The sequence below is a fragment of the Proteus sp. MB838 genome, assembly GCF_054767435.1.
Genome location: NZ_BAABMO010000028.1, coordinates 1 through 52014 on the forward strand (window position 1 = coordinate 1; position 52014 = coordinate 52014).

Annotated in this window: 30 protein-coding genes and 1 pseudogene; 7 read left to right on the plus strand and 24 right to left on the minus strand. The window is 37.2% G+C overall.

The window, feature by feature from the left end; translation table 11 throughout:
- Nucleotides 1-1371: 1371 nt before the first annotated feature.
- Together exbD and exbB are read right to left on the minus strand one after the other, a co-directional pair.
- A complete protein-coding gene (gene exbD / locus ACYUCW_RS12575) occupies nucleotides 1372-1800 on the minus strand; it encodes a TonB system transport protein ExbD (protein ID WP_004245188.1) in 429 nt (142 codons plus the stop codon).
- Between the two features lie 6 nt (nucleotides 1801-1806).
- The gene (gene exbB, locus ACYUCW_RS12580) at nucleotides 1807-2817 is read right to left on the minus strand and encodes a tonB-system energizer ExbB (RefSeq protein ID WP_004248988.1); all 1011 of its coding nucleotides are present in this window, start codon (nucleotides 2815-2817) and stop codon (nucleotides 1807-1809) included.
- Nucleotides 2818-3147: 330 nt separating this feature from the next.
- Between exbB and metC the strand changes: the two genes are divergently transcribed.
- Together metC and ACYUCW_RS12590 are read left to right on the plus strand one after the other, a co-directional pair.
- The gene (gene metC / locus ACYUCW_RS12585) at nucleotides 3148-4341 is read left to right on the plus strand and encodes a cystathionine beta-lyase (protein WP_049210075.1); all 1194 of its coding nucleotides are present in this window, start codon (nucleotides 3148-3150) and stop codon (nucleotides 4339-4341) included.
- Between the two features lie 124 nt (nucleotides 4342-4465).
- A complete protein-coding gene (locus tag ACYUCW_RS12590) occupies nucleotides 4466-5137 on the plus strand; it encodes a DedA family protein (RefSeq protein ID WP_004248983.1) in 672 nt (223 codons plus the stop codon).
- 177 nt (nucleotides 5138-5314) lie between these two features.
- Here the strand turns inward: ACYUCW_RS12590 and ACYUCW_RS12595 are convergent, their stop codons facing one another.
- On the minus strand, nucleotides 5315-6097 hold the full coding sequence (locus tag ACYUCW_RS12595; protein WP_004252617.1) for a class I SAM-dependent methyltransferase: 783 nt from the start codon (nucleotides 6095-6097) through the stop codon (nucleotides 5315-5317).
- Nucleotides 6098-6284: 187 nt separating this feature from the next.
- Between ACYUCW_RS12595 and ACYUCW_RS12600 the strand changes: the two genes are divergently transcribed.
- The 3 genes from ACYUCW_RS12600 to ACYUCW_RS12610 all read left to right on the plus strand — a co-directional run bounded on the left by ACYUCW_RS12600 (nucleotide 6285) and on the right by ACYUCW_RS12610 (nucleotide 15675).
- Complete coding sequence (locus ACYUCW_RS12600) at nucleotides 6285-7442, plus strand: iron-containing alcohol dehydrogenase (RefSeq protein ID WP_004248982.1); 1158 nt, start codon at nucleotides 6285-6287, stop codon at nucleotides 7440-7442.
- A 27-nt stretch (nucleotides 7443-7469) separates the two neighbouring features.
- Nucleotides 7470-8300: a 2,5-didehydrogluconate reductase DkgA gene (gene dkgA / locus ACYUCW_RS12605; protein ID WP_049210076.1), complete on the plus strand. Its 831-nt coding sequence runs from the start codon at nucleotides 7470-7472 to the stop codon at nucleotides 8298-8300.
- A 298-nt stretch (nucleotides 8301-8598) separates the two neighbouring features.
- Nucleotides 8599-15675 carry an Ig-like domain-containing protein gene (locus ACYUCW_RS12610; protein WP_460408725.1) on the plus strand — a complete coding sequence of 2359 codons (7077 nt, stop codon included), beginning with the start codon at nucleotides 8599-8601 and terminating at the stop codon, nucleotides 15673-15675.
- Nucleotides 15676-15746: 71 nt separating this feature from the next.
- Here the strand turns inward: ACYUCW_RS12610 and ACYUCW_RS12615 are convergent, their stop codons facing one another.
- From ACYUCW_RS12615 to ribF, 9 genes and pseudogenes are all read right to left on the minus strand, one after another.
- On the minus strand, nucleotides 15747-15890 hold the full coding sequence (locus ACYUCW_RS12615) for a Hok/Gef family protein (protein ID WP_012367444.1): 144 nt from the start codon (nucleotides 15888-15890) through the stop codon (nucleotides 15747-15749).
- A 481-nt stretch (nucleotides 15891-16371) separates the two neighbouring features.
- Entirely contained in the window at nucleotides 16372-19599 is a 3228-nt protein-coding gene (carB, locus tag ACYUCW_RS12620) for a carbamoyl-phosphate synthase large subunit (RefSeq protein WP_460408727.1), read from the minus strand.
- Nucleotides 19600-19615: 16 nt separating this feature from the next.
- A complete protein-coding gene (gene carA, locus ACYUCW_RS12625) occupies nucleotides 19616-20779 on the minus strand; it encodes a glutamine-hydrolyzing carbamoyl-phosphate synthase small subunit (protein WP_004252626.1) in 1164 nt (387 codons plus the stop codon).
- A 435-nt stretch (nucleotides 20780-21214) separates the two neighbouring features.
- The gene (gene dapB / locus ACYUCW_RS12630) at nucleotides 21215-22036 is read right to left on the minus strand and encodes a 4-hydroxy-tetrahydrodipicolinate reductase (protein WP_012367441.1); all 822 of its coding nucleotides are present in this window, start codon (nucleotides 22034-22036) and stop codon (nucleotides 21215-21217) included.
- A gap of 242 nt (nucleotides 22037-22278) precedes the next feature.
- A complete protein-coding gene (gene ispH / locus ACYUCW_RS12635; RefSeq protein WP_004245204.1) occupies nucleotides 22279-23232 on the minus strand; it encodes a 4-hydroxy-3-methylbut-2-enyl diphosphate reductase in 954 nt (317 codons plus the stop codon).
- Nucleotides 23213-23684: pseudogene (fkpB, locus tag ACYUCW_RS12640) on the minus strand (FKBP-type peptidyl-prolyl cis-trans isomerase). Before fkpB ends, ispH begins: the two are co-directional and overlap by 20 nt.
- 70 nt (nucleotides 23685-23754) lie before the next feature.
- The gene (gene lspA / locus ACYUCW_RS12645; RefSeq protein WP_026164640.1) at nucleotides 23755-24270 is read right to left on the minus strand and encodes a signal peptidase II; all 516 of its coding nucleotides are present in this window, start codon (nucleotides 24268-24270) and stop codon (nucleotides 23755-23757) included.
- A 3-nt stretch (nucleotides 24271-24273) separates the two neighbouring features.
- The gene (gene ileS / locus ACYUCW_RS12650; protein ID WP_004245207.1) at nucleotides 24274-27084 is read right to left on the minus strand and encodes an isoleucine--tRNA ligase; all 2811 of its coding nucleotides are present in this window, start codon (nucleotides 27082-27084) and stop codon (nucleotides 24274-24276) included.
- Nucleotides 27085-27113: 29 nt separating this feature from the next.
- Nucleotides 27114-28055: a bifunctional riboflavin kinase/FAD synthetase gene (ribF, locus tag ACYUCW_RS12655; protein ID WP_004245208.1), complete on the minus strand. Its 942-nt coding sequence runs from the start codon at nucleotides 28053-28055 to the stop codon at nucleotides 27114-27116.
- Nucleotides 28056-28485: 430 nt separating this feature from the next.
- On the opposite strand from ribF, the gene rpsT reads away from it, so the two are divergent.
- Entirely contained in the window at nucleotides 28486-28746 is a 261-nt protein-coding gene (rpsT, locus tag ACYUCW_RS12660; RefSeq protein ID WP_004248964.1) for a 30S ribosomal protein S20, read from the plus strand.
- Between the two features lie 73 nt (nucleotides 28747-28819).
- On the opposite strand, the gene nhaR is transcribed toward rpsT, so the two are convergent.
- The 7 genes from nhaR to tal all read right to left on the minus strand — a co-directional run bounded on the left by nhaR (nucleotide 28820) and on the right by tal (nucleotide 38207).
- Complete coding sequence (nhaR, locus tag ACYUCW_RS12665) at nucleotides 28820-29737, minus strand: transcriptional activator NhaR (protein WP_460408730.1); 918 nt, start codon at nucleotides 29735-29737, stop codon at nucleotides 28820-28822.
- Between the two features lie 188 nt (nucleotides 29738-29925).
- On the minus strand, nucleotides 29926-31104 hold the full coding sequence (gene nhaA, locus ACYUCW_RS12670; protein WP_004245211.1) for a Na+/H+ antiporter NhaA: 1179 nt from the start codon (nucleotides 31102-31104) through the stop codon (nucleotides 29926-29928).
- 539 nt (nucleotides 31105-31643) lie between these two features.
- Nucleotides 31644-32780: a molecular chaperone DnaJ gene (gene dnaJ, locus ACYUCW_RS12675; RefSeq protein WP_004245212.1), complete on the minus strand. Its 1137-nt coding sequence runs from the start codon at nucleotides 32778-32780 to the stop codon at nucleotides 31644-31646.
- A 106-nt stretch (nucleotides 32781-32886) separates the two neighbouring features.
- A complete protein-coding gene (dnaK, locus tag ACYUCW_RS12680) occupies nucleotides 32887-34812 on the minus strand; it encodes a molecular chaperone DnaK (protein WP_004248962.1) in 1926 nt (641 codons plus the stop codon).
- Between the two features lie 524 nt (nucleotides 34813-35336).
- Nucleotides 35337-35924: a molybdopterin adenylyltransferase gene (mog, locus tag ACYUCW_RS12685; protein ID WP_004245215.1), complete on the minus strand. Its 588-nt coding sequence runs from the start codon at nucleotides 35922-35924 to the stop codon at nucleotides 35337-35339.
- A 161-nt stretch (nucleotides 35925-36085) separates the two neighbouring features.
- On the minus strand, nucleotides 36086-37069 hold the full coding sequence (locus ACYUCW_RS12690; protein WP_460408733.1) for a tetratricopeptide repeat protein: 984 nt from the start codon (nucleotides 37067-37069) through the stop codon (nucleotides 36086-36088).
- Between the two features lie 184 nt (nucleotides 37070-37253).
- Nucleotides 37254-38207: a transaldolase gene (tal, locus tag ACYUCW_RS12695; protein ID WP_004245217.1), complete on the minus strand. Its 954-nt coding sequence runs from the start codon at nucleotides 38205-38207 to the stop codon at nucleotides 37254-37256.
- 302 nt (nucleotides 38208-38509) lie between these two features.
- Between tal and yaaA the strand changes: the two genes are divergently transcribed.
- A complete protein-coding gene (gene yaaA / locus ACYUCW_RS12700) occupies nucleotides 38510-39295 on the plus strand; it encodes a peroxide stress protein YaaA (RefSeq protein WP_004252634.1) in 786 nt (261 codons plus the stop codon).
- Between the two features lie 83 nt (nucleotides 39296-39378).
- Here the strand turns inward: yaaA and ACYUCW_RS12705 are convergent, their stop codons facing one another.
- From ACYUCW_RS12705 to thrA, 5 genes are all read right to left on the minus strand, one after another.
- On the minus strand, nucleotides 39379-41304 hold the full coding sequence (locus ACYUCW_RS12705; protein WP_460408734.1) for a calcium-binding protein: 1926 nt from the start codon (nucleotides 41302-41304) through the stop codon (nucleotides 39379-39381).
- Nucleotides 41285-47710 (minus strand): calcium-binding protein, encoded by a 6426-nt coding sequence (locus tag ACYUCW_RS12710; RefSeq protein WP_460408735.1) that lies wholly within the window; start codon nucleotides 47708-47710, stop codon nucleotides 41285-41287. The genes ACYUCW_RS12705 and ACYUCW_RS12710 overlap by 20 nt, the downstream gene beginning before the upstream one ends.
- Nucleotides 47711-47889: 179 nt before the next feature.
- On the minus strand, nucleotides 47890-49182 hold the full coding sequence (gene thrC / locus ACYUCW_RS12715; protein WP_460408736.1) for a threonine synthase: 1293 nt from the start codon (nucleotides 49180-49182) through the stop codon (nucleotides 47890-47892).
- A 3-nt stretch (nucleotides 49183-49185) separates the two neighbouring features.
- The gene (gene thrB / locus ACYUCW_RS12720) at nucleotides 49186-50115 is read right to left on the minus strand and encodes a homoserine kinase (protein ID WP_004248956.1); all 930 of its coding nucleotides are present in this window, start codon (nucleotides 50113-50115) and stop codon (nucleotides 49186-49188) included.
- 2 nt (nucleotides 50116-50117) lie between these two features.
- A partial coding sequence (gene thrA, locus ACYUCW_RS12725; RefSeq protein WP_460408738.1) for a bifunctional aspartate kinase/homoserine dehydrogenase I occupies nucleotides 50118-52014 on the minus strand: 1897 nt, incomplete at its 5' end.

Sequence of the window (52014 nt, forward strand, 5' to 3'; positions counted from 1 at the left end):
TTATATAAATTGTTAAAAACTGGATTTTATAAATAATAAATAATTACATTAATATCTCTAATTTCATTACTAGATTGATTAATCAACAAAGTTATCTTCATTACGATCTTTATTGATGACTTTATCGTAATCAATACTTAAACCGTCTATATTTTAACCAGTAATCAACCTGTTTTTCTCATAATTTTTCATATAGTTATAAGTATATTCGTTTTTGGAATAACAATTTAGTGTCGTAAAAACGACTTGTTAGATAAGTAATCCATTATAACAACCGGTGGTTATCTCCCAGAAATACTCCACAATAGCTAATTAATATTATTTTGAAATTATTACTAATGGTTATTTTATAACATTGCGATTTTGCTAGTTGGATAACGCTAACTCAATTTTGATGTTAAATATTGGTAGCAAATTGATGCTTGATACTGACAAAGACAAAGTAATAATGTGTTTTTGGCACAATAGCAGAAAAATGTACCACAAAATCTAAAAACGCCTCGCGAAGAATGTTAACAATTTGTTGGTGTAGCAGGACTTGCATAGATAGATAGATAGATAGATAGATAGAAAACAACCGATGGTATAAGCGGGCTCTCGACAAGATGAAACACACATTTGCTGCGTAATAAAACAAAAAGCCATAGTACCGCGAAGTACTATGGCTTTTAAATTTATTAAAATAATAAAAATGCTATGTGTAGTTCTCTGCCTTTCTCTTTATATTTTACTCACAACCGACAAAAATATCCGTTGCAGTATAGATAAGTAAATAAAATCAACTTATCAGTAATTGAATGACTGAAAACAACGATCTACCTGGTGTAATAAAAAAAGTAAGTAACCAAAACGGAAACTTAGATAATAAATAAATTAGGCGTTGTTACAGGTTACAACATGTTTCAATTTGTAACTGGAATGCATTATATCCAATAGAATTTTTTGCGCAAGTTTTTTTTACACTTAAACCAAATAGCAATAAAAACATTATTAATCATGTGGTTATAGTCATATTTACCATAAGAACAAAAATATTTATCAAATAAAAAGTGAAAAAATATGAATAGTTAACGAATATTGATACTATTGGAACTTTAATAATAGTATCTACTTATTATTAATTGATTCAGCACATAATCACTTAAGTAATTTAATTAATACTGCTATACAAAATTTAATCTAAAGACGATTAATAACATTTAACACTAAAGCTAAATTTTATTTTAGCGCAACTATTAATATACTAGAAAAATAAATAGTACAAAAAGATAACCATATTTATATCTTTGGTGAATAAAAAAAGCACTCTATTAATCATTGCAATATGACTGATAGAGTGCTGATATTTTTAAGTATAATATGAGTAAAAAATTAGTTACCCGATGATACGGTTTCCATCCCCACTAGCCCTACTTTGAGGTATCCCGCCTTCCTTAATGAGTCCATTGCCCCCATTAAAGTTTCATAATCGACCGTTTTATCGGCTTGGAAAAAGATAGTCGTTTCTTTATTCGACTGCGTCATAGAATCCAAGACACTGGCCATCGTCTCATGAGTTACCATCTCTTCACCGATAAAAATCTGTTTATCTGATTTAATCGTCAAATAAACAGGTTTTTCTGGCCGAGGTTGAGGCTTGGCACTCGAAGCAGGTAAATTGACTTTAATATCAACCGTCGCTAAGGGGGCTGCTACCATGAAGATAATCAGCAGTACTAACATCACATCAATAAAAGGTGTGACGTTAATATCATGCAATTCATTATCTTCACCTGAATCATTACCAAGATTCATTGCCATAATTCATTACCTTGATTTGCTGTTTTCAATATCTAAGTCACGACTGACTAAGGTCACTACACCTGTTGCAATATCGCCAATTTCACCACGATAACCGGAAATCATACGTGCAAAAATATTGTAAATAATGACCGCAGGGATAGCCGCAATCAAGCCGATGGCGGTTGCTAATAATGCTTCTGCGATACCGGGGGCAACCACCGCTAAGTTGGTAGTTTGAGAATGCGCAATACCAATAAAGCTATTCATGATCCCCCAAACCGTACCAAACAAACCGATAAAAGGAGAAATTGCCCCAATGGTCGCTAAATAACCATTACCACGTCCTAATTCACGAATAATAGCCGCGACACGACGCTCCATGCGCATCTCAACACGCTCTTTAATACCAGATGCAACGTGACTATCTTGAGAGTAAGTACGCTCTAATTCAGCATCATTAAAAAAGTCGGCTGTCGCACTTTTATTGCCAAATTTTTGGCTAATCGCTAATGCCTCTTTGAGGGATTTCGCTTCTACTAATTGCGCACTTTCATTTCTTAAACGACGACGTAATGCTAATAAGTAGCTACCTTTAGCAAAGAACAGCGCCCAAGTGACAATAGAGGCGAGTAGCAAACCGATCATGACACTTTTTACCACGAGATCTGCATTGCGATACATTCCCATAACAGAGAGATCTTCAGCAAATCCCCCTCCAGTGACGATTTCAGGTGTCGCACCTTGCGTGGCATTTTCTGGCTCTAGAGCTGTCTGTGCAGCATCTCCTGTACTCGTCGATGTATTCTCTTCTGCCACTGGTGTTTCAGAAGTTGCCGTTTTGGCTGCTTCCCCCGTTGGCGTTGCCGTATTTTCTGCTGTTGGTGCAATCGTTGTAGTCGCCGTTCCCTGTGTAGAAGCGGTTGAAGAAGTGGCCGTAGTCGCAGGTTGCTCAGTTTGCTTAGCCGGTGTCGTATCCGCAAAAGCAGAGCCTGTCAGACCGATTGCCAATATAATAGAAGCTGTCAAATTACGCATCAGTTGGCCTTTTACTCTCTTTCTTATCTAATTATCTATTCAGTAATGAAGTTTCTATTTCACTACTTACCCAAAATCGTTTATTTACAATCATCCTGTTGCCATCAGGAAAAAGAGAAACGCTCAGATGATATCAAACATGAAGCATTTTGATAGTAATTATCATTACTATTTAGCCATTTTTTTTTCATTTGTCGATTTTTAAGACAATTTTTCGTTATTTCATATAACGTGAAATTTTATCAACTGTCGCGATCCTCTTTTGTACTTCAGTAAAAAATGCATTAACTTGGGGTAAACACATCATTACATAACAAGTAGGTATAAAGGATGACGCAAAAAAAACCAGAAACCTCACTACTATTAAGTGGTCGATCAAAAAAATATTCACAAGGCGCAGTAAACCCTATTATACAACGAACTTCATCCGTTATTTTTGATACGGTTGCCCAAAAACGTGAAGCCACCCAAAAACGAGCTGAAGGCGCTCTATTTTATGGGAGAAGAGGTACTACCACGCATTTTGCACTACAAGAGGCACTAACCGAACTAGAACAAGGGACCGGTTGCGCATTATTTCCATCAGGTGCAGCGGCTATTACTCAATCTATTCTTGCGTTTATTGAACAAGGTTGTCATATCCTTGTGACTGGTTCCGCTTACGATCCCACGCAAAATTTTTGTGATCAGATATTAAGTAAATTTTCTGTCACCACAACCTATTTTGATCCCTTAATCGGCACTGAAATTAGTCAGTTATTACGCCCTGAAACAAAAATTGTTTTTCTGGAATCACCCGGCTCTATTACGATGGAAGTACAAGATTTACAAGATATTATCACTGCGGTAAGACACTATAACCCAAATATTATTATAATGATTGATAATACGTGGGCAGCAGGTTTATTACTTAAACCTCTTACTTTAGGTGCTGATATTTCTATCCAATCAGCGACCAAATATATTATTGGTCACTCAGATGGTATGTTAGGTTTTGCTGTTGCTAATCAACGTTGTTGGCCACAATTACGTGAAAACACGTATTTATTAGGCCAGTGCGCAGATCCGGATACAGCTTATATGGCAGCTCGTGGTTTAAGAACCTTAGCAGTTAGAATGAAACAACATGAGAAAAGTGGATTAGAAATTGCGCGTTGGTTAAAACAGCACCCGCTAGTGGATAATGTCTACCATCCAGCACTCTCTTCTTGTCCGGGGCACACCTATTTTCAACGTGATTTTACTGGAAGTAATGGGTTGTTCTCTTTTAGTCTAAAAAAGATCCTCACCACTGAGGAATTTTCACGTTTTCTTGATAACTTATCCCTGTTTAAAATGGCCTTTTCATGGGGTGGATTTGAATCTCTTATTTTAGGCTATCATCCCAATGATATTAAAGCGATGCGACAATATGACACTCAGCCCACTCTCGCAGGAACCTTATTTAGAGTACATATCGGCTTAGAAAATATTGATGATTTAATTGAAGATCTAGAGCAAGCATTTTTACGTATTTCTAACTAATTCATCTCTTTTTTTATTAAAAAAAAGCTATCCCTGTGGTTTCACAGGGATTAAATCAAACGATCATCTTCTTTTTACGTTAGAATAGCTCTCATATAGTTTTTTTGTGATGCGAGTTCGCCGAATGGGTACATTAAAAGAGATAATTCACGCGCTACTGCAACATGATTATATGGTGCTAGCTGATCCAAATATTTTGTGGATTATTTATATTGTTCTTTTTGTTATTATTATGCTGGAAAATGGGGTTCTACCTGCCGCATTTCTACCCGGCGATACATTATTAATTCTCTGTGGTGCATTAATTGCCAAAGATGTTTTACATTTCTTGCCAACCATTATTGTGTTAGGTACTGCCGCGAGTATTGGTAGCTGGCTTGGCTTTCTGCAAGGCCGCTGGCTAAGTGATACTAAAGTGGTCAAACGTTGGATGGCTCAATTACCCGAACAATATCACCATAAAGCCAATGATCTTTTCCATCGTCGAGGCCTGTACGCACTATTAATTGGCCGTTTTATCGGTTTTGTACGTACATTACTACCAACTTTGGCCGGTTTATCTGAATTACAACAACGTCGCTTCCAACTATTTAACTGGATTAGTGGCTTCTTATGGGTCGGTCTTATTGTCTCATTAGGTTATATACTGAACCTGATCCCTTTTATTCAAAAACATGAAACATTGGTGATGAATATTCTTATGACATTACCAGTATTACTATTAACTGCCGGTTTAATTGGCTCTATTGTGATGTATATTCGTCATCGTAAAAGTAGCAATAACAGCGCCAAATAAGCCATTTCGAGTAACACCAAAAACGCCATTATTTAAAGTGAAAATAATGGCGTTTTTTATGTATTATTCGATGCTGTGACACACGTTCAGTTGTTCATTTTCTTATCTCCTATCCTATTAAGATATTTATAAAACAGATTTATTATTGTAATGGTAATATTTCAACTAATTGATTTATTATATTTTAATGGCTTTCGAAGCAAGAAATGTTGGAATATAACTATCAATTAAAAAACGAGCCTGAGGAGCAAAATCTTCAACAAAATCTTGTAATAAAAAACCTGCTCTTAATTGCCCACCAATCAAATCTGTCAACGAATGACCAAATACAAGTCCGTCTCCCTTTGCAATTTTTTCTTGCAAAATATCTGAAGGTAATGAATTTTGATCACTATAAGGCAAACGATAAGTCGGTCTCATTAATCCTTGTGCACGCAATGCCTGATTTCTGTCATCAACAAAAACTACAGGGTTATAAAAACTCGCCATAAGAACCCCGTTTTTTCTCAATACACGATAACATTCTTGCCAAACAGGATTAACATCAGGTACATAAAGATTTGAAATTGGATGAAAAACAATATCAAAACTTTCATCAGAAAATACCGATAAATCAGCCATATCCCCTTGTTGAGTAGTTAAAGCTAACTGATGTTTTTGTGCCAATTGACTATCTTTACTCAGTTGCCCTTCAGATAAATCAAAAACGGTCACAATGCCACCAGCAGCAGCTAAAATAGGTGCTTGTTGCCCACCTGCTGAAGCTAAGCAGAGTATGTTTTTACCTTTAATATCTGCTAACCACTCCTTTTTAACGGGACTCGGCGTTAAATGTACTTTCCAGTTTCCTTTTTTTGCCTCGATAATTTCTTTATCGTCCACGGGTTTAGACCATTGATTTTGCATTGCGGCTTGTTTATCCCAATGAGCTTGGTTTAATGTTAAATAATGACTTTTCATACTACTCCTTATAAATTAACTACAATTAATAACTATAGTTATGAAAAAAAGGGTTTAACACTCGCATTCATAACCCCGCTGTTATAGTCATGTCATATTATCCCGTCTATATACAGTGAAATAATTTTTCCTAATGATTTGTCATGCTACAGCATATCAAGAACATAAAATTAAGGTGGAAACAACCATGCAAAATTTCACTTATTACTCCCCCACTCGAATTCATTTTGGTCAAGGACAAATTGCAAAATTACGTTCTGAAATTGGGAAAAATGAAAGAATTTTATTAACTTATGGCGGTGGAAGTATTAAGCGCAATGGGATACTTGATCAAGTGCATGCGGCCTTACCAGGGTATCAAATTCATGAGTTTGGCGGTATTGAACCCAATCCTTCGTATGAAACGCTAATGAAAGCTGTTGCTTACGCTCGTTATCACGGTATTACTCATTTACTGGCTGTAGGAGGAGGCTCTGTTGTTGATGGAACCAAATTTATTGCGGCTGCAATACCTTATCAAGGAGAGCCTTGGGAGATTGTCACTAGCCGAGGTCAGGCAATTGAAAAAGCACTGCCATTAAGCTGTGTACTAACCCTTCCAGCAACTGGCTCTGAAACCAATTGTTTTTCCGTGATCAGTAAAAAACAAACGATGGATAAACAAAGTTTTGCTAGCCCACATGTTTATCCTCATTGCGCTATTTTAGATCCAACTGCAACGTTTTCTTTACCACCAAGACAAACCGCTAATGGCGTTGTTGACGCATTTATTCATATTTTAGAGCAATATCTCACTTATCCGGTAAATGCGCTTGTACAAGATGAGTATGCAGAAGGCCTATTAAGGATCTTAATCGAAGAAGGACCGAAAGCCCTCACCTCACCACAAGACTACGATATCCGTGCTAATATAATGTGGACAGCATCCCAAGCACTTAATGGTATTCTTGGTGTCGGTGTACCGCAAGATTGGGCAACCCATGCATTAGGCCATGAAATTACTGCATTACACGGGCTTGATCACGCACAAACCCTCGCGATTGTCTTACCCGCGCTATTAAACGAAAAACGTCAGGAGAAATACGCTAAGTTGATCCAATATGCACAAAAAGTGTGGGGGATCCATCAAGGCTCTGATGCATTTAAAATCGATAGCGCCATCAATGAGACTCGTAAATTCTTTGAACGCATGGGACTTAAAACACGGCTGTCTGACTTTAATATCAGTGAAGCGGATATTCCTGCCTTAGTGCAAAAACTGCAACAACATGGACAAACCGCACTCGGTGAACATCAGGATATCACCTTGGAAGTCAGCCAGCGTATCTATATGGCAGCACTCTAAGTACTTAAAGGCAACTGGAGGTATATAATGAGTAATCCTAAATTGATCCAACTATCTGATGGCAACACTATTCCACAACTTGGACTTGGGGTTTGGCAAGCAGATAATGATCAAGTTATTAAAGCGGTACATCATGCTTTCGACACAGGTTATCGTCTGATTGATACCGCCGCTATTTATCATAACGAAGAAGGTGTTGGTAAGGCATTAAAGCAAAACACTATTCCTCGAGACGAATTATTTATTACCACCAAATTATGGAACAACGATCAATCCCATGCTCGTGGTGCATTACTTGAAAGCCTTGAGCGATTACAACTTGATTATGTTGATCTCTATTTAATGCATTGGCCAGTGCCATCTCGCGAGCTATACCTTGACGCTTGGAAGCAGATGATTGTGTTACAAAAAGAGGGACTGGTTAAAAGTATTGGGGTATGTAATTTTAAAGAAGAGCACCTTGAGCGCATTATTACAGAAACGGGCGTTTCCCCTGTCATTAATCAGATTGAAATTCACCCATTGATGCAACAAGCTTCATTAAGAGCTTGGAATACCACCCATAATATTGTGACAGAATCATGGAGTCCTTTAGCACAAGGTGGTGAAGGCGTGTTTGATCAACCAATTATTCAGAAACTGGCAGAAAAATACCAAAAAACACCGGCACAAATTGTGTTACGTTGGCATTTAGATAGTGGCTTGGTTGTTATTCCTAAATCAGTTACCCCTTCTCGTATTGAAGAAAACTTCCATATCTTTGATTTCAAATTAGAAAAAGAAGAAGTTGCTGAAATAAAACAACTAGATAAAGGAAAGCGGTTGGGGCCTGATCCTGATACTTTTGTTGATATCTAGTATTTCACGCTCTATAAGTAAGCCAATAGTACTCTTGCTATTGGCTTTTTATTAACTATACCAATGATATATATTTTATATCATTACACTTTAAAATAAGACAAAGTAAATTTATTGTTTTTTAATATATGATTAGCGCATGTCTAACTAAGTCAAATTAAATCTTTATTTACATTTAAAATTTTCATCTGCTATTTTTTATATATTGTTAAGTTAGTTACTTAAAGTTCAGTTTCTGATATCTAAAAAAACTATAAATACGAAAATCTCATCATTATTTGTTACGATGAGTTTAAAAATGACGACGTTAAATAATGTACCTTCCCCACGCCCCAGTTCTATTACGAGAAAAGTCGCTTGGCTTAATATTTTTATACAATTAGCATTTCCTATTGTGACAACCATGCCTACGCAGACTTTTGCCAATGAGAATAATTTTAAAAAACATAATATTAGCGATATAAATCAAAAAAATACTTATCAAGTCAAAGCGGGTGACACCCCAGAATCTATTGCAAAAAAATTTAATATAAAATTATTTAAATTGATTGAAGCTAATCCACAACATGTATCGTTAACGGGTGAGCTAAAAATAAATGATGGAACTATTCTTAATATTCCTAATGAATATTTATTAAAAAAAAAGTGGCTCAATAATCAAGATGAAGCAATCCCCTCTACAGAGGGCGAAGAGCTCGCTAAGGTTATTGTTGATAATTCATTTTTACTCAATAAAGATATCGATGTAACACAATATGCAATTAGCCAAATCTCCAGTAAATCCAATCAGAAAATAGAACAATGGCTTAATCAATTTGGGCATGCGCGAGTTTCACTTTCAGCAGATAAAAATCTCACCTTAAAAAATAGCTCAGCAGAATTGTTAATTCCATTATATGAACAAAAAGAGAAGCTGATCTTTGCTCAAACTAACTATCATCGCAAAGATCTTCGTAGCCAATTTAATTATGGTATTGGTTATCGCTATTTTACTGAAAAATTTATGGTCGGCATTAATGGCTTTTATGATCATGATTTAACGCATCATCATAATCGTTTGGGAATTGGCGCCGAAATTTGGCGAGACTATTTCAAATTAAGTTCTAACCATTATCACCGTCTATCAAGTTGGCGAGCCTCTAATAATATCTTAGATTATAGTGAACGTCCTGCGAATGGTTGGGACATTCGAACAGAAGGCTATTTTCCAGCTTATCCACAATTAGGCACTAAATTAATCTTTGAACAATACTACGGTAAAGAAGTTGGTCTATTTGGCAAAGATAAACGGGACAAAAATCCACATACCTACACATTAGGGATTAATTATACTCCGATACCATTAGTCACATTAAATGCCGAGCGTCGTATTGGCTTACATGATCGTGCTGATAATAACTTAAATATCAGCTTGTCCTACCGCATAGGAGAATCACTCGCTTCACAACTTAATCCTGATAATGTCAAAGCAATACGTACATTAGCAGGAAGTCGCTATGACTTTGTTAATCGTAATAACGATATGATTTTAGAATATAAAAAGGAAACTTTAGTTTTCCTTTCTATGGTTGATTCAATAAATGGTTATGCTAAAGAGGAGCGCGATTTACAAGTTCAAGTAAAAACAAAATATCCGTTAGCTAATATTGAATGGTCCGCAAGTAAGTTAAATGCCCAAGGCGGGCAAATAAAACATCATGGTGGAACTCACTACACCGTGATTTTGCCTCAATATCAAATTGGTGCAATTGAGAAAAATAGCTATATCATTAGTGCTGTTGCCATTGATACCCATGGCAATCGTTCAGCGCCTGTTCAAACAACAGTTATTGTAGATAAATCGTTAATCAATACGCGTAATAGCCTATTTTCACCTAAACAGAGCCAACTATTCGCTAACGGTGAAGCTACCCAAAGGTTAATATTATCCATCGTTGATAATGATAATTTACCCGTTGATATTGATAGTAAAGAAATTACTTTACAGCAACAGTCTGATACAGAAAAAGGCAATAGCCGTATTTCTACTTTCTCTCGTTTAGCTGCTGGGAAATATCAATTAACGGTTACAGCAGGAAGCATACCGGAAAAATTAACCCCAACCCCCGTATTCCGTGATAATACCTTCAACTCAGCAACCGTGACACTTATTGCCGATAATCAAACTGCCCATATTGCAAAAGGCAACCTAACGGTTACAAAAGATAACGCGCCAGCCGACGGTAAAAGTCAAAATAAAATCAAAGTACGAGTCACTGATAGCAACCACAATCCATTGGCTCATTATCCAGTCAACTTTACTGCCAGTAATGGTGCTAATGTCATTAGCTCAAGAAAAACGGATGAACAAGGTGAGATTATTGCTTCAGTGACTAATACTCAAGTAGGGAGTTCGCAGATTGGTGTACAAGTAAAAGGGATAACCTATTCGACTGAAGTCCATTTTAGTGTGGATAATGATAGCGCCTATATTCCACAACAAAACTTCACGATCACACCACCACTTTCTCTAGCCGATGGTAAAACAGAAAAAACCATTTCATTACAAGTTGTTGATAAGCAAAATAATCCGATACCCGCTACTCATGTGACATTATCGGCAGATAACCAAGCACAATTAAAACAAACCATATTAACCACAGACGAGCAAGGTAAGGCGACCACCACTATGATAAGTAAAGTCGCCGGTACGGTCACCGTGAGGGCCAAAATAAACGACAAGATGACTCACGCGACAACCCAATTTATCGCCAACCAAGCTAAGGGGGTTATTGTCTCCATAACCCCATCCTCTACAACTCATGTCGCAGATGGTCAAACCCCGGTCTTCCTTACTGCATTAGTACAAGATCAGTTTGGTAAGCCGCTCCCTCATGCACAAATTAGCTGGGAAACTGAGCACGATAAAAGTATTGTTAAAATTGAACATACCACAATGACTAATGAGCAAGGGATCACCACCAACAAGTTAACCAGTACACAAGCACTCAGTGTGCGGGTAACTGCGCGTATAAATAACAATGCCTTTACTGCTGAGCCAATTACTTTTATTGCTAATGGGCAACAAGCTTTGATTAGTGAATTATTGGTTAATAAAAATCAGATTGTTGCAGATAAGCAAGATCCCGCAGAACTTACTGCAATAGTAACAGATAAACTGGGTAATCAACTTCCTGATACTATTGTTAATTGGCAAGGGAGTGCTGGTACTCAATTTGCTCAGCAACAAACTAAGACCGATGCTCAAGGTATCGCCAAAAATACGCTAACAACATCACAATCAGGTATCACAACCATCACCGCGCGATTAAATAATGGTCAACATGCACAAACTAACTTAGTTGCCGTTGCAGATCTCAAAAGTGCCACTCTCACATTAACGACATTAAATAATAAGCAATCTGCCATAGCAGATAACCAAGATAGCATTACCGTAGTAGCAAACTTAACTGATGCTTATCATAACCCATTGAAAAATATCCCTGTCTATTGGCAATCAAGTATTAATCATATTGATGAAACTACTACTCAAACAGATGAAAAAGGCAGAACGCAAGTTGTCATTTCAGGAACCAAAGCACAGCCAACAACAATTACCGCCTATTTATCAAATAAAGAGAAAAAAAGCATTCAGGTAACCTTTGTTGCGGGAGCGCCAGTGCAACAAAATAGTTATTTGACGATTGAACCACAATCTATCATTGCCGATGGTAATGCCTTTGCTGTGGGTAAAATAGACCTGCGTGATAAATTTGATAATCCGGTAATAGGTCGTAGTAACGATATTGCGTTAATTGGGGATAACAGCACCATCCAATTCAGTAAAATCACAGAAACGGCTAACGGCAATTATCAAGCACATATTAGAGGTACAAAAGCGGGACTCAGTCAAATTACCGCCACTATTGATAGTATTACGGTAACGCAATCTTTAGGATTTTTAACAGATAATAAAACAGTCAAGATCCACTCCGTTAAGGTTATGGCACCTTATACCGTAACAGCGAATGGTAAAGACAAAGTCATTATTCAAGCACAAATCACCGATAAACATAACAATCCAGTATCAAAAGGCGTTACTGTCGGTTGGATAAGTGATCTCGGTAAGCTTGCAGCACCATTAAGCATGACCAATAAGCAAGGAATAGCTGAAATTACCCTCTCAAGTACTCAGGCAGGAAAAGCGAAAGTAACGGCAGTGCTCAATAACCAACAATCTGTCAATGCTGATCACATTGTCACCTTTACGGAAGGTGATATTTCGGCCTCTCTTTCTACTGTTGCCATATTCCCTGACACTATTGTCGCAGGGGCAAATAAAGCGACCGTAACAATAACCTTAAAGGATAAAGAAGGTAATTTATTGCCCAACTTAGCCAATAAAATCACCTTAACGCCGCAGACTAATTTACAAACAACGATTACGCCCTTTAAAGAGAAACAAAAAGGCATTTATCAAGCCCAAGTGAGCGCATTAAAAACCGGAAAAACCTCGTTATCGGCTCACGTTGCTCCATTAGCAATAAAACAATCCGTTTCTTTAACGGTGCTCCCTAATAACACAACAGCAAAGGTGAAAAACTTTACTATTAGCAATATGCAACCACATGCTGGGGAGTCCATTACTTATAAAGCCTATTTGGTTGATAACCATGATAATCCTGTCGGTATAGGTGTACCTGTCGCTTGGTCAACGAATGAAGGTAGTCAACTCGAAACACCATTAACTTTTACAGATGATAATGGTGTAGCAATAGTTGGATTATCTCGACGCTCTGTCGGTGTTGCCAAAGTCAGCGCAATATTAGCAACAGGTACTTATATAGCAGATGATGTTCACTTTTTAACGGGTCACATTGATGAAACGATGTCAGAACTGTCGTTGAACCCGAGTCAAATCATTGCTAATGGCAAAGATAAGGCATTATTGACATTTGTTATTAAAGATAAAAATGGAAATATCATCCCCAACCAACAAGTAAGCGGATTTTCTAAAAATCCAACCATCAAATTTAGTCAAGCACAACAAATATCACCGGGACACTATGAGATTGAAATAACAGGAACTCAATCGGGCACAGCACAGATTGGTGTTATGGTAAATGGCACCCATTTCAAAAAACAAAAAATATTACAACTTAATGCCGATGTGACGACATGGAAAATACGCGCTGTTGAGGTTGATAGAACAACCATAACCGCAGGAGATAAAGGTGTTAACTACCAAGCGACTGTCGTTGATGCCAATAATAATGTATTACCTAATGTTATTGTGTCATGGAAATTACTCGGATCAGCAGATGATTATCATTACAGCACTTATACTAATGATAAGGGGATAGCAACGAATCGAGTGACTAGTCATGTCGCGGGACGCTTGAAGATGAGCGCTTATCTTGATTCTAATAATTATAAATCAACACAAGATATTACTGTCATGCCGGCTGAAATAGATATTCATAAATCAACCTTTAATAGTCATCGTCGTTCTATAAATGCTGATAATAAAGATAGTACGTTATTAAGCGTAAAATTAATGGATAAATACGATAATACTATTGATGGCAAGAATGTTGAGATTAAAACTATCAGTGGTAAGCCTAATTTTAGTGACAATCCATTAAAGTCAGTGGGCAATGGTGAATATCAAACAAATGTTACAGCAAATACGATGTCCGATATTATCTTAACCGCTCAAGCTGAAACAATAACTATCGCAGAGCCATTGACGATTAAAGTGGCTATCCCTAAATCTGAAATTACCTTTGAGAAACCTATCCAACAGGAAATCTACAAATCAACTGTGATTGATGCGTTAAGTTATAAAGGTGTACCACAAAATATGCAGGTAATATGGTCAAGCTCTGATCCTACTGTTGCTTCCATTGATACAACAAGTGGGCAAATCTCCATGAAAGAGGCTGGTACTACAATTATTACCTTACAAACCTTAGGTAATGAGCAATATCCATCAGCTAAAAATAGCTATCCTTTAGTGATAGAAAAAGCGCCACCAAAACTGAAAGTAACCTCTCCTCACACCATACAATCGATCTGGAATGATGGCATTACCCATCAAATAACAGCGGAATTTGATAATCCAGAGGTTAAAAATACCCCCATTCATTTCTCTAGTAGCGATACCTTGGTAGCCACCATTGATAGTAAAGGTAACTTAACCGCCATTAAACCAGGAAAAACAAAAATAGTAATACAAAGTGATGCTACAGATAAATTCCTAGCGGATAGCCAAACTGTAGACTATCAGCAAGGAAAAGCCGCACTAAGTTATTATTTTAAAAAGAATTATATTGTATTAACACCTGATTCTGCTACAGATAAATTATTGATGGCTCAAAGCCCTACGCCAGATGTACCCGTTGAAGCGAATGCAACTTGGTATAGTAGTCAACCTAACATAGTTGAAATCACCCCAGATGGGATTATCAAAAACCTTAATATTGGGCAAACAACATTAACACTTGAGGTGAAAAATAATAATTATTTTCAAGATCATGAGCAAAGCTATAACGTCATTATACAAGCATCGCCTCGCATCAAAATTAACTCATTTGAGTTTCTATCTGCGGGAGAGAGCAAATCAAATACACATTTGGATGATTTAACTTGGCAACCTTTATACACTTCAGACGATCAGTTTATTGTTAAATGGTCTTCATCAGACACACCTAAAGCGATTAACTTCGAGTTATTTGATGAAAACGGCACTTCTATCGCCTTAGAAGAAAGACAAAACTATGCACCTAAATATAATATACATGACCCAGTAAAAATTCAGGTACCGAAACAATATCTAACCAGTCCAAAACAATTAACACTAGAAGTCACAACCTTTGATAGTAATAATCAGCCTTATGTCGATCCTAAAAAGTATAAAATTAATATTGACTATTTTCCTGCCAATAACGCATATAAAATAATCTCTCTTGATTATAATTCTAAATTTATCTATACAGATACAGGTGCCCTTGCTTCATCTTGTCAAAATGGTTGGTCAACCACTACAACACATCTTATTTTAACGCCAAGATTAGTATTTAAAGGTGAGCCGAAAAACTTACTTTATCCCATTTATATTACTACGGAATTATATGATGTAACATTAAATCCATCGGATAAACTCATCGGACATATTAATGAGAAATTAACTTATCCAGATAAGATTATATTTAGCGAGCATTCTAAAAAAATAGCTGAAATATCGCCGACATCAGCACACTACGCATTAGACGAAGAATGTAGAATTAATGATTCTGGTCATGGTACGTTAAAAGCAAATATAACCATAGGTAACAGATCCAGTTATCTTAAAAAAGAATTTCATTGGGATGGCCAAATAGGGGGATATTTTTAAAGACCGGGTGCTTGTACCACATATCTCACAACTTGAACAAAAATTGGGGGGAGGAAACCTCCCCCATCAAGCTATTGATGACACATCAAAATAGCTTGAACGACCATGTTTCCGTTACTAATGTTAAGCGAACATAATCGTTCACCGACAATTAAAGCAAACATAAGTACCGTCACACAGACAACTGTAATGCCAAATAAGGTTATTTTCGTCAATTTGATTGACTCCTTTTAATAAAGGAGGCAGAATCAAGTTGTTGAGCTTTGAGACTGCCTCGGATTTTATGAAAATAAAATTCGGGGCTTTTGTCTTTTTGGCTCTAGCGCAATGCTTGAACCAAAACGATCCAAGCACCCACCGCTATAGTAGCAGAATTTTCCCTCACCTCTATACCTTACTGGTAGTATTTTTTAAAATTAATCAAATTAAAACAACATGTTACATGAATAACTAATAAATATTCTTGTTGACACTGACATCTAAAAAAGACAAAATCAATCCGCTAAAACAAAGAAATTTACTTATTTTATTTTCTTGCCTCCATTCTTGAAAAAAGATCTGCACCCACCTCTTTGTTTTGCACTCGCCCTACATGTCGTTATGTGGGGCTTTCTTTTTTCTATTACATCGAAAAAAGAAAAATCCCGAATAGGTAATTAATACCTATTCGGGATTGGTATAACAACAACTAAAAAGTTAAGATTTTTTTATCTTTGCATGCATCTCTTGGACTGAAATAACATCAATAGTAGGATCAGCACTCAATGACAGTGTTGTCGCAAATCCGCCATTTAATGTAGTGTCATAGTGAACTTTATATTGTAATGCACTACGGCGGATCAGTTTTGAATCCTCAATAGCTTGGCGACCGGCAGTCGTATTGACAATATAGTCATACTCACCATTTTTAATTCTATCTTGAATATGAGGTCGCCCTTCATGCACTTTATTCACTAGGCGAGGATTGATACCGGCTTCCCCCAAGACAATGGCAGTACCATGTGTTGCATCTAACTCAAAACCATTTTTCAATAGCTTAGTTGCTAAATCAACGACACGTTTTTTATCACCTTCACGAACCGAAAGTAGCGCTCTTCCTTTTTTCTTCATGGTGGAATTGCTACCTAACATCGCTTTAGCAAAAGCTTGTGCAAAAGTAGCACCAACCCCCATCACTTCACCGGTAGATCGCATTTCAGGCCCTAAAATAGGATCGACACCTGAGAATTTATTAAAGGGAAGTACCACCTCTTTAACCGAGTAGTAAGGAGGGATCACCTCTTTGGTAACGCCTTGCTGTTCAAGACTTTGTCCTATCATCACTCGAGCAGCAACTTTTGCTAATGGCACACCGGTTGCTTTAGAGACAAAAGGCACTGTACGTGCGGCGCGAGGATTCACTTCGATAAGATAAACATCATTACCTTTCACCGCAAACTGTACGTTCATCAACCCTTTAACGCCTAATTCAAAAGCAAGTTCACGTACTTGCTTGCGCATTATATCTTGAATATCTTGGCTTAAAGTATAAGCAGGTAGAGAGCAAGCAGAGTCTCCAGAGTGAACACCCGCTTGTTCGATATGCTCCATAATACCGCCTATCACCACTTGCTGACCGTCACAAATCGCATCAACATCTACTTCAATGGCATCATCTAGGAATCGGTCTAACAGTACGGGTGCATCATTAGAAACACTGACCGCCGTTTGGAAATAACGACGTAAATCAATTTCATCGTAAACAATTTCCATTGCTCGTCCACCAAGGACATAAGATGGACGTACCACCAGCGGGTAACCAATAGATTTTGCCTTCTCTACCGCTTCTTCTAATGTCGTCACTGTGGCATTTTCTGGTTGTTTTAACCCTAACTTATCCACGGCTTTTTGGAAACGTTCTCTGTCTTCTGCCTTATCGATTGCATCAGGACTGGTGCCGATAACAGGCACCCCTTCAGCTTCTAAAGCTCTTGCTAATTTTAATGGCGTTTGACCACCATATTGCACAATCACGCCTTGTGGTTTTTCGATCCGTACTATTTCTAATACATCTTCAAGGGTGACTGGCTCAAAATAAAGTCTATCGGAGGTATCATAATCCGTTGAAACCGTTTCTGGATTACAATTGACCATAATGGTTTCATACCCATCTTCCCGTAATGCTAGAGCGGCATGAACACAACAATAATCAAACTCTATCCCCTGACCGATACGATTTGGACCACCACCTAAGACCATCACTTTAGGTTTGTCTTGATTTGGATCCGACTCACACTCTTCTTCATAAGTGGAGTACATATAAGCGGTATCCGTAGCAAATTCTGCCGCACAAGTATCAACCCGTTTATAAACTGGGTGTAATTGATATTGTTCCCGTAGTTGGCGAATGACTTGCTCTTTCACATTCAAGATATTAGCTAGGCGTGCATCAGCAAAACCTTTACGTTTTAATTGACGCAAGAAATCAGCATTTAGACCTGCTAAACCAAGTTGTGCCACTTGCTCTTCTAGGCGAACAATCTCTTCTATTTGCACTAAGAACCAACGATCGATATTGGTGAGATTAAACACCCCATCAACCGACATTCCAGCGCGGAAAGCATCCGCGATATACCAAATGCGATCCGATCCAGCTTCTTTTAATTCACGACGAATTTTGGTGAGCGCTTCGGGATCGTCGAGGTTTACTTTAGGATCAAACCCAGTTGCACCAACCTCTAGTCCGCGTAATGCTTTTTGCATTGACTCTTGTTGAGTACGCCCAATAGCCATCACCTCACCAACAGATTTCATTTGCGTGGTTAAACGGTCATTGGTACCGGCAAATTTTTCAAAGTTAAAGCGAGGGATTTTAGTCACTACATAATCAATAGGAGGTTCAAAAGAGGCTGGGGTTCTTCCTCCAGTGATATCATTCATCAACTCATCGAGGGTATAACCTACTGCAAGTTTTGCCGCGACTTTTGCAATTGGGAAACCTGTTGCTTTTGACGCTAATGCTGATGAGCGAGAAACACGAGGATTCATTTCAATAACAATTAAACGCCCTGTTTTAGGATCAACGGCAAATTGCACATTGGAGCCACCGGTTTCAACCCCAATCTCGCGTAATACTGCCATCGAGGCATTACGCATAATTTGATATTCTTTGTCTGTTAGCGTTTGCGCTGGAGCAACCGTGATAGAGTCACCGGTATGGATCCCCATCGCATCAAAGTTTTCAATGGAGCAAACGATAATGCAGTTATCATTTTTATCGCGCACCACTTCCATTTCATACTCTTTCCAGCCAATTAATGATTCATCAATTAATAGTTCATTGGTCGGTGATAAATCTAAACCTCGAGTACAAATTTCTTCAAATTCTTCACGATTATAGGCGATCCCCCCCCCTGTTCCCCCCATAGTAAATGAAGGGCGAATAATACAAGGGAAACCCACTTGCTCAGCCACTGCAAATGCTTCGTCCATAGTATGAGCGATGCCTGAACGAGCCGTATCCAGACCAATTTTTTTCATCGCTTTATCAAAGCGTTGTCTATCTTCCGCTTTATCAATAGCATCAGCCGTTGCACCTATCATTGTTACGCCAAATTCAGCTAACACCCCTTGACGCTCTAATTCTAAGGCACAGTTTAATGCCGTTTGTCCGCCCATTGTCGGTAATATGGCATCAGGGCGCTCTTTCTCAATAATTTTTCTGACCACTTGCCAATGAATAGGCTCAATATAAGTGGCATCTGCCATTTCAGGATCTGTCATAATGGTAGCAGGATTTGAATTTACCAAAACAACACGATATCCCTCTTCGCGCAGTGCCTTACACGCTTGTGCGCCTGAATAGTCAAATTCACACGCTTGACCAATCACAATCGGGCCTGCACCTAAAATCAGGATTGTTTTAATATCTGTTCTTTTAGCCATTTTTTTCACTCCTGATTTATTTGTTTGTCACTGATTGCAGGTTTTGACGATATTGCTCAATAAGTTCAATAAAGTGATCAAAAAGCGGCGCCGCATCATGCGGCCCTGGACTCGCTTCTGGGTGACCTTGGAAACTAAATGCAGCTTTATCTGTGCGATGAATACCTTGTAGAGAACCATCAAATAGTGATTTATGTGTCACTCTTAAACAATCAGGTAACGATGCTTCATCAACAGCAAAGCCGTGGTTTTGGGCGGTGATCATCACACTGTTATTATCTAAATCTTTAACGGGATGGTTGCCACCATGATGACCAAATTTCATTTTTACGGTTTTTGCACCACTCGCCAAGGCTAATAATTGGTGCCCTAAGCAGATACCAAATACTGGAATATCGGTAGTTAAGAAAGTTTGGATGGCGTCAATTGCATAATCACAGGGCTCTGGATCCCCCGGACCATTAGAGAGAAAAATGCCATCAGGTGAGAGCGCTAACACTTCTTGGGCTGAGGTTTGTGCTGGAACCACTGTTACTCGACAGCCTCTATCCACCAGCATACGTAAAATATTACGTTTCACACCAAAATCATAGGCCACCACATGTAAAGGGAGATCTTGTGGTGATTGAGTGGCGGGCAACTCTCCTTTTAATGTCCAACTGCCTTGTGTCCATTGGTAAGGTTGTTCCACTGTCACCGTTTTCGCCAAATCCATTCCTTTTAATCCTGGAAACGCTTTTGCTTTTTCAAGCGCTTGTTTAGCATCAAGATGAGTGCCTGCGATAATACAACCGTTTTGTGCGCCTTTTTCTCTCAATAATCGCGTCAATTTACGTGTATCAATATCAGCTATCGCCACAATCTGATGACGTTTAAGGTAATCGGCTAAGCTCTCTTCGGCACGATAATTACTCATCACTAGGGGTAAATCGCGAATAATTAACCCTTGAGCATGGATAGTTGCTGATTCTTTATCTGAGGAATTAACGCCGGTATTGCCAATATGAGGATAGGTGAGAGTAACAATTTGTTGGGAGTAAGAAGGGTCGGTTAATATTTCTTGGTAACCGGTCATGGAAGTATTAAAAACGACTTCACCGATAGCAGCGCCTTCTGCGCCTATCGACCTGCCGTGGAATTCGGTCCCATCTTCTAGAACCAGTATAGCTGATTTAATCAAAACGCCCTCCAGAGAATAATAAATCACATTTCATGCATATTAATTCAGATTTAAGACTCTAAATCAATGCCAAAAACATAAATTTGGGCAAATTTTTGGCAAATTGGGCGCATTCTAAAGATCCCATGAGCAGATGTCTAGAAAAAACACTCTTTTAATTAAAAAAATATCGATCATTAGCAATTTAATCAGCTAAGTGACAATTTCCATCACCCATCTTACAAATTTAACCGTTTGCTTACCAAGATATTTTAAAAAGATGATAAAAAAAAGAAAAAAAGAGACTTAAGCGAAATTTTAACTATAAAAACGGAAGAAAACAAAGGAAGTTATTAAAAAATAAAAACAACAAACAAAAACCATACAAACAACAATAAAAACCCACAAATAATATAAATAATCATGGGTTTTCAACGAATTAAATATAAAACAAAATCATAATTCTTCTAAAGAAAGCACATCTTTCATATTATAAAGACCAGATTTTTTTTCACTTAGCCAAATAGCTGACTTAACCGCGCCATTTGCAAAGGTCATTCGACTCGATGCCTTATGGCTAATCTCTACTCGCTCACCAATATCTGCAAAAATAGCAGTGTGTTCACCCACAATATCCCCTGCACGAATAGTCGCAAAGCCAATACTGCGAGGATCACGTTCTCCTGTATGTCCAACTCGTTGATAAACCGCACAATCTTTCAGATCACGACCTAAAGTCTCTGCAATCGACTCGCCCATCGCTAAGGCCGTACCAGATGGTGCATCAACCTTATGACGATGGTGAGCTTCTACAATTTCAATATCACTATAAGATCCCATCACTTTAGCTGCCTTTTCTAATAATTTAAGCACTAAATTAACGCCAACACTAAAGTTAGCAGCAAAGACAATAGGAATAGTTTGTGCAGCACAATTAATGGCTTTTTTACCTTCTTCATCAAAACCGGTAGTTCCAATAATCATGCCTTTATGATGCTCAACACAAAATGCCAGATGGGACAACGTACCCTCTGGACGCGTAAAATCGATTAAAATATCAAATTGCCCGACTTGAGCTAATAAATTATCAGTAACAGTGATACCGATATGACCAATTCCCGCTAACTCTCCTGCATCAGCCCCTATCAATGAAGAATTAGTACGTTCAAAAGCAGCACCTAATACCACACCTTGTTGCTGATTAATCGCTTGGATCAGCTGGCGCCCCATACGCCCTCCAGCCCCCACTACGGCAAGACGAAGTTCTGTTGCAGACATAATCTATGTTCTCCTTAGTAACACTTATGATCTTTATTAATACTTTACAGATTAACGATGTCATTCGTTTGATGCCAGCATTTAACGACGATAATAAGAAAAACGAACAAAAGGATAGAGATCATCAGCAAAAGCGATGAACCGCATGATTATTCATTAAATTTTACGATTTATAAAAAAGGAGATAAAAAAAGCAGAGCCTTGGCTCTGCTTGGTAAATTAAATGTTTATAGCTATTGTTATTATTCGACTACTTTATAGTCAAGACGTAACTCTTTTGGCACTTCAAAAACAATGTTTTCTTCTCTGCCAGATAGCTCAATCACTTCTTCTGCACCAAAGGCCTTTAATCGTGCTAAGACTTGTTGAACTAAAATATCTGGTGCTGATGCTCCTGCTGTCACCCCAACAATATTGGCATGGCTTACCCATATTTCATCAATATCTTCAGCACTATCGATTAAATAAGAGGGTTTGCCTGCACGTTGTGCAAGCTCTGCTAATCGATTTGAGTTAGATGAGTTTTTAGAGCCAACAACAAACACGACATCGGCACGCTCTGCAAGCTCTCGAGCAGCTTCTTGACGATTGGTTGTCGCATAGCAGATATCATCTTTACGGGGCCCGATGATTTTAGGGAATCGTTTATTTAAGGCATCAATCACTTCGGAAGTATCATCGACGGATAATGTAGTTTGTGTCATAAAGCAAAGATTATCTTCATCTTTCACTTTTAGTTTCCATACATCATCTGGAGATTCAACCAAATACATTCCCCCTTCTGGGTTACTGTATTGCCCCATCGTCCCTTCAACTTCTGGGTGTCCGGCATGGCCAATTAAAATGGCCTCTTTACCTTTACGGCTCGCCCTTGCGACTTCCATATGTACTTTGGTCACTAAAGGACAAGTGGCATCAAAAAGCATCGTTAAATTACGAGAGCGTGCCTCTTGGCGAATAGCTTGAGAAACACCGTGTGCTGAGAAGATCAAAATAGCGTTATCCGGCACTTCGGAGATTTCTTCAATAAAAATAGCACCACGTTCGCGTAAATCATTGACTACATAGCGATTATGAACCACTTCGTGGCGTACATAAATTGGCGCGCCATAGATTTCTAATGCACGTTCAACAATGCTGATAGCTCGGTCAACACCCGCACAAAAGCCTCGTGGGTTAGCCAGCAATATTTGCATTTGTTGTTTCCTCCTGTGGATCAATACTGACGACTTCAATATCAAATGTGACATCTTGTAACGCTAATGGATGATTAAAATCGACAGTAACAGAATCTTCCGTCACTTCCTGCACAATTCCTGGCATTTCATTACCATTCATTGCCGTAAACAGCATAATGGTACCTGTTTCAGGAATACCGGATTGCGCAAAATCAGAAGGCATAAAGTATTGAATAAGATCAGGATTATATTTACCAAAAATATGCCCCCCCCGCAAGCGTGAAGGTTTTCTTTTCCCCTTCTTTAAGTCCTACCAACTCTGCTTCTAAAGCAGGCGATAAGCTTTCATCACCAAGACGAAATAACGCCGGTTTTCCATGTGCTTGTGTAGATTCAGCAACAGAGCCGTCTGCCAATTTTAAGGTGAAATTCAGCAATACCGCACTATTATTGAGGATCTGCATACTCATACTAATACCTTCTATTAAGCGTAACCCCCGCCATTAGGCAGGGGTTATTTTAGTTAACTGATCTGTCAGATTACTTCTGCTTGTTGGCTTCTTGTGGGCTGGCATTCTTATCAGGGAAAAAGCTCTCAATGATAATTAAACCTGCACCAAGACAAATAGACACATCAGCAATATTAAAAGTAGGCCAATGCCAATCACCGACATAAAAGTCCAGAAAATCGATGACAAATCCATGGATCAGACGATCAGAAAGATTACCCAATGCTCCGCCTATAATAAGCGCATAAGCAATATTACTTAGCTTGGCACTCGCTTTATTTTTATACATCATCACCACTAAGACAATGCAGATTGCCAGTGCGATTAATGCAAAAAACCAACGTTGCCATCCGCCTTTATCGGCTAAAAAGCTAAAAGCTGCGCCATAGTTATGAGCATAAGTGAAGTTGAAAAAAGGCATGACAGCCACAGATTCATACAGACGGAATGTCTGCATGAAATACTGTTTTGTACCTAAGTCCAACACCACTACAGCAATAGCCAACCAGAGCCAGCGTAAACCTGTAGAGCAAAGTGTTTTCTTCATCAATTAAGCAAACTTACGTTCTTCACCGTTACCGGCTACGTTAGTAACACAGCGACCACATAAATCAGCGTGTTCCGCCACTTGACCAATGTCAGTTGCATAGTGCCAGCAACGTGGACATTTTTCACCTTGCGCTTTACTCAAGACAATTTTCAGCCCCGCCATATCAGATGCTAACGCGTTTTCTGGCGCATCATGAATATCAGCAACGGTCGCTTGAGAGGTAAGTAAAACAAAACGCAATTCGTTTCCTAATGCATTCAGTTTTTCCGCTAAGGCTTTATCCGCATACAGTGTTACTGCCGCTTCTAAAGAGCCACGTAGTTGCTTATCGGTACGAGCTTGCTCTAACACCTTATTGACTTCACTACGAACGGCTAATAATTCCGCCCAGTACTCATCATTTAAGGTTTCAGATGCCTCTAAACCAAATAAATCTGTGTACCATTCTTGAGTGAAAACAAATTTCGCACGCTCACCCGGTAACTGTGCCCAAATCTCATCCGCAGTGAACGACATAATTGGTGCCATCCAACGTACTAATGCTTCGATAATATGGTATAGCGCAGTTTGACAACTACGGCGAGCAACACTGTCGCTTTTCGCAGTGTATTGTCTGTCTTTAATGATATCTAGATAGAAAGATCCCATTTCTACTGAGCAGAACTGCATAAGACGCTGAATAACATTATGGAAATCGTAGTTTTCATAGTGTTTGAGGATATCTTCCTGTGCCGCTTTCGCACGACCGACCGCCCAACGATCAAGTATTACCATCTCTTCAGGTTTAACTTGATGTTTAGCTGGATCAAAGCCATTTAAGTTCGCTAAGAAGAAACGCGCTGTATTACGAATACGACGATAAGTATCAGCAGAACGTTTTAAGATCTCATCGGAAACCGCAATTTCCCCCGTATAATCGGTGGAGGCAACCCATAAACGTAAAATATCCGCACCCAGTTTGTTCATTACATCTTGAGGGCTAACAGTATTACCAATGGATTTCGACATTTTACGGCCTTGTCCATCTACGGTGAAACCGTGTGTTAATACTTCACGATAAGGCGCTTTGCCTTTAATTGCCGTTGAAATCATAAGAGAAGACATAAACCAACCACGATGTTGGTCTGAACCTTCTAAATAGAGATCAGCAGAATTGCCATGGAATTCAGGACGAGCATCAACTACGGTTGAGTGCGTTGATCCTGAATCAAACCAAACATCAAGTGTGTCAGGTGTTTTCATGTAGTCATCAGCTTCATCACCCAGCAGTTCGCGGATATCTAAGTCCCACCAAGCTTGAATACCACTCACTTCTACACGCTTAGCGACTTCTTCCATTAACTCTAGAGTACGAGGATGAGGCTCTTGTGTTTCTTTATGCACAAACAGCGACATTGGTGTTCCCCAAGTACGCTGACGAGAAATACACCAGTCAGGACGGTTTTCCACCATTGACTCAATACGAGCTTGGCCCCAATCAGGGATCCATTTAACACCTTTGATCTCTTTTAAGGATTGTTGACGTAATCCATTTTTATCCATACCGATAAACCATTGTGGAGTGGCACGGAAGATAACTGGTGTTTTATGTCGCCAACAGCAAGGATAACTATGTTGCATTGCTTCATGATGTAATAGAGCACCTTTTTCTTTTAGTAACTCAACAATCACATCATTAGCTTTAAAAACAAACACACCATCTAAGGTCGGATACGTATTAGGAAGATAACAACCATTAGGTCCAACCGGATTAGCCACTTCTAAACCATATTTTTGACCAATAACAAAGTCATCAGGACCATGACCCGGCGCGGTATGAACAGCCCCTGTACCGGCATCTAATGTAACGTGATCGCCTAAAATGGCTGGCACATCAAAGCCCATAAATGGGTGATTGAAGCGCAATAATTCTAAATCACTACCTTTACATTCACCTAAAACAGCCCAGTCTGTGACACCGATACGTTTCATAACGTGTTCAACTAAGTCTGCCGCTAAAATGACGCACTCATCATTAAATGAAACTAATGCGTAATTAAATTCGCCATTTAATGCAATTGCACGGTTAGCAGGTAATGTCCATGGTGTGGTAGTCCAAATAACTAAAGAAATAGGTTTATCAGTGACGACACCAAATTTAGCCGCTACAGCGTTTGAATCAACCGCACGGAAACGCACATCGATAGAAGGAGAGGTTTTATCGTAATATTCCACTTCCGCTTCAGCTAGCGATGAACCACAAGCCGTACACCAGTGAACAGGTTTTGCCCCTTTTAATAGGTGACCATTAGCGATAATACGCGCTAATGCACGAATAGTATTGGCTTCCGTTTTGTAGTCCATAGTGAGATAAGGTTTGTCCCAATCTCCTAGCACACCTAAACGAATAAAATCTTTTTTCTGCGCCTCTATTTGCTCATAAGCATATTTACGGCACTCCTCGCGGAATTGAGCTGCAGAGACTTTTTCTCCTGGTTTACCTACAATTTGTTCAACTTTTAATTCAATAGGTAATCCGTGACAATCCCATCCTGGAATGTACGGAGAATCAAAGCCTGACAGCCCTTTGGATTTAATAATAATATCTTTGAGAATTTTGTTTACTGAGTGACCAATATGAATATTGCCGTTGGCATAAGGAGGGCCATCATGCAAAATAAATGTTTTCTTACCACTTTTAGCTTGACGAATAGCTTGATACAAACCTTCTTTGTACCAACGTGATAACATTTCTGGTTCGCGCTTTGCTAAATCCCCGCGCATAGGGAACCCTGTTTCTGGTAAGTTCAGGGTATTTTTATAGTCACTCATTCGATTCTCAGTTCCAAGTTTCCGCTAGTTTATGACTCCGACCGCTGCAATAAAAAATCCCTAGCAGCAGCCACATCATTTGCGATTTGCTGTTTCAACGCATCCAATGATGCAAATCGCTGTTCATTACGTAATTTCTTTCGTAACACAACATCAATACGACGTCCATATAAATCCATATTAACGTCGATTAAATGAACTTCTAATTGTACACCCTTACCTTTTACGGTAGGACGACTGCCAATATTAGCCACCCCCGCTAAAGGCGATTGATGGTCGGCTAAATAAACATCAACCGCATAAACACCAGCAACAGGTGCCACTAAGCGTTTCATGGGAATATTGGCGGTTGGAAAACCAATAGTTCTGCCTAATTGATTACCATGTACCACGCGTCCACAAACGCTATAAGGGTGTCCAAGCAATGATTCAGCTAATGCTAAATCGTCATTGAATAAGGCTTCTCGTACCGCCGTACTGCTAATACGTAATCCTTTGTCACAATAACTTTCGGTATTTGCCACCTCAAATCCGTATCGAGCACCGGCTTGTTGTAAAAAATGAAAATCACCTGCTCTATTTTTACCAAAACGAAAATCATCGCCAATGGCTAAAAACTTCACACCTAATTTATCAACTAAGAGTGATGAAACAAACTCTTCCGGTGTTTGTGCCGCAAATTGCTTATCAAATTTGACACATAACAGGTAATCAATACCACACTCTGCCAAATATTTTATCTTATCGCGTAGGCGCGTTAGACGAGCAGGTGCTTTCTCTGGCAAAAAAAACTCCAGAGGTTGAGGTTCAAATGTCATCACAACAGTAGGTAGGCCACGACGTGATGCTTCTTGCTTCAAGTGTTTTAATAATGCCTGATGACCGCGATGGACACCATCAAAATTGCCAATTGTTAGAACACAACCATGATGTTGTGCTCGAATATTCTGTATACCGCGAATTAGCTCCATAACTGGCTCAATACCGTGGAAATAATTGGATTATACCTTGTCAAAGGCTCGAGAGTAACCCAATATATCAATGTTTATTGGTGAGTAATATCTTGCTTTGTCAATTCACTATGATTGTTAAATTAACATGCTCACTGCTAACAAAAAATAAACGATTACTCACTTGTTGGTTATAAAATCGCACAAAATCAACCGTAGATCCGCTTAGAATCTATTATTTATTACTCATATACACGATTTTGATGATTTTTTCACTCAAAAGACTGTATTCTACCCGTCTTAACTGATAAAATCTTGCGCCATCACAACGAAACCAGTGTCGCGTACAACGACGCTAATTTTGTATAAATCCATTGACAAACTTAGGTTGAAAAGGCATATTCCTTCACCTTTGTATTGTCCTCGCTAGAATATATTTGGGAGTTGGAACTTGGCTAATATCAAATCAGCTAAGAAACGTGCGGTTCAGTCTGAAAAGCGTCGTCAGCACAACGCAAGCCGTCGTTCAATGATGCGTACTTACATCAAAAAAGTATACGCAGCAGTTGCTTCTGGTGATAAAGAAGCAGCACAAAAAGCATTTAATGACATGCAACCAATTGTTGACCGTCAGGCAACTAAAGGCTTAATTCATAAGAATAAAGCAGCACGTCATAAAGCTAATCTGCAAGCACAAATCAAAGCAATGTAATTATTGTTTTTGTGTTTAAAAAACCGGCTTAGGCCGGTTTTTTTACATTCTGTCTATGCAAACTCTACGTATTTCATTCGTTATTGGCTTTCTTTTCACCACTAAACAAAGCTGAAAAATCGGTATTACACACACGTTGTACTGCCGGATGCTGGATCATACGTTCAGCAAAAATAACGTAATACTCTTCTTTTACCGAGTCTAATGTGCCTATTTCCTCAATATTACTTTGGACAAATGTCTCATTGGTATAAATAGAAGGTGCAACAAAGATAGCATTATGATTTAAACCAAATGCTTTCATTAATGCAGCATCATCAAATTCACCTAAAATTTCTACTTGAAGATTTTTATTGCGTATCCAAGTTAACAAATGACGACCTAACATAGAGCGTCGACCAGGGATAAGCAATTTTCTATCTTCTAAACATTCTGGGAATGGCTTTTCTGGTATTGGCTGACTGCAGAAAAAACTGACACTACACTCACCCAATTTAACAGAGAACAGCCCCTCTTGTTGTGAGGAATCTACGGGACAATCAGATAAAATCATATCTAACTTATGCTGACTTAATTGCTCTAACAACAATTCGTGAGTCGATTCAAAACAGCGTAAATGTATTTGTTCATGATCAATAACCGCCGCTTCTAATACACGACTAACAAGTTGTTTGGATAGCGCATCGGCAACCCCAACATCAAATAACAGGTTAGATTCTCGACTATAGTTGACAATATCTAGCATCTCTTGGCTCAGCATAAACATTTTATCGGCATAGCGAAAAATAAGCTGACCTAATTCAGAGGGAACTAATCCGCGCCCTTGACGCTTGAATAATTTCCCCCCTAATCTTTCTTCTAATGCTTTAATTTGCCCTGTAATTGTCTGAGGTGTCAGATACAGCGCTTCCGCAGCCCCTACAACAGAGCCTTCTTTACACACATGCCAAAAATAATAAAGATGATTAAAATTGAGATGTGACACACGCATAGTGATTTTCCTTTCAACTTCTGTGATCTCATCACACAGACTTCGTTAACAACGCATTAGCGATTGGTGTTCCTTTCTCCAATCCTCATAAAAACACCTACGGCACAATACAAGGTATTGCGCCGTAGGTTTATGTTTATAGCTCGGTTTTTATTGTGTTTAGAAAACGAGTTCCCTACTCAATTTCGCTATTTTTGCTTCTGCTTCAACTTCGGTAAAACAGAGTTAAGCAATAAATATCCCACAACAGCAGCCATGGTTGAGCCAACTAAAATACCCAGTTTAGAGTATGTATTATAGGCTTCTATAGCACCTTCAAACGCAAGACCTGCGATAAAGATAGACATAGTAAAACCGATACCACATAAAACAGAAACGGCAAATATTTGCTTAAGATTAATCGCATCTGGCAATTTTGCAATCCCTAGTTTTACCGAAACCCAACTAAAGAGAAAAATCCCAATCGGCTTACCTAAGAAAAGCCCTAACGCAATACCAACGGGTAAGGTCGATAACATGCCATCAAGGGTAACGCCATTTAAAGAAACCCCCGCATTACTAAAAGCAAATAGCGGTAATATTAAGTAGGCAACCCACGGGTGTAAAACATGCTCTAACTCTTCCGACGGTGAAGCCCCCTCTTTATCTCTTAATGGGATCAAGAATCCAACAATCACTCCCGCTATTGTGGCATGTATACCTGATTTCAAAATACACACCCACAAAATAAAGCCTAGGACTAAGTAAACTGCTGTATTACTCACTTTACGCCAATTAAGAATAAACAACATGATGGTGATTAGCGCTGCCAATAATAACGGGACTAATGCCACACTCTTAGAATAAAAGAGAGCAATAATCACAATGACACCAAGATCATCAATAATGGCTAGCGCTAATAAAAAGACTTTCAATTCCACAGGAACGCGACGCCCTAGTAACGCCATTACACCTAGAGCAAAAGCAATATCTGTTGCTGCCGGAATAGCCCATCCTTGCTGACCAATCGCATCGCCATGATTAAAAAATAGATAAATCAAAGCAGGTGCTAACATTCCTCCTACTGCTGCAATTGCAGGAAAAATAGCGCGATCACGTTGCGCTAAGGAACCTTCTTTTAGCTCCCGTTTGACTTCTAATCCTACCACTAAGAAAAAGATGGCCATGAGTGCATCGTTAACCCATAAGATCAACGGTTTATCTAGCTCTAATGCCCCAAATTTAATCATTATTGGGATAGATAAAAACTCATTATACAAAGCACTAAGAGGTGTATTCGCCATTATTAATGCGATAATAGCAGCAACAATCAGAAGAATACCGCCTGATGCCTCTAATCTTAAAAATTGTCTAATAATTGCTGTCATATTGTTAACCTAAAAATGTCTATTTGTGTTAATAATATGCTAATTATGAATTCGTAAAAAACAGATTATTTAGCAAAAATAATTCGGCTTTTTCGATCTCAATCGCTTATATCAAGAGTAAAGAAGGGATTATGTAAAAAATAATCAATAAGTAATATCACGAAAGATAAAAAGCAAAAATAAAAAAAATAAAATACAACCTATTGATACAATTATTTTTTATGATAAACATAAGTAATAATTCACATTTAAAACAAGAATTGATAGAAAATAGGTAAATATTCTATTTTTTATCCATATTATTGTGACTATAGTGTGCTTTTTATTAAGAATAGTTGATAATTTACTCACAAGAATAATAAGAGGTGAAGATAATATTGTTCAACCTTTTTTGTTACCAGAGGATACCTAATGAAATAAGAGGGGAATGAGTATTGAAGATAACAGAGAAAGTTTCTAGGTATTTTTATGAAATTGATAAGAAAAAGCCTGATAGGCAATACATTATCAGGCTTTTGAGAATGAAGATAACGCAAAAATTATTTGGTTAAATCATCAAAGAATTTTTTTACTCCATCTAAGAAACTCTTAGAGCGCGGTGTATTTTTTTCACCACCTTTACCACCAAATGATTCACCTAGCTGTTCCATAAGCTGCTTTTGTTTTTCATTCAGTTTCACTGGCGTTTCAACAACAACACGGCACATTAAATCACCGACACCATGGCTACGTACAGATTTAACACCTTTGCCTTTCATGCGGAACATTTTGCCAGTTTGTGTTTCTGCTGGAATTTTTAGTTTCACACGACCATCGAGAGTTGGCACCTCAATTTCTCCCCCTAATGCTGCAACCGCAAAGTTAATAGGTACTTCGCAATAGAGGTTATTACCATCTCGTTCAAATATATGGTGCTGACGAACATGAACCTGTACATACAGATCGCCCGCCGGTGCTCCTTGCTCACCCGCTTCACCTTCACCACTTAAACGAATACGATCACCGGTATCCACTCCCGCCGGGATTTTAACTGATAAGGTTTTATAACGTTCAACACGGCCATCACCATGACATTTAGAGCAAGGCTCTTTAATTACTTTACCGCGACCATGACAAGTAGGGCATGGTTGTTGAACGGTGAAGAAACCTTGACGTAAATGAACCTGACCTGCCCCATGACATGTTGAGCAAGTTTCCGCTGATGTGCCTTCTTTTGCCCCACTTCCGTGGCATTTATCACAGGTTTCTAAGGTTGGAATGCGGATCTCTTTGGTAATACCACGAACAGCTTCTTCTAGCGTTAAGTCCATGTTGTATTGCAAATCTGAGCCGCGTGCAGCACGTTGTTGACGACGACCACCACCAAAAATATCGCCAAACACATCACCAAAGATATCGCTAAAGTCAGCGCCACCAAAGCCACCACCGCCTTGACCACCAAAACCACCTTGTTCAAAGGCAGCATGACCATATTGATCATAGGCCGCACGTTTTTGTGGATCGCTAAGAACTTCGTAAGCTTCTTTAATTTCTTTAAATTTAGATTCCGAATCTTTATCACCTTGATTACGATCTGGGTGATATTTCATCGCTAAACGCTTATAAGCACGTTTGATCTCTTTTTCATCGGCTGTTTTACTTAACCCGAGTACTTCGTAAAAATCTCTTTTCGCCATTCTGGATTACCCTTGACATAAGCACACGGGCGTAGAGTTGCCTCGACGCCCGTGTTTCGGTATCAGTAACTGTTCATTATTGAGTTACCGCGGCCCGTTAAGGGCATTATTTTTTATCTTTGCCGTCTACTTCTTCAAACTCTGCATCGACAACATCGTCATCTTTCTTCGCACCTGCATCAGTTGCATCGGCAGTATTACCTGCACCCGCTTGAGCTTGTTGTTGTGCAATTTCTAACAGAGGTTTTGAAGCTTCAACTAACGCTTGCAGTTTTGCTTCAATAGCAGCTTTATCTTCACCTTTAGAAGCAATTTCTAATTCGCTTAACGCTTTTTCGATAGCTTCTTTATCGTTAGCCGCTAATTTGTCACCCGCTTCTTCAATTTGTTTACGTGTACCGTGAACTAATTGATCTGCTTGGTTACGTGTTTGCACTAACTCTTCAAATTTACGGTCTGCTTCTGCATTAGCTTCTGCATCACGTACCATTTTTTGGATTTCTTCTTCATTTAAACCTGAAGAAGCTTTAATGGTGATATTTTGTTCACGACCACTGTTTTTATCTTTTGCAGATACATGCAAGATACCATCAGCATCGATATCAAAAGTCACTTCAATTTGTGGCATACCACGTGGTGCAGGTTGAATACCATCTAAGTTAAATTGGCCCAATGATTTGTTATCACTCGCACGTTTACGCTCACCTTGTAATACGTGAATAGTTACAGCTGATTGATTATCTTCAGCAGTAGAGAATACTTGGCTATGTTTAGTTGGGATAGTGGTATTCTTCGCAATCAGCGAAGTCATCACGCCACCCATAGTTTCAATACCTAAAGACAGTGGAGTCACGTCAAGTAACAGAACGTCTTTAACATCACCAGCTAATACACCACCTTGAACAGCAGCACCCATAGCAACAGCTTCATCTGGGTTAACGTCTTTACGTGGTTCTTTACCGAAGAACTCAGCCACAGTTTTTTGTACCATAGGCATACGAGTTTGACCACCAACCAGAATAACGTCGTTTACTTCACTGACTTTCAAGCCCGCATCTTCTAATGCAACTTTTACTGGATCCATTGAACGTTTTACTAAGTCTTCAACTAAAGATTCCAGTTTTGCACGAGTCACTTTGATATTTAAGTGTTTAGGCCCTGTCGCATCAGCAGTAACATAAGGTAAGTTCACATCTGTTTGTTGAGCTGAAGATAATTCAATTTTTGCTTTTTCTGCAGCTTCTTTCAGACGTTGCATTGCCAATGGATCATTACGCAGGTCAATGCCTTGTTCTTTCTTAAACTCATCAACTAAGTAGTTAATTAAACGGCTATCGAAGTCTTCACCACCTAAGTGAGTATCACCATTGGTTGACAGAACTTCATAGGTTTTTTCGCCATCAACTTCATCAATTTCGATGATAGAGATATCGAATGTACCACCACCTAAGTCATAAACAGCGATAGTGCGGTTACCCACTTCACGATCTAAACCATAAGCCAATGCCGCAGCTGTTGGTTCGTTAATAATACGTTTAACATCTAAACCCGCGATACGACCCGCATCTTTAGTTGCTTGACGTTGCGCATCATTAAAGTAAGCAGGAACTGTAATAACAGCTTCTGTAACTGGTTCACCTAAGTAATCTTCCGCTGTTTTTTTCATTTTTTTCAATACTTCAGCAGAAACTTGTGGTGGAGCCATTTTTTCGTTACGTGCTTCAACCCATGCATCACCATTATCAGCTTTAATAATTTTGTAAGGCATGATAGAAACATCACGTTGTACTTCCGCGTCTTCGAAACGACGACCGATTAAACGTTTGATGGCAAATAATGTATTTTGTGGGTTAGTCACAGCCTGACGTTTTGCCGGTTGACCAACTAGAATTTCACCATCTTGTGCATATGCAACAATCGAAGGAGTGGTACGATCGCCTTCACCGTTTTCAATAACCCGGGCATTCTTACCGTCCATTACAGCAACACAAGAGTTAGTTGTACCCAGGTCAATACCAATAATTTTACCCATTTAAACGCCTCCAAAGAGAATTCTTTATCAATTTGATTACCAATCTATATGAGGATGAATATTCATTTTTCAAGTCAAAAAATTAATGGACTCAATATCATCACAAAGCGGATAAACATCAACGCAACTCAATAGTGGTAATTGCAGTTGAAAAATAGATGGGGTCATAAATACATTCATCAAGGGGAAAAATAAAAAAAAATAGTAAAAAGATAAAAAAAAGATCTAGTAAAATAACAATATAAAAAATAAATATTATATATCAATAGGTTATGATAAATATTGTCTTTAACCCATTATGATGATGTAAAACAACAGCGATAATCCATTAATATAAAAAATAACTAATTGAAATATAACAGTTTCAATCAATTATTACACAAAGTGGGTTATCTCAATGATCAATAAATCATCAACAGAAGCATCACTCATAGGTAAAAATAGCAGGTTGTTCTTATTTAATCTTATTAGGGCAAAACGTACTCACATTCAATATTAATAACAAAAACAACCGATGCAATGTATTAAGCAGATGTAGAACGGCGTGCTGATTTAGGTCTAAAGGCAACCACAATTTCTTCGTTAGTTTCGATATAAGGGCCATCCAATAATTGAATACAATAAGGAACACTGGCAAAAATACCACTGACAATCACCTGTCCCTCACTGTCTTTTAATCCCTCTAATGTCTCTGCGATCGCTTTAGGCTGTCCCGGTAAATTTAAAATTAAGGCTTGATTACGAATAACTCCCACTTGACGAGATAAAATCGCCGTAGGAACAAATTTCAAACTGATTTGGCGCATTTGCTCACCGAAGCCTGGCATCTCTCTATCAGCAATCGCCAATGTTGCATCAGGCGTAACATCACGACGAGCAGGCCCTGTGCCTCCCGTTGTTAAAACCAAGTGACATCCTGCTTCATCAACCAGTTCACATAATGTTTGTTCAATCATCAGTTGCTCATCGGGGATCAAACGTGATTCGATATGAAAAGGGGTTGTGATTGCTTTTTTTAGCCAAGCTTCTAAAGCGGGCAGGCCTTTATCTTCATAAACACCACTGGATGCACGATCAGAAACAGAAACCAGTCCTATACGTAATTCATTCATATCAACCTCAAATTAATCAATAACTGCCAATTAGCGTGCTGATATTAACACGAGAACACGGGTGAATTAAAAACAATCTCAGTAAAAGCTATTATGTTATTTTAGCTATAAAAAAACGGGAGTTTTATACTCCCGTTTTTTATCACATTAATGATTTAATCTTAGTCATCAAGATATTTAGCAATATAAGAAGCAGCTAAAAGTTTAGCTTCTGCTAATTGGGCAGCATTGAGGGCTCGGGCGGTTCGTTTTAGCATAGCCTCATCACCTTCACCATTTTCTACAGCAACAGCAAACCATGCATAGGCTTCTTTCAAGTTACGTTTAACCCCTTTGCTATAATAATAGTTTATTGCAAGGTTATTTTGTGCCAAGCCATTACCTTGTAGCGCAGCTTTTTTATACCATTCGTTCGCTTTACGTTGATCTTTTGCTACACCATCACCTTCGTCATACATCACACCAAGGTTATTTTGCGCATCTCGATTACCTTGATTTGCCGCTTTGGTATACCAGAATACCGCTTTGCTACCATCACGCTCGACCCCTTCGCCTTCATCGTAAGAGACAGCTAAGTTGTATTGTGCATCAGCATGACCTTGCTCTGCGGCTTTAGTGTACCAAGTCACCGCTTTTTCATGATCTTGTTTGATACCGATACCTTCATCATATGAAATCGCTAAATTATACTGCGCATCGCTATCACCTTGTTCACCGGCTTTTGTATACCAATATACTGCTTTTTCATGATCTTGCTCTACACCACCCCCTTCATCAAAAGAGACGGCCAAATTGTATTGTGCTAAAGAGAGTCCCTGAACAGCCGCTTTGTTATACCAATAAACCGCTTTTTCAGCATCACGCTCAATATCATCATTCATATCATACATTAACGCTAAATTTAATTGCGCTTCTGCATGACCTTGTTCAGCCGCTTTTGTGTACCACTCCAATGCTTTTTGTGTATTTTGTTCTACACCTTCGCCACCTTCATATTTAACACCAAGTTGATACTGAGAAGCGGCATTCCCTTCTTCCGCACTTTTTTCAATCGCAGGTAAAGAGAAGGCTGTTTTATCTTCTGACATAGCAACACTACTAAAAAAGAGCGATGCCAGTACTGTTGCCAAAACCATCTTTTTCATAATTCACCAATAATAAATAGGATGTTTTTAATAATTAATTTTTATAATTATTACCGGATAAATTATTTATTCAAATCAATTTAATCTTAAAATTATTTTAAATATTATTTTGCAATAAAAAAAAAGACAACACCCCCCTATTTAAAGTGGGTGTTGTCAGTTTTTATAAGAATTAAACGCCAGATTATAATAAATCTGCAATCATTTTCTCTAATTTTTCCTGATCAACCGCAAATTTACGAATACCATCAGATAATTTATCAACGGCCATTGGATCAGCATTATGTTGCCAATAAAATTCAGCTTCAGTGATTGGCGCAGGACGTGATTTAACTTCACCATTAAAGGATAGTTTATGCTCTACTTCACCTTGTGCTTCTGATAACTCTTTTAATAACGCAGGAGAAATAGTTAGGCGATCACAACCTGCTAATTCTAAAATTTCACCAATATTACGGAAGCTAGCTCCCATAACGACGGTGTTATAACCATGCTCTTTATAGTAGTTATAAATTTCAGTTACAGAAATAACACCTGGATCTTCTGCTGGTGCAAACTCTTTTTTATCTGTATTGGCTTTATACCAATCCATAATACGGCCAACGAATGGAGAGATCAGATATACACCAGCTTCTGCACATGCACGAGCTTGAGCAAAAGAGAACAGTAAAGTTAGGTTACAGTTGATACCTTCTTTTTCTAATTGCTCAGCTGCACGAATACCCTGCCATGTAGAAGCAAGTTTAATCAGGATACGATCGTTACTAATACCCGCTTCGTTATACAGTTTAATTAAACGACGCGCTTTGACGATACAGGCTTGGGTATCATAAGAAAGACGTGCGTCAACTTCTGTTGAAATACGACCTGGGATCAGTTTTAAGATTTCTAAACCGATATTGACAGCAAGTTTATCACACGCATCAACGATTTGTTGCTCGCGAGAATCGCTTTGTGAACGCGCCCATTCAATCGCTTCATCGATTAATTTACGATATTCAGGAATTTGGGCTGCATTTAAAATTAAAGAAGGGTTGGTAGTTGCGTCTTGAGGTTGATACAGTTTCATTGCTGCAATGTCACCTGTATCAGCTACAACTGTAGTCAGTTTACGCAAAGAAGTTAATTTGTTGGTCATTTTGTTTATCTCATCTACTAGGTAAATCTGTTTGCAGTCACCTGCGGATATCTATTGATAATAACATGGACTGCTCACACTACAAGATGCTTAGATTCATCGAAAGCAATTATTTGAATGCCAAACGATTTCGCAAAACAAAAGTAGCAAAAAACAGAATAACAACTCAGGCTGAATCGTTTAATATGTCTATTTTATGGCACATTGGTGAAAGTATTGTTTTTTCCTATTATTATGATTTAACTTATCTACCAAACAATTTGCTATAGTAGAACTAAATCAAAATAACTATTGAGGGAATTATGCTAATTACTATTTCACCAGCTAAAACACTGGATTTCGAATCGCCTTTAGCAACAACGCAGTTCACCCAGCCTGAATTGCTAAAATATTCCCAACAACTTATTGCAGAATGTCGAAAACTGTCGTCCAGTGATATCGCAAGCTTAATGAAAATTAGTGATAAATTGGCAGGACTAAATGCGGCTCGCTTTGGTGAATGGCAACCTGACTTTACACCCGATAATGCGCGACAAGCCATTTTAGCGTTCAAAGGTGATGTTTATACTGGAATGCAAGCCGCTGAACTTTTCACAGATGACGACTTTCAATTTGCACAACAGCATTTGCGTATCCTTTCCGGTTTATATGGCGTATTGCGCCCACTCGATTTAATGCAACCTTACCGCTTAGAGATGGGCATAAAACTGAACAATAAAAAAGGCAGTGATCTATACCAGTTTTGGGGCAACACAATTACTGAAACGTTAAATAACGCCCTTGAAGCTCAAGGGGATAATATTTTGGTTAATTTAGCCTCTGATGAATATTTTAAATCAGTCAACCCAAAAAAACTCAATGCTGAAATTATTAAACCTGTTTTTCTTGATGAGAAAAATGGCAAATATAAAGTGATTAGTTTTTATGCTAAAAAAGCAAGAGGCTTAATGAGCCGTTTTATTATTCAAGAAAGATTAAGTGATAAGGCACAACTTAAAGAATTTAATCTAGAGGGTTATCAATTTAATGCCGCCGAGTCTGAAGGCAATACCCTTGTCTTTAAACGTGCAGAACATTTAGCAAAATAAGCCTCATTTTTTGCTATCAAATGATAGTAATTCATAAAAATAGCCCTGAAACTAGGGCTATTTTTATTGGGTCACAAGGGAAATTATAAATGCTTAACGACCACAGCTAAAGGCGACCAGTTTGATGAGGGAATAACATCACTGCCTTGCATCGTCGATAGTTGTTGCTGATTAAATTGAGCCATTTGTTGAATAATTGTCGCAAGCGCTCGTGGTGACAATATTTGCTGCTTTTCCACAACCTTCACCGTATTATTTTCAGCTTTCCCTACCCTTGTTGTTTTAACCGTTAAAATAAACTGATTATCGGTAGTTCGGTACTGCCAATCTTCACCTACTTGGGAAGATATTAACTTTTCATGCTCAGATAACCCTAATACAAAAATATGGCTCATTTCACCTTCATCATACACCGTCACTTCACTATGACGTTTTTGTACTATATAAACATTATTACCACTTCCTCCACTTAGATAATCATTCCCTGAGGTTGAAATAAACAGATCATGTCCACTTCCGCCATTAAGATTATCATTACCTTCCCCAGCAATTAAAATATGGTGCCCTTTATTGACAACAATATGATCATCACCTTTCCCCCCATCAATCACTGAACTACTTTGATTATGATTAACAACAATATCATCACCATCCATTAATTCTATCATTGGTAATAAATCTATGGCTTGAGAAAATATATCTTGTGATCTGTTTGAAAATAGTTTATTGAGAGACAAAATAGAATTAACAGGTTGATTATCATTAACGGCAATATCATCTCTCAGTAATTCTGTTACCTTTAATGGATAAGGCTCTAGTGTTTGAGTGGATATAATACGCTGTAATTGCGTTGAACGTGATGATGGTTCTTCTCTATGAAAATACTGAGGATACAATGATAATGCCTCTTTATTTAAACGTAGGGAGGGTGGGATCATCAGAACATCACTTTGATGACTCAACCTAACATCCAAAGTGATAGTGGGGATCAGTAAACGCTGACCGCTGTCTGGCTTAGGCAAATGAAAAACTCGATTATCTTTATCAATAAATTGAAGTGTCATTCCTGAGTTAAAAATAGCACTAACACTTTCCGTATCGAAAACAAGTTTAATATGAGCATCAGGATTATAGCGATGAGATAAAACGCCATCACTAAACATCAAATCAAATCCACTCACATCGGATAAAAAGAAATGACTAGTACAATCAGATGTTAATTGTTTATCATTATCACTCAGAGAAATAGTGATCTTTTCATTTCTATTTTTAGCTAGCAATGAGCTTATTTGATAATTGTCATAACCGCGACTCAGTTTAATTGATGAATGAGCCGCAATTCCAGCATAATGATTATTTTCGCTATTACCCTGTAGATTAAGCTTTAAATGTTCTCCAGAAGAGAAACCACTGTATTGTAGCTCAGGTAATAATTGAATAAGTTTAGTTTTATTTTCAGATTGAATAGACAATGTGTGTTTATCGTCATTAATAGAAAGCTGTTGAAGCTTCTCTTGCTGATTATACTTTTCTAAATAACTAAAGTTATATGATACCTCTCTTGGTTGATTATTATTTTCATTAATAGTAAGTATAAAACCATCCATAGTCACAATGGTATATCGATGGGCTAATAATTGACTATTTTTATCTTGGTATACATGACTTAATGCAATTAAATGCTCGATAAATTGATCAGGATCTTTATCATTACTAACTTTAAGCGTAAAAACAATATCTGTTTCACGACGAGAAATAGCGGTAATTTCATCAAAAGTATAATTTAACTGGATAAGACTAGCTTCTGTATGCGTCTCTTCATCAATAATAGTTTCAAGTTGTTTAACATTATTATCCGTATTTGATGCTCTTAGAATCGTATAACTATCATTCCCCGCCCCTCCTTGTGCATAACCTTCCCGTAATACCAGCGTATCATCTCCAGCTAATCCATATAATGAATCTACCCCTCCCATGCCATTTAAATAGTTATTTTTTTTGGTCACCATAAATAATATCATTACCTATTTCACTGCCTACTACATTTTCAAAACTCTCTAAATAGGCAATAACGGGTTGTTTTTGTAGTGTTATATTAGGCATTGTATCCGCTAATTTATGGGTATAGATTTGTCCTTGCTCTTGAAAGATAAAAAGTCTGGCATGAAAACTCTGGCTATTGGATTTATTTTCTCCCCCGATAAATTTAATATAATTTTTAGATAGGTTAACTTCATACCCTATATATTTTTTTTCTGTCTGAATAATACGTAATGTATCATTACCTTCTCTACCATAAAAACGGCTGGCATAACGAGGAGATTCAGAAGTGAACACATTAAAGGTGTCATCTTTTTCTCCTCCACTTAATCGTTTAGTCCCATTATGAACATCAAATATATTTTGTGTTATTAATGGTGCAGCAATAATATCATCCCCATTATAAGTATTAAAATAAAATAGCTCATTCTCACGCCAACTTGGCTCAAAATATTGTTTTTCAGCTGTTGATTTAATTAAATCATCTGTTAATTCTCCTGATGATAAATTTTGCCATGTTTTTTCTTTTGTTGTTCTTATTTTATCAAAAAAAGAGATATCCACCTCATCCTCAAAAACAGGATTATCATCTTCAAATGCAAAATTAATCGTATAACGATTTAATTGATTAACATAAAAATCCATATCAAAAATGAGAATTTCATCTGTTGCGATGGCTTCTTTAGGAACATAGTATTTATATTCCGTTCTTTCGACACTAAGATAATGAGAAAGCGCAGCTATCTTTTCTGCTTCTTCTTTACTTAAATTTTTCGCCACTCGTTGTACAACAATTTCTCCAAACGGATTAAGTATATTATCTAACGTTTTCCCCAATATACGAGGGATCACTTTATAATAATGATGTTCTTCATAAAGTTGTTTCTCATTCGTATAAAAATAATAACTGTGAGGCTCCTGTTTTTTTATTTCTTTAAGATGTTCTTGCGCATTTTGGGCAATCATGGTTTCTAACTGTGATATTGTCTCTAAATAGACGATTTCATTCTTTTTGCTTGGTAAGATATCCCCCATTAAAAATGCATAAAAACCATTATTAAGTTCTTCTAGTGGTGTAAATCCTATTTTTTCTTTCGCTTCTTCTATCAGTCTTGCGGCATTATAAATTGAAATGGCTAAGGCGATAACAGCGCCCGCGACAATACCAATAGGCCCCGCGACCGTCGAGCCAGCAAGCATTGCGATAGAAACCCCCAAAGTAACCAATCCGGAAACTATAGCTAAAGAGCCATTCACAATATAGTCAATCCGTCGTTTTTCATTTTTTTCTACTGAGATACGACTAAAGTTATCGTAGATATTATAGATATCAAATCCAATAGACAGGATATTAAGCCCGATACCTATTCGAGTGCTGGTTTTACTAATATACTCCAAAGGATTATTACGGTACTTTAATAATCCTTTAGCTAAAGCGATTTCAATGAGTTCAGATAAGCCATTATAGGCCATTTCTGACCATGTTATGGCAAGATTATTGATGGTCTCTCTATGCTCTTGAGGGGTTAATAGCGGATTATTAAGTTGCTCAGCAAGCATAAAGGTTGAATTGATTGATTGCCATATACCGAAGCTAATATTAGCGTAACCAATTTTACTGATAACTCTCATATGTCTGGGAATTTTTAATGAAGGTATTCTTAAATTTTCCCAATCTTGCTGATTATACTGTTTACTACCTAATGCTATTATTTTCATTAATCTTTCATGAGCCGCGACATAATCAGCTCTACTGGACATATGAGAAAGAAAATATTTAATTTTATCTTGTTTGTTATTTAATAGATAACGTAATAATGCAATAACTTCTTTATCTTTTTCATTGCCCGTCACAGATAAAAAATAATCATTAAGATGCTGAGGATCAAAAGTAATTTTTTTATCCCAGTTCTCTATCTGATTAAGATCTATCGCATCGATACTTTCACCATTTATCTTTGCACCTAAATAACAGAGTAATCTTTTGTCAATGACAAGATTATTAATTTCCACTTTAGAAGAAATGGTAGAGCTATCTTCACTTGTGGCTAAGTTAACTTCACCTTTAAACTCATTGAGTTTATTTAATGCTTCTACTGGTGATAAAGCGCTAATCTCTTCATCAGACTGACTGATAACAGCGAGTTTTTTTAAATTATTTATGGTCTCTTTATAGAGTTCAAAGCTTGAAATTTTGCTCAATAATACTCGTGATAAAATACCTTTATTACCCTCATCAAAAAAAGCATTAAGCCTATTTTTAGATAGTTCACTTAAATTATCTATTAAGTGAGGAGTATCATAAATTGCATGAATAATTTCAATAACTTGATACGTTCTTTCCGTTAAACTATAGTTCCCATAGTCTTTATTAGTTATTTCTTGCCACTGTTCAAAGTTCGTTCCATCCATTAAAAATTGGTTAAATTCTTTATTAACAGAGGGATCATAAAGTGATTGAATTAAATTCCTTTTTATTAAACTATTATCTGACGTATTAAATATCGCCGATAATTCAACCAAATATTTCTCAATTGCATTATCAATGAGTAAATCGTGATTTATTATTTTATCACTGAACTCTGCAAGTTTTTCTTTATGATATTTAAGGTTAATTTGATCGACTTTCCTAATAATTGCACCTAATTGAGCATAATTGATCTGATAGCGATTTAACTGAATGTAGTTTAAAATATCAGCAATGGTCATATTGTCAGAATAGTCAGGAAAAATAGTGCTAATCTCATTCTGATAACCTAACTTAAACTCTTGATTATCTCTATAATTAGTGTAATTGTGTGAGACGAATTGATAGATTTCTACAGCATATTTTTTATTTTCAATATCTACTCTTTGCCTATTAGACATTGTATTAGGCTCATTAGGTACTGTTTCAGTAAGTAGCGTATTAGATGCACCTGTATCAGCAAGTAAAGGGTGACCAATAAACTGACTTTCAGTCGTCGGTTTTACCATAATGTATTCATTTTCAAGTATAACACTGTTATCCGTCACAGTATAAATAGGCATATTTAGCCGCTGAGCAATCCCTTCAATAAATAAATGACCACTTTGATAACTAAATAAAGTCTCCTTATTGGCAAAAACAATTGTTCTTTCACCAACAAATTGATGTTGTAAAATAACATTTTGTAGTGATTCAACACGGCTTTTCTGCTTAACAAGCGCATTGGTGGCAGGAAAGTATTCTTCATTTCCAGCAGCAATCACTCTTATTTCATGTTTTAAACAATAATCAAGAAAACGGCCTATTTCTGGTTTATCTTTTAAGTATTGTGTTAATTGTTCACTTTTTACACCATTATAGAAATAAATGATGATATCATCTTGATAAACGCCACTAATGCTTTCAATAATAATATTATCTACAAAATCTCTAGTAATAAAATTATTATCAACAAATAAAAAATCAAAATTTTCTTTACTTTCATTAAATAACAGATAACTACCATCTATTTCATTTTTGTTCTGATTAAATGACTTTTCTAGTAGGGTAAGAGGATCATTTTCATTAATATAAAAATTACTAGGATGATAGCCATGGTTTCGCTCCTGATAATTATTATTAAAATAACTTTCTAATTGTGCTATTTCATGAATAATCACTCTATTATTAAACTGATGATTGCTAAAAAACTCAAGATATAAATCACGATAAATACCTGTATCATCTGTTTTTTTTATAGAATCAATTTCATCTTCAATCAAATGAAGAAGCTTATTAACATACTTGTTGTTTCTATATTCTGATAATCTTTGATAAGTTACTTTTAAGTGCAGTCTATTTTCATCATCTAAAAGAAAAATATTTTTTATTTCAGAAACATCAATACCATCAATAATTTCTTTTAACGCTTTATAATTATTTTTAAAATTAATCGTATAATCATAACCAACAACCCCGATATTTCTATTTTTATCTAATATTAAAAAAGGGTTATCAATAATTTGCTCATAAATAAAATTACTAATTCCAGTATAACCTTCATTGATTTCATTAACCATCATTCGATAAAAAATTGCTGCTGCTAGGCTATTTTTTTGTGCTAATGCAATTAACTTTTCCTTTCCATAAAGGAGATCGCCATAGAATAATTTATCTTCTATTTTCTGTTTCACTTGATTCAGGATATCAACAAGAGAAATATTTTCATTGTTTTGATTAAATAGTATAATATCATCAATTATAGAAAAACTGGCTATTATTTTATCAAAATAAATATTCCCCCTTAGTGTATCAATTAATGAAACAATTTTATTCAATGAAAATGATTTTTTACCATTTAATAAATAACTATTAATCTTAATTAAATCTCGATAATAAACATCATTAAATTCCAGATATCCTTTTGGCTTACTCATTTTTTGATGTGCATTAAATTCAGTAAATTGAATATCAATACCATCACTATTGCTCATTATAATTACTTTACTGGATTTATTATTCTCAAGAATTTTATCTAAATTATTTTTAACTAAAAATATTCCCTCATCAACAAAAACATTTTTGACCACAACTTCAACTAATTTACTATTTATTTTAAGTTCTAAAATGAGATCACGCTGTTCACTGTAATGAATAACTCGTCCAACAACACCATCTTTAAAAGGCAATGAAAAACCAATTTTTTTTATATTTTCAGCAATACCTTTATGTAACTCGATTTCATTTTGATCCCATAAACTACGATATTTTGTTGTAGGATTTCTTTTATATTCATCAATTATAAAATATTCTTTTCCATCAGCTTTATTTAGAGTATAAGAGCCCATTGTTTTTATTAAAGCGTCTTTTATTGATTCTATATTAGAAAATTCCGTCAATTCAGAATTAGAATCAAATAGCGTAAATTTATAATGATTATTAGAATATCTCTTATAAGCAAGAGCAATGGCATGTGTTTTAAATGCAATAATCGCATAATATTCATTATAATATTGCATTATATATTCTAAGTGATAATTTATTTGTGAGAGACTACTTTCTAGCCTATTTGCATTCGATGCTTTCAAGCCATTTTCTGCTAAAATTTTTCGGTATTCGGTCGCCTTTGTTAAATCAAAAATTGTATAATTTATTTTTTCATATATTCTCTCCATTTGAAAAATCTGTGCGAATTTAATTTCCTTGATCTCTTTAATCAATTTTAATACTTCATATTCTTGTACACTATCAAATATAATTTTTTCAAGCTTATCAGATATCTTTTCTTTTTTGTCCTTGTAAAGGTTAATATTTTCCTTTAGCCAATGTAAATATTTATTCCCTCCTTCTATACCATTATTTCTAACCTCCAATAAATATTTCAAACTTATTCCATAACATACCCCTGAAAGTGGATCAAAATGGCTAAAATTATAATTATTTTCAGCTGAAGCGACAAGATTAATTCTTCCCATTATCTTTTCTAATGGTATTAATAAATCAGAAGTTTGTGAAAAATATTTAACGGATTTATCTTTCATTTTAGTAAAGAACCAATCCTTATCTAATTTATAAAGTAAATGTTCACCATTTTCTTTTAGCTGACGATGTTTAGCTACGGCAATCAAGAATGCTTCATCAATATTATTAAGATATATATGGAGTATTTTTTCTGAGTTTTCATTAGAGTCTCTAACAATAAAAATATTTTTATATGAATAACTATCTATTAATTCAATAGTTAAATGACTATCAATATGTACCTGTTTTTTTGCCTTAATATCATTAATAACTTCGGCATAAATATCTTTAGGTGTTACTTGCCAATATTTATCGAGAGTAAAGAAATTAAAATATTCGTTCTTAGCGTAAAATCGGTAAGATATAGAGTTATCAGCAATACTGTTTTTAACCATTTGATTAATAGTATGAATAAGGTCATCTTTTTTAGAAAAGAATTCTACCTTACCTTCAAAGTCAATGATTTTAAACAATTGATTGGAATTATCTATCTGTATAAATAAGTCTTTATCTTCTATTTTTAAGTGAAAGAAACCTGAAGGATAGTGCTGAAATACTGAATTAACACGTGCTTTATTTAGCTTTTGATAATTTTTGTTTGTAAGATAAGAATTATTAACAAATAAATTCTCTATACTTGCATTAATCTCTTTTACAATAAAATCAATCGCTTTAGTAAATTTATCCCGATTATAAAGAGATAAATTACTTTCTATTTTTATTAAAAAATCATTAGCAGCATATTCATTTTTATAAGTAAGAATATAAATATAATTCTCAATTAAAACACGCCTTACTGACTCAATATTAAAAGGTAATTCAACACTATGCTCTTTAATATATTTCACTATTTCCAGTGTAATTCTTTCAATATCATCATTGATATTAATTTTCTTAAATCCACCCATAGCCTACCTCTTTATTGTTAATTACATTAAGAGATAAAAACTAGTGTAATTCTCCTTAGCATTAAATGATTATTTTCTTATTTTTATTTGGGTATAAAATTATTTAAAACAATAAAAAAGCTCACCCTTATAGTGAGCTTTTTAATAAAAACAAAATTAATTAATATAAATAATTATATTTATTTAGGTGCTCGTTCTAACAAAAATGCTCTTAATTGAGAAAAATCTGCCGGTAAAAGATGCGATAGTAATTTTTTATCAGCACGCTCAGCTAATTCTTTTGGTAAAGGTAATGTATCACCTAAAATACGTTCGACATTTTCTTTAAATTTCGCCGGATGAGCAGTACCTAAAAATACCCCATATTCTCCTTCTTGTAGCTCATCACGTAATAGACGATAAGCAACCGCCGCATGAGGCTCTGAAATATAGCCTTTTTGTGCCAGTTCACGTACGGTTTCTTCCGTCGTTTCATCGCTCACAGCCCCATGCGAAAGATCAGACAACAGCCAATCTTTGCGATGATATAACTCTTCAATACGAGGCCAATTATTAGGCTGGCTAACATCCATCGCATTTGAAAGTGTTGCTATTGTCCGATGTGGTTCCCATTTACCACTATCTAAATAGCGAGGAACGGTATCATTCACATTGGTCGCTGCAATAAAGCGTTTAACAGGTAATCCCATAGATTTAGCCAGTAATCCTGCAGTGAGATCACCAAAATTACCACTTGGTACAGAAATGACTAATTGTTGACGTTTTTCAGCTGGAATTTGTGCAACCGCTTCAAAGTAATAGCAGATTTGTGCCAGTAGGCGGCTAATATTAATCGAGTTAGCCGAGTTTAAATGCATGGTGTTCTTTAAATATTCATCATCAAATGCCTGTTTGACTAATGCTTGGCAAGCATCAAAGTCATCTTGAATAGCAACAGTATGAATATTTTCCCCTAATGTACAAAATAGTTTTTCTTGTAATGGGCTGATTTTTCCTTGGGGATAGAGGATCACGACTTGGACATTATCTAACTTGTAGAAAGCATGAGCGACCGCTGCTCCTGTATCACCGGATGTCGCCGTTAAAATTGTAACAGGCTGGTCACCCGCGACTTCTGATAACATTTGAGCCATAAAACGGCCACCAAAGTCTTTAAAAGCCAGTGTCGGTCCGTGGAAGAGTTCAAGACAACTAATATCCTCTTCTACTTGTGTCACTGGCGCAGGAAAAGCAAATGCCGTATTCACACGTTTTGCTAACACATCAGCAGGAATTTCATCACCGATAAAAGCACTTAAAATACGGCTACTGCGTGTTGCAAAGTCTAATTTTAATAGCGCATCAATTTCTGCTTGAGAAAATGAAGGCAAGTCTTTGGGAAAAAAGAGTCCTTGCTGTTTTCCTAAACCTTGTTTAACCGCTTGAGCAAAGCTGACTTGTTCTTGGTTATCTTTTAAATTATATAATTTCATTACTTACCCTATCTCTCTTGCGCCACGAGTATCTAAACGGCAGATGTGTACAAAGCCTTCATCGTTTTGTACATAATGTTGTTGTAACCATTGCGCCACATCTTGGGCAATAGCCAATGAATCAGTAATAGAAAACAGCGTTGGCCCTGAGCCTGAAATACCGCATGCAAGCGCGCCTTTTTGTAATGCAGCCTCTCTCGCTTTATCAAAACCAGGGAGCAACTGTGTTCGATAGGGCTCTGCAATCACATCTTTCATTAAGCTTGCGGCAAGTTTTGGTTGTTGTGTATGACAAGCATGAATAAATCCAGATAAATAACGACCATGATTAATAATATCAGCTTTATCGTATTGTTTAGGGAGGATAGCCCTTGCTTGTGCCGTTGAGACTTTGATCCCCGGATAAGCCATCACCCAATACCAATCGTCAAAAGCTGGCACAGGCTGACAAATAATGTCGTTTTGTTCCAAAATAAGTTGTAGACCACCTAAATAACATGGCGCGACATTATCGTAGTGCACACTACCGGAAATACGGCCTTCCAGCTCTCCCATCATTAATAATAAGTGGCTTTCACTAAATGGTTTGTGAGCAAATTCGTTTAATGCAACGAGTGCAGCCACAACAGAACAAGCACTTGATCCTAATCCTGAGCCTATCGGCATGTTTTTTTCAAGTGTCATCGAGACAGGTAATTGTTTACCTAATTTTTCACAAAATAGCTCCCAACATTGATAAACAATATTTTGCTTAGCATCAGAAGGTAATTTACTAACAAAGCGCCCTTTGCTGTGAAGTTGAAATTCTTGCGCCGCTTCAACGGTTACGCAATCTCCTAATAATTGACCATCAATAGGCGAAACTGCGGCTCCTAACACATCAAAACCGACACTCACATTGCCAATTGACGCCGGTGCATAAACTTTAACCACCTTTAAACTCCTAATTTCCATGATAGTGTACGTAATACATCTGCAAATACCCCAGCAGCAGTGACATCATTTCCTGCACCATATCCACGTAAAACTAAAGGAATTGGTTGATAGTAGCGAGTGTAGAAAGCTAGCGCATTTTCACCATTTTTTACTTTAAAGAGAGGATCGTTAGCATCAACGGCCATTATTTTGACTTGGCATTTCCCTTCATTGATGATCCCCACATAACGTAATACCTTCGCTGACTTTTGGGCTTCTTCGACTTTAGCATCAAACTCAACATCTACTTGAGGTAAGCGGTTTAAGAAACTCTCGACATCACCTGTACTATCAAATGAGCTAGGTAAAACAGGCTCTACATCAATATCACTCAACTCTAATTGATAGCCCGCTTCACGAGCGAGAATAAGCAGTTTACGTGCAACATCCATTCCCGAGAGATCATCTCTTGGATCTGGCTCTGTAAAGCCTTTTTCTTTCGCAGAAAGTGTCGCTTCAGACAAGCTTTTTCCTTCATCTAGCTGACCAAAAATATAAGAGAGTGAGCCAGAAAGAATACCATTAAATTGCACCAACTCATCGCCAGCATTAAGCAAGTTCTGTAAGTTTTCAATAACAGGTAAACCCGCACCAACATTAGTGTCATATAAGAATTTACGACGTGATGCTTCCGCTGATTGGCGAATTTGATGATAGTAATCCATCGACATCGTATTGGCTTTCTTATTAGGCGTAACAACATTAAAGCCATTTTGTAAGAAATTGGCGTATTGCTGTGCAATCATTTCGTTTGAAGTGCAATCAACAATCACAGGATTGAGGAAGTGGTACTCTTTTTCTAAGCGAATAAGCTGACTAAAGCTAAAAGGCTCTTTAGCTGCTTGTAGCGCTTGTTGCCAATTATCTAAATCGATACCTTGCATATTGGTTAGCATCGCACGTGAATTGGCAATCCCACAAACACGTAGGTCGATATGTTTGTTTTTTAGCCATGCTTGTTGACGATGGATCTGCTCGATTAGCGCGCTGCCAACACCACCGACACCGACAATAAAGACTTCTACGATTTGGTTAGTGTTAAAGAGCATTTGGTGACATAAACGCACCGCATTCGTCGCTGCATCATTGGCAATAACTGCAGAGATAGAGCGTTCAGAAGAGCCTTGAGCAATAGCAACAATATTAATATTGCCTCGAGTTAAAGCAGAGAAGAAACGGGCTGAGATCCCTTTAAGGGTGCGCATACCATCACCGACAACCGAGATGATAGCAACATTGTTCATAATATCTAACGGATCAAGTACGCCATCTTTTAACTCTAGATAGAATTCTTCTGACAGTGCTTTTTGCGCTCTAATTAGCTCTTTTTGCGGTACACAAAAACTAATACTGTATTCAGATGAAGATTGAGTAATTAATACTACCGATATTCCTGCTCGCGACATCACGGAAAAGACACGAGCCGCCATACCCACCATTCCCTTCATACCTGGCCCTGATACATTGATCATTGCCATATTATTCAGGTTAGTGATCCCTTTTACCGGCGTGCTGTCATCTTTTTGACCATCACCTATTAACGTACCCGGTGCTTCTGGATTGCCCGTATTTTTAATTAAACAAGGGATTTGAAATTGAGCAATAGGTGCAATAGTGCGTGGATGAAGGACTTTGGCACCAAAGTAAGAAAGTTCCATCGCCTCTTGATAGGACATGCCTTTTAATAGGTGTGCATCTGGGACGAGGCGTGGATCACAGGTGTAAACACCATCAACATCCGTCCAAATTTCACAACATTGTGCACATAAACACGCGGCTAATACGGCGGCTGAATAATCTGAGCCATTACGACCGAGAACCACAAGCTCATTTTTTTCATTACCGGCAGTGAAACCT

What these genes read in the sequence shown, in the direction of transcription:
- exbD (WP_004245188.1), bottom strand. Translation starts at nt 1,800, where the DNA reads ATGGCAATGAATCTTGGTAATGATTCAGGTGAAGATAATGAATTGCAT.
- exbB (WP_004248988.1), bottom strand. Translation starts at nt 2,817, where the DNA reads ATGCGTAATTTGACAGCTTCTATTATATTGGCAATCGGTCTGACAGGC.
- metC (WP_049210075.1), top strand. Translation starts at nt 3,148, where the DNA reads ATGACGCAAAAAAAACCAGAAACCTCACTACTATTAAGTGGTCGATCA.
- ACYUCW_RS12590 (WP_004248983.1), top strand. Translation starts at nt 4,466, where the DNA reads ATGGGTACATTAAAAGAGATAATTCACGCGCTACTGCAACATGATTAT.
- ACYUCW_RS12595 (WP_004252617.1), bottom strand. Translation starts at nt 6,097, where the DNA reads ATGAAAAGTCATTATTTAACATTAAACCAAGCTCATTGGGATAAACAA.
- ACYUCW_RS12600 (WP_004248982.1), top strand. Translation starts at nt 6,285, where the DNA reads ATGCAAAATTTCACTTATTACTCCCCCACTCGAATTCATTTTGGTCAA.
- dkgA (WP_049210076.1), top strand. Translation starts at nt 7,470, where the DNA reads ATGAGTAATCCTAAATTGATCCAACTATCTGATGGCAACACTATTCCA.
- ACYUCW_RS12610 (WP_460408725.1), top strand. Translation starts at nt 8,599, where the DNA reads ATGACGACGTTAAATAATGTACCTTCCCCACGCCCCAGTTCTATTACG.
- carB (WP_460408727.1), bottom strand. Translation starts at nt 19,599, where the DNA reads ATGGCTAAAAGAACAGATATTAAAACAATCCTGATTTTAGGTGCAGGC.
- dapB (WP_012367441.1), bottom strand. Translation starts at nt 22,036, where the DNA reads ATGTCTGCAACAGAACTTCGTCTTGCCGTAGTGGGGGCTGGAGGGCGT.
- ispH (WP_004245204.1), bottom strand. Translation starts at nt 23,232, where the DNA reads ATGCAAATATTGCTGGCTAACCCACGAGGCTTTTGTGCGGGTGTTGAC.
- lspA (WP_026164640.1), bottom strand. Translation starts at nt 24,270, where the DNA reads ATGAAGAAAACACTTTGCTCTACAGGTTTACGCTGGCTCTGGTTGGCT.
- ileS (WP_004245207.1), bottom strand. Translation starts at nt 27,084, where the DNA reads ATGAGTGACTATAAAAATACCCTGAACTTACCAGAAACAGGGTTCCCT.
- ribF (WP_004245208.1), bottom strand. Translation starts at nt 28,055, where the DNA reads ATGGAGCTAATTCGCGGTATACAGAATATTCGAGCACAACATCATGGT.
- nhaR (WP_460408730.1), bottom strand. Translation starts at nt 29,737, where the DNA reads ATGCGTGTGTCACATCTCAATTTTAATCATCTTTATTATTTTTGGCAT.
- nhaA (WP_004245211.1), bottom strand. Translation starts at nt 31,104, where the DNA reads ATGACAGCAATTATTAGACAATTTTTAAGATTAGAGGCATCAGGCGGT.
- dnaJ (WP_004245212.1), bottom strand. Translation starts at nt 32,780, where the DNA reads ATGGCGAAAAGAGATTTTTACGAAGTACTCGGGTTAAGTAAAACAGCC.
- dnaK (WP_004248962.1), bottom strand. Translation starts at nt 34,812, where the DNA reads ATGGGTAAAATTATTGGTATTGACCTGGGTACAACTAACTCTTGTGTT.
- mog (WP_004245215.1), bottom strand. Translation starts at nt 35,924, where the DNA reads ATGAATGAATTACGTATAGGACTGGTTTCTGTTTCTGATCGTGCATCC.
- ACYUCW_RS12690 (WP_460408733.1), bottom strand. Translation starts at nt 37,069, where the DNA reads ATGAAAAAGATGGTTTTGGCAACAGTACTGGCATCGCTCTTTTTTAGT.
- tal (WP_004245217.1), bottom strand. Translation starts at nt 38,207, where the DNA reads ATGACCAACAAATTAACTTCTTTGCGTAAACTGACTACAGTTGTAGCT.
- yaaA (WP_004252634.1), top strand. Translation starts at nt 38,510, where the DNA reads ATGCTAATTACTATTTCACCAGCTAAAACACTGGATTTCGAATCGCCT.
- ACYUCW_RS12705 (WP_460408734.1), bottom strand. Translation starts at nt 41,304, where the DNA reads ATGGTGACCAAAAAAAATAACTATTTAAATGGCATGGGAGGGGTAGAT.
- ACYUCW_RS12710 (WP_460408735.1), bottom strand. Translation starts at nt 47,710, where the DNA reads ATGGGTGGATTTAAGAAAATTAATATCAATGATGATATTGAAAGAATT.
- thrC (WP_460408736.1), bottom strand. Translation starts at nt 49,182, where the DNA reads ATGAAATTATATAATTTAAAAGATAACCAAGAACAAGTCAGCTTTGCT.